We start from the raw sequence: 57,671 nt of genomic DNA, 5'->3' as shown, positions 1-57,671 counted from the left end.
GCAAGAACACGTTCGGCGACGAGACGAAGGCGAACCCCTACCACTACGGCCACCTGCCCGAGATCACCGTGAATCCGGACGGCACGGGCACCGTGAAGAAGCACTACTGCCTCGGCCGCATCTCGCACGAGCTGATCCAGGTGATGCCGGACCAGCGCACCGTGATGATGGGTGACGACGCCACCAACGGCGGCCTGTTCATGTTCGTCGCCGACAAGGCGGCCGACCTGTCCGCCGGCACGCTGTACGTCGCGAAGTGGACGCAGACGTCGTCGGCCGGCGCGGGCACCGCGACGCTCACGTGGATCAGGATCGGCCACGCAACCAGCAGCGAGATCGAAGCGCTCGCGAACACGCTGAAGGCGTCGGACATCATGGACCTGACGACCACCGACCCGAACGATGCGAGCTACACGAAGATCCACTTCGGCGGCAAGTTCAACTGGATGCGCGTGAAGCCGGGGATGGAAAAGGCGGCCGCATTCCTCGAGACACACCGCTACGCGGCGCTGCTCGGCGGCAGCATGGGCTTCACGAAGCTCGAAGGCACGACCGTGAACGCGAAGGACAAGATCGTCTACACGGCGATGTCGCGGATCGAGACGTCGATGGTCAAGGGCAATGCGGTGTCGCGCGACGTCGCGCTCGACAAGAAGATCGCCGCGGGCGCCGTCTATGCGCTGAACCTGAAGGGCAGCCAGCGCGACACGACGGGCAGCGCGATCGACAGCGAATGGGTGCCGGTCGACATGGGCGCGCCGGCCGCGCTCGTCGGCGAGGATCTCGCCACGGCCGACGGGCTCGGCAACCTCGCGAACCCGGACAAGATCGCGAACCCGGACAACCTGAAGTTCTCCGAAAAGCTGCGCACGCTCTTCATCGGCGAAGACTCGGGCATGCACGTGAACAACTTCCTGTGGGCCTACAACGTCGACACGAAGTCGCTGGCACGCGTGCTGTCGTGTCCGGCCGGCGCCGAATCGACGGGCCTGCATGCAGTCGACGAGATCAACGGCTGGACCTACATCATGAGCAACTTCCAGCACGCGGGCGACTGGGAATCGCCGCTGCACGACAAGGTCAAGCCGACGCTCGATCCGCTCGTGCGCACGAACTTCAAGGACCGCTTCGGCGCCAGCGTCGGCTACCTGACGGCCGAGCAGACCAGCATCCAGCTCGCGAAGGCCTGACCGGGTCACGCGAGGAGGTCCGCCCCCTGGTGGGCCCCTTTCTTCATCACCGTTCATTCGTCGGCGCTCCACGCCGTTTGATGCGCGATGCCCAGTGCGGGCATCGCGCTTTTTTTTGCGCACGCGAAGCACGCAAGGCGCGCGCGCAAACAGACGCTGCCCGCGTTCAAACGGGAGGTTTCGACGATCGGGGGATAATACGGGCCTGACGCGTCCGGGCGGACGGGCAGAAAGACAGGCAAAAAAAAGCGCCACGGAGACCGTGGCGCTAAAAAAGTTCTAGCCATTCCGAGGGCCGTGCTAGAACCTGAGAGACTGCGCGAAACATCGTTGCCGGTTAAACTCTTGAAACGATGTTTCGAAAACGTGAGACATTCTTTCCGTTTCCGCCCGACAAGTCAAGCGGTATTTGCACCGGTTCATGCACTTTCTGGCAACGCTCATTTGAGCGTTTTCCTAATAAACCAAGGGTGAACCCGTAAAATCTCATCCAATGACCGGTTCGCCCGCGGAACATGCATCCTTTGACAATAGTCCTACAATACCAACAAAATTGAAATCGAGTTTCGGAATTAGAGAGAATCCCTCGTGTCGACAACTGTAACCCCTCCCGCGTCGCGGGACCGTGAATCGTCGCCCGACGAGATCACCGCCCTTGCCCGCGGCCTCGCCGTGCTGCGCCGCATCGCGGCGGCCGACGCGCCGGTCAGCAACCGCGAGCTGACCGAACTGACCGGCATCCCGAAGCCGACCGTCTCGCGCATCACCGCGACGCTCGTCAGCGCCGGCTTCCTGTTCCAGTTGCCCGACAGCGAGCGCTTCGTGCTCACCGCGTCGGTGCTCGAACTGAGCCACGGCTTCCTGCGCAACTTCGACATCCGCGCGCGTTCGCGGCCGTTCATGATCGAGCTGGCCGAACGCACGTCGCTGTCCGTGCACCTCGCGGTGCGCGACCGGCTCGACATGGTCGCGATCGACGTGATCCGTCCGCGTTCGGCCGTACTCGTCACGCGCCTCGAAATCGGCTCGCGGATGGACATCGCGCGCACCGCCGTCGGCCGCGCGTATCTCGCCGCACTCGAGGACGACGAACGCCGCCAGTTGCTCGAGTCGCTGCGCACCACGGCGGGCGACGACTGGCCGCATGTGTCGGCCCGCCTGACCCCCGCGCTGGACGACGCGATGCGCGACGGCCACGCGATCGCGATCGGCGAATGGCGCGAAGGCCTGAATGCGGTCGCGGCCGGTTTCGTCGGTCCGTCGGGCCAGCGCTATTCGGTGAATTGCGGTGGCGCGTCGCACCAGTGCCCGCCCGAATGGCTGCACGAACACGTGGTGCCCGCACTGCATGAATGTATCGCGAAAATCACCCGCGAGATCGGCGGCGCACCGGCCCGTCGCATCAGCGTGTAATCGTTTCGTCATCGCACTGTCGCGTTCTGTAACGACCGTAACCCGTTGAAAGATAGGCCACTGGACTGTAACGGGGACGGGACGTAGGATCATGCCCATCGTCGCGCCGCACTCGCGGTGCGCACCGCTCTTTTCCCGCGCAGACCGGCGGGGGCCCGGACCGAGCCGGGCGCCTCCCCCGGCACCGCTTGCCCACGCGCAGCCCGGCAGCCCGATTTCCGGCCCGCCGCGCCGTCTTCCTGACAGATCACGATGGATAACGAACAAAAGCCCACGCCTCCTTCGAAAGACCCCGCGTCCCCCGTCGCGCGGCGCCCGCGCCGCACGCTGATGGCCGGCGCACTCGCGGTCGTCGTCATCGGCGGCCTGCTGTGGTGGCATCCGTGGAACCGCACGCCGGCAGCCGGCAGTGGTGCGAGCGGCGCGGGCGCAAGCGCCGCCGGGGGTGCCGGCGGCCACCGCGGCCGTGGCGGCCCCGCCGCGATGGCGAACGTTCCGCAGCCCGTGCAGGTCGCGACCGCGACCCAGGGCGAAATGCCGATCGTGCTGTCCGCGCTCGGCACCGTCACGCCGCTCGCGAACGTGACGGTCAAGACGCAGTTGTCCGGCTACCTGCAGTCGGTCGCGTTCCAGGAAGGCCAGATCGTCAAGAAGGGCGACCTGCTCGCGCAGATCGACCCGCGCCCGTACCAGGTCGCGCTCGAGAACGCCGAAGGCACGCATGCGCGCGACTCGGCGCTGCTCGCGACGGCCCGCCTCGACCTGAAGCGCTACCAGACGCTGCTGTCGCAGGACTCGATCGCGTCGCAGACCGTCGATACGCAGGCCTCCCTCGTCAAGCAATACGAAGGCGCGGTGAAGACCGACCAGGCCGCGATCGATTCCGCGAAGCTGAACCTCACGTATGCGCGTATCACCGCGCCGGTGTCGGGCCGCGTCGGCCTGCGCCAGGTCGACCCCGGCAACTACGTGACGCCGGGCGATACCAACGGCCTCGTCGTGATCACGCAGCTGCAGCCGATGAGCGTGATCTTCACGACGTCGGAAGACAACCTGCCGCAGATCCTCAAGCAGGTGAACGCGGGCCAGAAGCTGTCGGTCACCGCGTACAACCGCAACAACACGGTGCCGCTCGAGACGGGCTCGCTCGCGACGCTCGACAACCAGATCGACACGAGCACGGGCACCGTCAAGCTGCGCGCGAACTTCGATAACAAGGAAGGCATGCTGTTCCCGAATCAGTTCGTGAACACGCGCCTGCTCGTCGACGTGCTGCGCAACGCGACGATCGTGCCGACCTCGGCCGTGCTGACCGGCTCGATCGGCCAGTTCGTCTACGTCGTGAAACCCGACAACACGGTGACCGTGCGCAAGGTCACGATCGGCCCGGTCGACGGCGAACGCACGAGCATCGTCAGCGGCGTGTCGCTCGGCGAGCGCGTGGTGACCGACGGCTCCGACCGCCTGCGCGAAGGCGCGAAGATCTCGATCCCGGCCGACAAGCCGAAAGGCGCATCGGGCGCGCGCGGCGCCGGTGCGGCATCGGGCGCATCGGGTGCCGGCGGCCATCACGGCGGACACAAGCACGGCGCGTCGCAGGCAGCGGCCTCCGCGGCCCAGTAACGCGCGGGCCGCTCGATGAATCCATCCCGCCTCTTCATTCTCCGGCCGGTCGGTACCGCCCTCCTGATGGCGGCAATCATGCTGGCCGGTCTCGTCGCGCTGCGCTTCCTGCCGCTCGCCGCGCTGCCGGAAGTCGACTATCCGACGATCCAGGTCCAGACCTTCTACCCGGGCGCGAGCCCGGAGGTGATGACCTCGTCGGTCACCGCGCCGCTCGAACGGCAGTTCGGGCAGATGCCGTCGCTGAACCAGATGTCGTCGCAAAGCTCGGCCGGCTCGTCCGTGATCACGCTGCAGTTCTCGCTCGACCTGCCGCTCGACATCGCCGAACAGGAAGTGCAGGCGGCGATCAACGCGGCCGGCAACCTGCTGCCGTCCGACCTCCCTGCCCCACCGATCTACGCGAAGGTCAACCCGGCCGACGCGCCGGTGCTGACGCTCGCCGTCAAGTCGAAGACGCTGCCGCTCACGCAGGTGCAGGATCTCGCCGACACGCGCCTCGCGATGAAGATCTCGCAGGTCGCGGGCGTCGGTCTCGTCAGCCTGTCGGGCGGCAACCGCCCGGCCGTGCGGATCCAGGCGAACCCGACCGCGCTCGCGAAGTACGGGATGAACCTCGACGACCTGCGCACGACGATCTCGAACCTGAACGTGAACACGCCGAAGGGCAACTTTGACGGCCCGACGCGCGCGTACACCATCAACGCGAACGACCAGCTGACGAGCGCCGACCAGTACAACAGCGCGGTCGTCGCCTACAAGAACGGTCGCCCGGTGATGCTCACCGACGTCGCGACGGTCGTCGCCGGCTCGGAGAACACCAAGCTCGGCGCGTGGGTGAATGCCGACCCCGCGATCATCCTGAACGTGCAGCGCCAGCCGGGCGCGAACGTGATCGCGACCGTCGACGCGATCAAGGCGCAATTGCCGAAGCTGCAGGAAACGCTACCCGCCGCGCTCGACGTGGAGATCGTCACCGACCGCACGACGATGATCCGCGCCGCCGTGCGCGACGTGCAGTTCGAACTGATGCTCGCGGTCGCGCTGGTCGTGCTCGTGATGTACCTGTTCCTCGCGAACGTCTACGCGACGATCATCCCGAGCCTGTCGGTGCCGCTGTCGCTGATCGGCACGCTCGCGGTGATGTACATGGCCGGCTTCTCGCTGAACAACCTGTCGCTGATGGCGCTCACCATCGCGACCGGCTTCGTCGTCGACGATGCGATCGTGATGATCGAGAACATCGCGCGCTACGTCGAGGAAGGCGAAACGGGGCTCGAGGCCGCGCTGAAGGGCTCGCGGCAGATCGGCTTCACGATCATCTCGCTGACGGTGTCGCTGATCGCGGTGCTGATCCCGCTGCTGTTCATGGGCGACGTGGTCGGGCGCCTGTTCCATGAATTCGCGATCACGCTCGCGGTGACGATCGTGATCTCGGCGATCGTGTCGCTCACGCTCGTGCCGATGATGTGCGCGAAGCTGCTGCGCCATTCGCCGCCGCCCGAGAGCCATCGCTTCGAGGCGCGCGTGCACCGGGCGATCGACTGGGTGATCGCGCGCTACGCGGTCGCGCTCGAATGGGTGCTGAACCGCCAGCGCTCGACGCTCGTCGTCGCGCTGCTGACGCTCGCGCTGACTGGCCTGCTGTACGTCTACGTGCCGAAGGGCTTCTTCCCCGCGCAGGATACCGGCGTGATCCAGGCGATCACGCAGGCGCCGCAGTCGATCTCGTACGGCGCGATGGCGGAGCGCCAGCAGGCGCTCGCGGCCGAGATCCTGAAGGATCCGAACGTCGAGAGCCTCACGTCGTTCATCGGCGTCGACGGCAGCAACATCACGCTGAACAGCGGCCGGATGCTGATCAACCTGAAGGCGCGCGACGAACGCGCCGAGTCGGCCGCGCAGATCATCCGCGACCTGCAGCGCCGCGTCGCGAACATCACCGGCATCTCGCTGTTCATGCAGTCGGTGCAGGACCTGACGATCGACTCGACCGTCAGCCCGACGCAGTACCAGTTCATGCTGACGAGCCCGAACTCGGAAGAATTCGCGACCTGGGTGCCGAAGCTCGTGGCCCGGCTGCAGCAGGAGCCGTCGCTCGCCGACGTCGCGACCGACCTGCAAAGCAACGGCCAGTCCGTCTACATCGAGATCGACCGCCCGAGCGCCGCGCGCTTCGGCATCACGCCGGCGACCGTCGACAACGCGCTGTACGACGCGTTCGGCCAGCGCATCGTGTCGACGATCTTCACGCAGTCGAACCAGTACCGCGTGATTCTCGAGTCCGAGCCGAAGGACCAGCACTACGCGCAATCGCTGAACGACATCTACCTGCCGTCGGCGGGCGGCGGCCAGGTGCCGCTGTCGTCGATCGCGTCGTTCCACGAGCGGCCGTCGCCGCTCTTGGTCGCGCACCTGTCGCAGTTCCCGTCGACCACCATCTCGTTCAACCTCGCGCCGGGCGCGTCGCTCGGCGAGGCGGTCAAGGCGATCGACGCCGCCGAGAAGGACATCGGGCTGCCCGCGTCGTTCCAGACGCGCTTCCAGGGCGCGGCGCTCGCGTTCCAGGCATCGCTGTCGAACCAGCTGTTCCTGATCCTCGCCGCCGTCGTCACGATGTACATCGTGCTCGGCGTGCTGTACGAGAGCTACATCCACCCGATCACGATCCTGTCGACGCTGCCGTCGGCCGGCGTCGGCGCGCTGCTCGCGCTGATGATCACCGGGCACGACCTCGACATCATCGGGATCATCGGCATCGTGCTGCTGATCGGCATCGTGAAGAAGAACGCGATCATGATGATCGACTTCGCGCTCGAGGCCGAGCGCGTCGAAGGCAAGCCGCCGCGCGAGGCGATCTACCAGGCGTGCCTGCTGCGCTTCCGGCCGATCCTGATGACGACGCTCGCCGCGCTGCTCGGCGCGGTGCCGCTGATCGTCGGCTCCGGCGCGGGCTCGGAGCTGCGCCAGCCGCTCGGGATCGCGATCGCCGGCGGCCTGATCGTGTCGCAGGTGCTGACGCTGTTCACGACGCCCGTGATCTACCTCGGCTTCGACTCGCTCGCGCGCCGCGTGCGCGGCTGGTTCGAACGCCACGGCCCGCAAGCCGGCCCGCGCACGGATGCGTAGCAAGCAATGAACCTGTCACGCCCCTTCATCACCCGCCCCGTCGCGACGACGCTGCTCGCGATCGGCGTCGCGCTCGCGGGCCTGTTCGCGTTCGTCAAGCTGCCGGTGTCGCCGCTGCCGCAGGTCGACTTCCCGACCATCTCGGTGCAGGCGTCGCTGCCCGGCGCGAGCCCGGAAACGGTCGCGACCAGCGTGACGAGCCCGCTCGAGCGGCACCTCGGCTCGATCGCCGACGTGTCCGAAATGACGTCGACGAGCACGGTCGGCAACGCGCGGATCATCCTGCAGTTCGGCCTGAACCGCGACATCGACGGCGCCGCGCGCGACGTGCAGGCCGCGATCAACGCGGCGCGCGCCGACCTGCCCGCCGCGCTGAAGAGCAACCCGACCTACCGCAAGGTCAACCCGGCCGATTCGCCGATCATGATCGTGTCGCTGACGTCGGAGACCTCGTCGCCCGCGAAGCTGTACGACGCCGCGTCGACGGTGCTGCAGCAGTCGCTGTCGCAGATCGACGGGATCGGCCAGGTGTCGGTCAGCGGCTCCGCGAACCCGGCCGTGCGCGTCGAGCTCGAGCCGCAGGCGCTGTTCCACTACGGGATCGGCCTCGAGGACGTGCGTGCGGCGCTGGCCTCCGCGAACGCCAACGCGCCGAAGGGCGCGATCGAATTCGGCCCGCGGCGCTACCAGCTCTATACGAACGACCAGGCATCCCAGGCGTCGCAATACCGCGACCTCGTCGTGGCCTACCGCAACGGCTCGGCCGTGCGGCTGTCCGACCTGTCGGACGTCGTCGATTCGGTCGAGGATCTCCGCAACCTCGGCCTGTCGAACGGCAAGCGCGCGGTGCTCGTGATCCTCTATCGCTCGCCCGGCGCGAACATCATCGACACGATCGACCGCGTGCGCGCGGCGCTGCCGCAGCTCACTGCGTCGCTGCCGGCCGACATCACCGTCACGCCCGTGCTCGACCGCTCGACCACGATTCGCGCGTCGCTGAAGGACACCGAGCACACGCTGCTGATCGCGGTCAGCCTCGTCGTGATGGTCGTGTTCCTGTTCCTGCGCAACTGGCGCGCGACGCTGATCCCGAGCGTCGCGGTGCCGATCTCGATCATCGGCACGTTCGGCGCGATGTACCTGCTCGGCTTCTCGATCGACAACCTGTCGCTGATGGCGCTGATCGTCGCGACCGGCTTCGTCGTCGACGATGCGATCGTCGTGCTCGAGAACATCTCGCGGCATATCGAGAACGGCAAGTCGCGCATGCAGGCCGCGTTCGACGGCGCGCGCGAGGTCGGCTTCACGGTGTTGTCGATGAGCATTTCGCTCGTCGCGGTGTTCCTGCCGATCCTGCTGATGGGCGGCATCGTCGGGCGGCTGTTCCGCGAGTTCGCACTGACGCTGTCGCTCGCGATCGCCGTCTCGCTCGCGGTGTCGCTCACGGTCACGCCGATGATGTGCGCACGCCTGCTGCCCGAGTCGCACGACCCGCAAAACGAAGGCCGCTTCGGGCGTTTCCTGGAACGTTGTTTCAGCCGCATGCAGCGCGGCTACGAGCGCTCGCTGTCGTGGGCGCTGCGCCGGCCGCTCCTGATCCTGCTGACGCTGTTCGCGACGATCGGGCTGAACGTCTACCTGTACATCGTCGTGCCGAAGGGTTTCTTCCCGCAGCAGGACACCGGGCTGATGATCGGCGGCATCCGGGCCGACCAGTCGACGTCGTTCCAGGCGATGAAGCTGAAGTTCTCCGAGATGATGCGCATCGTGCAGAGCAACCCGAACGTGAAGAGCGTCGCGGGCTTCACCGGCGGCACGCAGACCAACTCGGGCTTCATGTTCGTCACGCTGAAGGATCGCACCGAGCGCAAGCTGTCGGCCGACCAGGTGATCCAGCAACTGCGCGTCCCGCTGTCGGATGTCGCCGGCGCGAGCACGTTCCTGCAGGCCGCGCAGGACATTCGCGTCGGGGGCCGGCAGAGCAACGCGCAGTACCAGTTCACGCTGCTCGGCGATTCGAGCGCCGACCTGTACAAGTGGGGGCCGATCCTGACCGAGGCGCTGCAGAAGCGCCCCGAGCTGACCGACGTGAACTCCGACCAGCAGCAAGGCGGCATGGAAGCCATGGTGACGATCGACCGGGCGACGGCCGCGCGGTTCGGCATCAAGCCCGCGCAGATCGACAATACGCTGTACGACGCATTCGGCCAGCGCCAGGTCTCGACGATCTACAACCCGCTGAACCAGTACCACGTGGTGATGGAAGTCGCGCCGAAGTACTGGCAGAGCCCCGAGATGCTGAACCAGGTGTGGATCAGCACGTCGGGCGGCAGCGCGAACGGCTCGCAGACCACCAACGCAGCGGCCGGCACCTACGTCGCGACCTCCGCCGGCACGTCGAGCGCCGGCACGGCCACGCAGAGCGCCGCGGCGATCGCGTCCGACTCCGCGCGCAACCAGGCGCTCAACTCGATCGCCGCGAGCGGCAAGTCGAGCGCGTCGTCGGGTGCGTCGGTATCGACGTCGAAGTCGACGATGATCCCGCTGTCGGCGATCGCGACGTTCGGGCCGAGCACGACGCCGCTGTCGGTCAACCACCAGGGGCTGTTCGTCGCGACGACGATCTCGTTCAACCTGCCGCCCGGCGTGTCGCTGTCGCAGGCGACGCAGGTGATCTACCAGACGATGGCGCAGGTCGGCGTCCCGCCGACCATCGTCGGCAGCTTCCAGGGCACCGCGCAGGCGTTCCAGCAGTCGATGAACGACCAGCCGATCCTGATCCTCGCGGCGCTGCTGGCCGTCTATATCGTGCTCGGGATCCTGTACGAGAGCTACATCCACCCGATCACGATCCTGTCGACGCTGCCGTCGGCCGGCGTCGGCGCGCTGCTCGCGCTGCTGCTGTTCAAGACCGAGTTCAGCATCATCGCGCTGATCGGCGTGATCCTGCTGATCGGGATCGTGAAGAAGAACGCGATCATGATGGTCGACTTCGCGATCGACCAGACGCGCAACAACCAGAAGTCGTCGTTCGACGCGATCCACGAGGCGTGCCTGCTGCGCTTCCGCCCGATCATGATGACGACGATGGCCGCGCTGCTCGGCGCGCTGCCGCTCGCGTTCGGCCACGGCGACGGCGCCGAGCTGCGCGCGCCGCTCGGGATCGCGATCGCCGGCGGCCTGATCGTGTCGCAGGTGCTGACGCTCTATACGACGCCGGTCGTCTACCTGTACATGGACCGCTTCCGCGTGTGGGCCGAGAAACGGCGCAACCGCCGCGGGAATAACGGCGGCCCGGCTGTCGCCGGGGAGTGATGAAGCGGCCGCCTCGTGCGGCCGTTTTTTTTGCGCCTGAACCGCGGCGACGATCGGCTATCGTGTGTCCATGCCCACCGCCGTCCCCTTCCCGGGAACCCGCCATGAACGTCCAGCTCAACCACACGATCGTCTGGTGCCGCGACAAGCGCGCGTCGAGCCGCTTCCTCACCGAGCTGCTGGAATTGCCGCCGCCGACGCCGTTCGGCGCGATGCTGGTCGTCCCGCTCGGCAACGGCGTGTCGCTCGATTTTTATGAACGGTCGGGAGAGATCGCGTCGCAGCATTACGCGTTCCTGCTCGACGAAGCAGGCTTCGATCGCGTGCTCGCGCGCATTCGCGAGCGCGGGCTGCCGCACTGGGCCGATCCGGCGAAGCGGCAACCCGATGACATCTACCGCCACAACGGCGGCCGAGGCGTGTACTTCGACGATCCGGACGGCCACTTCCTCGAAGTGATGACGCAGCCTTATGCGCTGAACGGCTAGAACGGCTAGTTCGACGGGCCGGCGTTGCACCGGCCGGACCCGTGGCGCGGCTGCCGCCCCGCCCGGGACGGCATCCGGCCGACCGGGTTACTCGGCAGCGTCCGCCGCCGTCTTGCGCGGACGACGCGCGCGCGGGGCGGCCTTGCGGGCCGGCTTCTTCGGCTTGGCAGCGGCCGGCGCTTGCGCAACCGCATCGGCATGGGCTTCAGCCGGCGCCGCGTCGTGCGACGGCTGGGCGGCGGCACGCTCGCCGCCGGCATCGCCTGCCGCCGGCCCGGCGTGCGTCATCGTGACATGCCGCTCGTCGCCCTGCGCCGCGTCGCGATGCGCGTCGTCGGCATGCTTGCCGTGCGCGTGCTTGTCGTCGCCGTGCTGCGGCGCGCCATGCCCGGCAGCGTCCGGCTTCCCGGCTGCCTGACGGCCTGCGCTCTTCGCGGCGGCACCCTTCTTCGCGCCTGCCTTCTTCGCCGCGGTCTTGCGCGCGCGCTTGCGGCCATCCTTCGCGTCGCCATGCGCATCGGCCACTTCGGCCACTTCGACCGTTTCCGCCGACGACATCAGCGGTGCCGCCTCGGCGACCTCGGCCACTTCCGTCTCGTCCGCCTCGACCGGCACGCTTTCGTGCATGACCGCTTCCGCCCGCTGCCCGCGACGTTGCGCATTGCGCCCGGCCCGCGCCGGCTCGGCCGCGCGCGTGCCGTGGTGCGCGCCGCCGTGCCCGCCGCCTTCACCGTCGGCCGTGACATGCTCCACGGCCGCCGACTGGCGCGCCCGCGACACGAACGCGCCCGACTTGTCGTCACGCCCCACTTCGAGCAGGCCGCGCGCCTGCGCCTCGTCGAGCAGGTTGCCGAACGCGCGGAATCCGTAGTACGACTCGTTGAAATCCGGCTTGCGACGCTTGATCGCGCTCTTGAGCACCGACGCCCAGATCTTGCCGACGTCGTCCCGCTCCGACGCCAACGCGTCGAACGTCTCGACCGCCAGCGCGATCGCCTCGGCCTTGCGCGCGTCCATGTCGTGCTTGCGCGACGGCTCGTCCGGCCGCTTCGCGCCGCCGTTGCCCGCACGCTGCTGCTGTTCGCGCTTCGCGAGCGCGCGCTGCTGCTCGCGCACCAGGTCGTCGTAGAAGATGAATTCGTCGCAGTTCGCGACCAGCAGGTCCGACGTCGATTTCTTCACGCCGACGCCGATCACCTTCTTCGCGTTCTCGCGCAGCTTCGACACCAGCGGCGAAAAATCCGAGTCGCCGCTGATGATCACGAACGTATCGACGTGCGACTTCGTGTAGCAGAGGTCGAGCGCGTCGACGACGAGCCGGATGTCGGCCGAGTTCTTGCCCGACTGGCGCACGTGCGGAATCTCGATCAGCTCGAAGCTCGCCTCGTGCATCGACGCCTTGAAGCCCTTGTAGCGATCCCAGTCGCAATAGGCCTTCTTCACGACGATGCTGCCCTTCAGCAGCAGGCGCTCCAGCACGGGCTTGATGTCGAACTTCTCGTACTTCGCGTCGCGCACGCCGAGCGCGACGTTCTCGAAGTCGCAGAACACGGCCATGCTGACGTTGTCCAGGGGTATTGCCATGTGTACTCCAACCAGTGGGCCGATGCGTTGTATGACGTAACGGCGAAAAATGCATCGCGCACATGATAGCCGGTCGGCGCGTCATTCCCGCATCCGTGTGAATGAATGGCCGCCGGTACGGCCGATGCCGGTATGCCCGATGCCGGTACGCCCGATGCCGGTATGCCCCTTAATACACACCCGCCGCATCGGCAAATCGACATTACACTTGAGTTATCGGTCGTCCGTCCCTATCTGGAAGGATGACGCATCGAGCAAGGAGCGGTTTCATGACGACGAAGGTACTGCTGATTGGCGCGACCGGTCGAACGGGCCAGGCCTGCGCGGATCTGCTGCTCAAGCAGCCGGAGTTCGAGGTCACGGCGCTCGTGCGCCGGCACGGCTATGCGCTGGCGGGCGCACGGGTGGTCGAAGCCGACCTGAAGAACGATTTCTCGCACGCATTCCAGGGCATCTCACACGTGATCTACGCGGCCGGCTCGGCCGAATCGGAGGGCGCGGCCGAAGAGGAGCAGGTCGACCGCGACGCGGTCGCCCGCGCGGCCGAATATGCGCTGGCTTACAACGCGCAGAAGCTGGTGGTGATCAGCTCGCTGTCCGCGTACCGGCCCGAACTCGGCCCGGACGCGCTGCGCCACTATTCGCAGATGAAGCGCGAAGGCGACGATCGCGTGATCGCGTCGGGCGTCGACTACGTGATCCTGCGCCCCGGCCCGCTCACGGACGATCCGGGTGTCGGCAAGATCGCGCTCACCGACGCATGGTTCGATGGCGCCCCACCCGTGTCGCGCCAGGATGTCGCGTGGGCCGCGATCGAGGCGATCAAGCTGGGCATCTCGCGCAAGATCGTCGGCTTCGTCGGCGGCAGCGTGCCGATCGAGCAGGCATTGCGCGCCTAGCGGCCTCTCGCGCCGCCGCCCGGGCGGCGCGTTGCTCCGTACCGGCGGCCCGCACAACGGGCCGCTTTGCCGTGCGGGCCGCCCGCTTACTGCTTCGGATGCGCGTCAGCCCACGCCTTCACGGCGGCGAGCGTGTTCTCGACGTGCTTGTCGGGCGACATGCTCGTGTATTCGTAGAGCACCTTCCCTTCCGGCGAAATCACGTAGGACACGCGGTTCGCCTTGTCGATCGCCGGCAGCTTCGCATCGTATTCCCGGATGATCTTCGCATCCGGATCGGCCGCGACCGGGAACTTGCTCCGGCACTCGCTCACCGAGAACTTCGTCAGCGTGTCGATCTTGTCAGCCGAGACGCCGATCACCGTCGCGCCGTAAGCCTTGTAACGGTCGACCGCGTCCGCGAACGCATGCGCCTCGATCGTGCAGCCCTTCGTGAACGCGGCCGGGTAGAAATACAGCACGACCGGCCCCTGCTTCAGCGCGTCCGCGAGCGAGTACGTGTAAGTCTTGCCGCCCAGCGACGCCTGCGTCGTGAAATCGGGCGCCGCGGCACCCGGCTTCAATTCCGCCTGCGCCATCAGCGCATGGCCGGCCACCAGCGCCGCCACGGCGGCGCCCAGCAACAGTTTTCGCTTCATCTGCGTCCTCATTTCTTATAAAGTCAGCCTCGATGTAGGCCCCGCCGGCGTTCGCCTGTCGAACACCCGCGTGGCCGATCCGGTCCAGCGGCAACGCCATCCGCGGCCTGTCCGTTAAAGATTCCGCACAGTCTGCCGTTATTCCTTCCGGACAACCGGTTCCAGCCCTTCACGTCAGCGAGAAACATGGAAGCCAACAGGAAACAGACGTCACGCAAGGGCTCCTGGCGCAGCGCCTTGCATACGCTGCGCCGCTTCGCCTGGTCGGGCGGCGCGCTGATGCCCGCGCGCGCCGGTGCGCCGCGACGCGACGACTCCGTGCGCAACTGGCTGGAACAGACGGTCGGCACGGTGGATTTCCTCGCCCATGTCGACCGCGAACTGCGCTTTCTGTACGTGTCCGACGCGAGCCTGCGCTTCATCGGCTACCACCGCGACTACCTGCACACGCTGACGCTGCGCGACCTGATCGCCGAACAGGATACCGCGGCGCTCGAAGGCCTGCTTGCACGCGCCGCGCGTTCCGGCCAGGTCGAGAAGGCGACGATGTGCATCGTCAAGTCGCTCACCTACCCGCTGGACGTCGAGATCCGCGCGTTCAAGAGCCGCCACCACGGCGTCGACGGGTTCGCGATCGCGGCGTTCGACGTGTCGTCGTGGCGCGCGCTCGAGGCCCGCCTGACTTACGAGATGCACCACGACCCGATGACGGGGCTCGACAACCTGTCCGCGCTCGTGCCCGCGCTGATGCGCGCGCAGCAGGCCGCCGACGGGGACGGCTCGTGCGCGGCGCTGCTGCTGCTCGACCTCGACGACTACCAGCGGATCAACCGCGCGCTCGGCTACGACGCGGGCGACACGCTGCTGCGCGAGACCGCGCAGCGGCTGAAGGCGCTCGTCACGCCGAACGAGCAGCTCGCGCGCGTCGCGAGCGACAAGTTCGCGGTCGTGCTCGGCGCGCCGAACCGCACGCAGGCGAGCAATGCGGCGGACGCACTCGCACGCCGGCTGCAGGCCGCGGTGCGCGAGCCCTACGTGTACCAGGGGCAGACCGTGCACCTGTCCGCGAGCATCGGCATCGCGCTCTACCCTGACGAGCGCTCGGCGCCGCACCGCGCGCAGCACCACAGCCCGCTGCTGCGCCGCGCCGACCACGCGCTCGCGCAGGCGAAGGCGTCGGGCGGCAATGCGCTCGCGTTCCACGCCCCCGTCGACGATCCGGCCGACGCCGAACGGCTGAAGCTCGAGGCCGACCTGTACGACGGCGTGCGCAACGGCGAGTTTTCGCTCCATTTCCAGCCGATCACGCGCAGCCAGTCGGGCGCGGTGGTCGGGGTCGAGGCGCTCATCCGCTGGCGCCATCCGGTGCACGGCCTCGTGCCGCCGGCGACCTTCATTCCGCTCGCCGAATCGATCGGCCTGATCAACTATCTCGGCAACTGGGTGCTCAAGGCCGCGTGCATGCAGCTCGTCGCCTGGGACCGTCAGGGGCTCGCGCTGCAGTACGTGGCGGTCAACGTGTCGCCGCAGCAGTTCCGCGACCCGCGCTTCACGCAGAGCGTGCGCGAGGCGATCGCGCTGACGGGCATCGACCCGCGCCGCATCGTGCTCGAAATCACCGAAAGCCTGCTGATGCACGATCCCGCGCAGGCCAAGGGGCTGCTCGAGGAGCTGACCGATCTCGGCATCCGCTTCGCCATCGACGATTTCGGCACCGGCTATTCGAGCCTCGCGTACCTGCAGCGCTTCCCGCTCGCGAAGCTGAAGATCGACCGCAGTTTCGTCGAGAACCTGCTGACCTCGCGCAATGACCGCGCGATCGTGTCGGCGGTGGTCGGCCTCGCGCAGACGCTCGATCTCGAACTCGTCGCCGAAGGCGTCGAGACCGAGGCGCAGCGCGAATTGCTGACGGAGATGGGCTGCAACCATATCCAGGGCTGGCTCGTCTGCCAGGCGCTGCCGTCCGAGGAGCTCGCGCGGCGCTTCGAGGCGCAGCAGCTGCACCTGCACGCCGCCGCCTGACGCGCGCGGCGAACCGGACAGATCCGTATGTCAATCACCGAACACCTGCCCCGCACCGCATTGCTCGACAAGCTGTGGGCCCGGATGAACGAACGGGGCGATTTCCCGCTGCTGTCGGAATCGCTGCGCGCGACGATGGCCGCGATGAAGAACGACGACCTCGACTTCACCGCGCTCGTGCGCGTCGTGCTGTCGGACTTCGCGCTCACGCAGAAAGTGCTGCGACTCGCGAACTCCGCGATGTACATGGCGTTCGGCGGCAACATCACGACCGTGACCCGCGCCCTGATGGTGCTCGGCATGGACGCCGTCGGCCACCTGGTCGTCGGGCTCAAGCTCGTCGACCATTTCCACCACAGTACGCCGCGGCGCATCGACGCGAAGCTCGAGCTGAACCGGGCGCTGCTGTCCGGCTGCGTCGCGCGCAAGCTCACCGAGCGCGCCGAGCTGCGCGCGGGCGAGGAAGCCGTCGTCTGCACGCTGATGCGCCAGGTCGGCAAGCTGCTCGTGGTCTGCTATCTCGACAGCGAATGGGACCGGATCCGCCGTCGCGCGGCCGAGCTGAACGGCGACGAAGCGGCCGCCTGCATCGATGTGCTCGGCGTCGGCTTCGACGAGATCGGGCTCGAGGCGGCCGCGCGCTGGCGCTTGCCCGACGTGATCCGCGCGGGGATGGCCGATCGTGACCACGTGGTCCATGCCGACGCGTTCGGCAACGAGGATGACGATCACGACGCGGGCCGTGCGACCGATGACGGCCCGGCCGACCGCGTCCGCTGGCTGCGCGCGATCAGCCGCTGCTCGACCGACGTCGCGGGCGCGCTGGTGATGCCCGCGAGCCCGCAGCGCGACGCGCGCATCGCGGCGCTCGCGCAGCACTACGGTGCGGAGCTCGACATGGAATCCGACGCGCTCGTCGAGATCGCCGAGCGGCTCGCGCGCGAGGAAGCGAGCGACACCGTGATGCGCGAGATCGTCGAGCTGCGCGCGAACGCCGATGCGATCGCGCGCGCACAGGCCGCGCCCGAGGCATGCCTCGAAGCCGGCCTCGCGGACCTGCGTGCGCTGCCGTCCGAGCACGTGCTGACGCCGGTGCTCGCGCTCGCGTCGGAAAGCCTGCTGGCCGGCCTCGCGTTCACGCGCACCGTGATGTTCGTGCGCCACGACGACGGCATGTTCGCCGCGCGCCTCGGCTTCGGCCCCGGCGTCGACACGACGCTCGACCGGCTGCGCTTCGACGAGCGCTTCGAGCCGGACGTGTTTCATCTCGCGATCTCGAACTCGGTCGGCATCTTCATCGAGCAGGCGCAGGAGCCGAAGATGCTCAAGCGCCTGCCCGCGTGGTATCTCGACGCATTCGACGACACGCGCGCGTTCGTGCTGCTGCCGGTGCGCGTCGGCACGACGACCGTCGCGCTGCTGTACGGCGACTGGGCCGGCGCGCAGCCCGCGCGCAAGATCACGCAGCAGGAGATGGCCGTGCTCAACGAGCTGGCGCGCGAACTGGGCCGGTTCTTTCCGGCCTGACGCGGCCGCCGGCCGCTGCTGCACGGTGTCCCCCGTCCGCGGTTTCCTGTCGTCCGCGGTCTTTCGTCATTTCCCGCCCCCAAAAACAAACCGGCCGCATCAGCGGCCGGTTTGCTTGCATCGTGCGATCGAGCGCAGCGCTTACTTGAGCGTCACGGGCACGCTGAAGTACTTCTTCGCGAGGTTGTCGATCGTGCCGTCGGCCTTCAGTTCCTTCAGCGCCTGATCGAGCGCGGTCTTCAGCGCCGCGTCGTTCTTGCGCAGGCCGAAGCCGACGCCCGAACCGAGGATCTCGGCGTCGCTCACGGTACCGCCCGCGAACGCGAAGCCCTGGCCTTGCGGCTTCGTCAGGAAGCCCTTCGAGCCGGCTTCCGCGTCCTGGAACGTCGCGTCGAGACGGCCCGACTTCAGGTCGGCGTAGGCCAGGTCCTGTGTCTGGTACGGCACGACTTCGACGCCGGCCGGCGCCCACTTCTTCTTCGCGTACGCTTCCTGGATCGTGCCCTGCAGCACGCCCACGCGCTTGCCCTTCAGCGATTGCGGGGTCGGCAGCAGGCCGCTCCCCTGCTTCGCGATCAGCTGGTTCGGGATCGTGTAGATCGCATCGGTGAACGCGATCGCGTGCTTGCGCTGGTCGGTGATCGTCATGTCCGAGTTGATCGCGTCGAACTTGCGCGCCTGCAGCGCCGGGATCAGGCCGTCGAAGTCGTTCTCGACCCACACGCACTTCGTCTTCAGCTTCGCGCACACCGCGTTGCCGATGTCGATGTCGAAGCCGGTCAGCTTGCCGTCGGGCGTCTTGTATTCGAACGGCGCGTACGAGGCTTCGACGCCGAAACGGATCTCTTTCAGATCCGCTGCCATCGCGCTGCCTGCCGCCACGGCCGATGCCGCCACCACCGCGTGCGCGGCCACTTTACGCCAATCCAACTTCATCAGGTGTTCTCCTCGATACTCGAATGTTCCGGAACTACGGGCGCATGCATCATTGCAGGGTCGGATGACCACGGCAATGCCGCCGCCGCGCCGTGATGCGGCGCAACAGCCGCAAGGCCGCGATTGTACCAATCCGCGCGGCCCGATATGGCAAAGCAGCCGCCGGCACGTGATGCTGCGCTGCGGGCGCCGACGTCAGCCGGGCGGCCCGTCGAACTTGCAAGACGATGTCGCAAACACGCAAGCGCGACCCGCGGGCCTTCTGCACGACGGGTGGGCATTATCTCGAAACAGGAATGGTGGCCGGGCGAGGCGCAGGCCGCGGGTTGCCGCGGCCACGCGCAACCGGCCAACGTCAGACGAGCGCCGCAACCGTCTCGCGGGTCGTATCGACGACGAGCAGGCCCGCGCGCAAACCCGGCTTCACCGACGGATTCGGGAACACGATGCGCTCCTCGTCGTGCGTCACCGTGTAACGGTAATCGCCGTCCTGCGCGAGCACCGTGCCGCGTGCGAACGCGGTGAAGTTCGCGACGTCGGCCGCGACGAACAGCTCGAGCGCGTCGCTCTGCTTCGTGATCTGGTCGATCACCGTGAAGACGCGCGGCAACGGCGCGTCGGCCTCGCAAGCGGCGCCCGACACGAGCTTGCGCACCGCGCGGTCGGCCGGCGCGAAGCGCGCCAGGTCGTTCTGGCCGAACGGGCGCACCTTGCCGAGTTCCAGCGTGCACGCGAGCGCACCGCAATGCTCGGCCGTGAAATGCGAATACGTGTTGCCCTTCGCGGTATGCAGCAGCACGGCCGCGATGCGCGCGTCGCCGAGCCATTCGAACATCGTGCGCGTCGGCGGCATGCCCGTGTGCGGCAGCAGCGCGAACTGCTCGAACACCGACGCGCGGATCGCCGTATGCATGTCGATGTGCCAGCGCGCGGCGCCGGCCGGCGCGGCCGCGAAGAATGCGGCGGCGGCCGCTTCGAGCTGCGCGGCGCGCGGTGCTTCGCGGCTGTCGGGCACCTGCGCGTGACGGCCGCTGAACAGGCGGTTCAGGTCGTCGTCGAGATAGCGTTCGCCGGCGCGCATCGCCGGCACGTTGCCGAGCACGACGAGCAGCCGGCACGCGAGCGGCAGCGCGCCCGAGGCGAGATCGCGCACGAGCATCGACAGCAGCTCGATCGGCGCCGTCTCGTCGCCGTGCACGCCAGCCGACACGAGCACGCTCGCGCGCGCCGTGCCGGCGGCCTCGGCCGCCACCGGTTCGAGCGCGAGCAGCCCGTCGCCGCGCCATTGCCAGCGCACGGCGCCGGCGGCGCAGGTGCCGTCCGTCGCGGACGGTGCGCGGCCGCCCAGCGTGAACGCGAGGAAGTCGTCGAGCAACGCGTCGGCCATGCGGGAATCAGCGCTGGAAGTCATACAGCGAGCCGACGCGCAGAATCTGCGTGAGCTCGTCGAGCGCGGTGCGCGATTCGTCGAGCAGCGCCGGATCGGCGAGGTCTTCCGGTGCGAGGCGGTCGCGATAGTGCCGGTCGATCCACGTGTCGAGCGACGCGAACAGCGTGTCGTTGATCCACACGTTCGACGTGACGGCCGCGCGCTCCGCTTCGTTCAGCACGACGCGCAGGCGCAGGCACGCAGGGCCGCCGCCGTTCTTCATGCTTTCGCGCAGGTCGAACACGAGCACGTCGTGGATCGGGCCGTTGCCGGCCGCGAGTTCGTCGAGATAGGCCGCGACGTTGCCGTTCTCGCGGCACTCCTGCGGCACGACGAGCACCTGCGAGCCGTCCGCGCGCGACAGCAGCTGGCTGTTGAACAGGTACGACGTCACCGCGTCGTTCACGCTCACGGCGGCCTCGGGCACCTCGATCACGTTCAGGCGCGCACCGCGTGCGTCGAGCGCGGCGGTCAGCGTGTCGTAGATCGCCTGCTTGTTGACGAACGCGCGCTCGTGCGTGAACAGCGTGTCGCGGTTGCCGACCGAGATCACGTCGTTGTGGAACACGCCCGCGTCGATCACGTCCGGATCCTGCTGCGCATAGACCGTCGCTTCTTCCGCGAGCCCGTGGCGATGCGCGACCGCGCGGCTCGCCTCGAAGGTCTGGCGCGCCGGGAAGCGCTTCGGCTCCGGCCCGCGGCGGTATTCCGCGCGGCCGTACACGAAGAACTCGATGCCCGGCTTGCCGTATTCGGCGCAAAAGCGCGTGTGGTTCGCCGCGCCTTCGTCGCCGAGTGCCGGCGTGCCGGTCAGCGCTTCGTGCACCGCGAAATGCGCGGGATCGGCGAACAGCGTCGACAGCGTGCGGCGTGTCGCTTCGTGCTCGATCGCGCGATGCAGCTTGCTGCACAGGTTCGCCGGCGTGAAGTGCACGCGGCCGTCGCTCGTGTCGGCCGACGGGCTGACGGTGGCCGCGTTCGCGGTCCACATCGCCGATGCCGAGCTCGCCGCGGCGAGCAGTTCGGGCGCCTGCTTCGCGGCCTTCGCGATCACGTCCGCGTCCTTGCCGGAGAAGCCGAGCTCGCGCAGCAGGCGCAGCGACGGCCGCTCCTGCGGCGGCAGCACGCCTTGCGCGAAGCCGAGATCCGCGAGCTGCTTCATCTTGCGCAGCCCCTGCTTCGCGGCAGCCTTCGGGTTCGCGGCCGACTTTTCGTTGTTGAGCGACGCCACGTTGCCGAACGACAGCCCGGCGTAGTTGTGGGTCGGGCCGACGAGCCCGTCGAAATTGGCTTCTTGTGCGTTCATCGTCGTTCCCTCGATCAGAAATGCAGGCCCGGCGACAGGCTCGCGGGCAAGGTCAGTTGCGTGCTTTCCACCGACGCCATCGGATACGCGCAATAGTCGGCCGCGTAGTACGCGCTCGGGCGATGGTTGCCCGAGCGGCCGGTGCCGCCGAACGGCGCGGCGGACGACGCGCCGTTGGTCGGCCGGTTCCAGTTGACGATCCCGGCGCGAATCGTGCGGCGGAAGTGTTCCCATGCGTTCGCGTCGTCGGCCAGCAGGCCGGCGGACAGGCCGAACGCCGTGTCGTTCGCGCGCTCGATCGCTTCGTCGAACGTCGCATAGCGGACGATCTGCGCGAGCGGGCCGAAGTGCTCTTCGTCCGGCAGGTTCGTGACGCCCGTCACGTCGACGATCGCCGCGTTCACGAAGCCGAGGCGCGGATCGCGCTGCGTCATCGCGATGATCGGCTTCGCGCCCTGCTCGATCAGGCGCGACTGCGCGTCGACGAGTTTCGCCGCGGCACGCGCCGAGATCACCCCGCCCATGAACGGCTGCGGATCGGCGTCGAACACGTCGGCCGTGATCTTCGACGTGACGTCGGCGAAGCGCGCGAGGAAGCGGTCGCCGAACGTGCCCTGCGGCACGAAGATGCGGCGCGCGCACGTGCAGCGCTGGCCGGCCGACAGGAACGCCGACTGGATCGTGTGATGGACCGCCGCGTCGATATCCTCGACTTCGCCGATCACGAGCGGGTTGTTGCCGCCCATCTCGAGCGCGAGCACGATTTCCGGACGGCCGCCGAACTGCTTGTGCAGCAGCGTGCCGGTATCCGAGCTGCCGGTGAAGAACAGCCCGTCGATCTGCCGATGGTTCGCGAGCGCGATGCCCGTGTCCTTCTCGCCCTGCACGAGGTTCAGCACGCCGTCCGGCAGCCCCGCTTCCTTCCACACTTCGACCGTCGCACGCGCGACGCCCGGTGCGAGCTCCGACGGCTTGAACACGACTGCATTGCCGGCGATCAGCGCGGGCACGATATGGCCGTTCGGCAAGTGGCCGGGGAAGTTGTACGGGCCGAACACCGCGACCACGCCATGCGGGCGGTGACGCAGCACCGCGACGCCGTCGGCCATGTCCTGGCGCTTCTCGCCGGTGCGTTCCTGGTAAGCCTGGATCGAGATGCCGACCTTCGCGGCCATCGACGCGACTTCCGTGCGCGCTTCCCACAGCGGCTTGCCCGTCTCGCGGCCGATCGCGGTCGCGATCGCTTCCTTGCGTTCGGTGAGCAACGCGGCGAAACGCTTGACGATCGCGCAGCGCGATTCGAAGTCGAGCGCCGACCAGCCGGCGAAGGCGCGGCGCGCGCTGGCGACCGCACGATCGACGTCGGCCGCCGACGCGCTTTCACCCTGCCATGCGATCTCGTCGGTGCCGGGGTTGCGCGAAGCGAACACGGGGCCCGAGCCTGCGACCCAGGCGCCGTCGATGAAGAGTTCCGTCATGATTCGTTTATCCCTGTTTGACTTTGAGCGGCAGCACGCGCACCGGATCGCCGGCCTTCACGTCGAGCGCGACGGCGTCGTCGGCCGACAGCACGAACGCGCCGTTCGCGACCACGCCCGGCGCGACGCCGACGCGGAAGTCGGTGAGCGACGTGTTCGACACGAGCGACTTCGGCGGATGGCCGCCCCGCGCGTCTTCCCGTGCATCGGGCACACCGATCGCGACCGGCACGACGACGCTCTCGCGCACCGTGCGCAGGTCGTTGACGTGGCATTCGAGCACGGGGCCCGCGTCGAAGATGTCGACGTGATTCTGGTAACGCAACCCTTCCGCCTCGAGCATCTTGCGGGCCGGCAGCGTGTCGCGGTGCGTGAGGCCGACCGCGTCCTGCGCGTCCTGCGGCAGCAGGTCGACGTACACCGGATAGCGCGGCATCAATTCCGCGAGGAACGACTTGCGGCCGTGCGAGCTCAGATAGTCGGCCGCGTTGAAATCGATCTGGTAGAAGTGCGAACCGACTGCGCGCCAGAACGGCGACGTGCCGTCCTCGTCGAAGTGGCCGCGCAGTTCCGCGCAGATGCGTTCCGGAAAGCGCTCGCGGAACTGCGCGATGAACATGAAGCGCGAGCGCGACAGCAGGCCGCCCACGCCGCCCGTGCGATAGCGCGGGCTCAGGAACAGCGAGCACACTTCCGCGTAACCGGTCAGGTCGTGCGAGATGTTCAGCGCGGACATCCGCGTCCACACGCCGAGCTCCTGGCTCGCGTGCACGACCGTGCTCACGCGGTAGTTGTAGAACGGCTGTTCGAGACCGACCTGCGTCTCGATCCCGCACACGCCCGCGATGTCGCCCGTCTTCGATTCTTCCATCACGAAGAAGTAGCCGGCCTCGCCGGCCGCCGCCTCGCCCGCGAGCGTGCGGCGCGTGCGCTCGATGCGCGCGGCGAGCGCGTCGCGGTCGGGCTTGAACGTGGTCAGGCCCGGCCCGGTTTCCTTCGCGAGCGACACGAGCGCGTCGACGTCGCCCGTTTGTACGACCCGAACGACGATCATGCTGCGTCTCCCTTCAAATCTTCATCGTCGCGGCGGTGCAGCGGCACGCAGCGCACGACATCGCCATCCTTCACATCGAGCGCCGCGCGCACGTCGCCGGCGAGCGGCGCGTCACCCGCCTCGCCCGGCAGGTCGGCCAGCACGCAGCGGAACGATTCGCCGCTGCCCGTCGACACCATGTAGGCGACATCGCCCTGCTGGTGCGCGGCCTCGCGCACGGTGCGCTCGGCGCCGTGCTTCACGCACGCGGTGCGGTCGACCTGCGCGGTCAGCACCGGGCCCGCGTCGAAGATGTCGACGAAGCGGTCGGGCTCGAAGCCTTCCTCGAGATGGATGTCGTACGCGAGCAGCGCCGATTCGTTCGGCTCGCCGAGCACGCGCTGCGCGGCTTCCGGCAGCAGCGGCACGTAGAGCGGATACGCCGGCATCACTTCCGCGATGAAGGTCCGGCTGCGGCCGCCCGACGCGATGTCGACGTCGGTGAAGTCGCGGCCGAAGAACTTGCGGCCCACCGCTTCCCAGAACGGCGATGCGCCATTGCCGTCGCTCACGCCGAGCAGCAGCGTGAACACTTCCGGCGTGAAGCGGCGGCGGTTCGCGGCGATGTACATCATCCGCGCACGCGAGATCAGGTGCGCGGCCGCGTCGCCGCGCAGCGACGGATCGACGTAGAAGCCCGCCAGCCGGCTCTTGCCGGTCAGCTCGTGCGACATCGTGAGCGCGTGGATCTTGCGGTTCACGTGCAGCTCGCGCGACGCGTGGATCAATGCGTCGTTGCGGAACGCATAGAACGGCTCCGAGTAACCGGCTGCGGCCACGATGCTCGCCGTGCCGAGCAGCTTGCCGGTCGACGAATCCTCGAGCACGAAGAGGTAGAACTCCTCGCCGGCGAAGTCGACGTCCGCGCGAAACGAATCTTCGGAGAGCGCCACGCGTGCTTCGAGCGCCGCGCGGTCGTGCGGCAGCGAGTGCAGGACCGGCTGCGCGGTGCGCGCCATGTGCGCGAGCGCATCGAGATCCGTGAGTTTGCCGGGGCGAACAAATAGCATCGTCGTTCCTGTCTGCGATGGGTGCGCCGATCAGCGCGCGGTGGCTTCCTGGGCGGCGAGCACTTGCTCGACTGCCTTCTCGAAGCGCTTCATGCCTTCGTCGAGCAGGTCGAACGGGATCACCAGCGACGGCACGAAGCGCAGCACGTTCGGGCCGGCGATCAGCATGATCAGGCCGTTTTCCGCGGCGGCGGTGACGAAGTCCTTCGCGCGGCCGTCGAATGCCGCGGTGAGTTCCGCGCCGACGAGCAGGCCCTTGCCGCGCACGTCCTTGAAAATGCCGAAGCGCGCGTTGATGCGCTCGAGCGCGCCTTTCAGGCGCACGCTGCGTTCGCGCACGCCTTCGAGCAGCGCCGGGTCGCCGATCAGTTCGACGACCTTGTCGGCGATTGCCGATGCGAGCGGGTTGCCGCCGTACGTCGTGCCGTGCACGCCGACCTTGAAGTGCGCAGCGAGTTCGTTCGTCGTCAGCATCGCGCCGATCGGGAAGCCGTTGCCGAGCGCCTTGGCGGTCGTCAGGATGTCCGGCGTGACGCCGGTATCCATGTAAGCGTAGAACTGGCCCGTGCGGCCGACGCCCGTTTGCACTTCGTCGAAAATCAGCAGCGCGCCGTGCGCGTCGCATGCTTCGCGCAGCGCCTTCAGGAACGCCGGATCGGCCGGGATCACGCCGCCTTCGCCTTGCACGGGCTCGACGATCACGGCGCAGGTTTGCGGGCCGATCGCGGCCTTCGCGGCTTCGATGTCGTTGTACGGCAGGTGCTTGATGCCGGCCGGCACGGGGCCGAAGCCTTCCGAGTACTTCGGCTGGCCGCCGACGCTGACCGTGAAGAACGTGCGGCCGTGGAACGACTGCACGAACGAGATGATTTCTGCCTTGTCGGCGCCGTGGCGATCGAACGCGACGCGGCGTGCGAGCTTCAGCGCGGCTTCGTTCGCTTCCGCGCCGGAGTTCGCGAAGAACGCGCGGTCGGCGAAAGTCAGCGATTCGAGACGCTTCGCGAGGCGCAGCACCGGCTCGTTCGTGTAGCCGTTGCCGATGTGCCAGAGCTTGCGGCCTTGTTCGTCCAGGACCTTCAGCAGTTCCGGGTGGCCGTGGCCCAGCGACGTTACCGCGATACCGCACGCGAAGTCGATGTACTCGCGGCCGGCCGTGTCCCACACGCGGGAGCCCTCTGCACGGTCCGGCACGAACGGCGCGGGGGAAAATACCGGCACCATCACTTCATCGAATGTCTGGCGGGTCACGGTCGAGGTCGTCATGGTCGTTCCTTTCGGTTTCGTAAGAGGGTTCAACAGGATCAAGTTTAGGTAAGGGTGACGCAAGCGTCTTGCGGAATTGCGACGGGTTCTATCGGAAGCGGATAGTGCGGTTTGGTTTTGCCCTTCCGGGCGGGGGCTTCGGTTTTGGTGGGCGTATTTTGAGGCTTTTTGGGTGGTTCGCTTGTGGTTGGCGTGAAGTACCTGCTGTCTTGTCGGTCTATTAGCGTCGCCCCTGCGCGGGGCGGCGGTTACTTTTCTTTGTCTTGCCAAAGAAAAGTAACCAAAAGAAAGGCGCCGTGAGAACGCATGACTTCCCGGTGCCATGGCACTCTGAGTGGACCGCGCCTAAGTGTCCGCGCCAGTCTAGAGCGCGGAGTGGTTCGAGCAATGGTTCTGACACCTCCCACTACCCGACAGAGCGGTATACCGCCCGCTAGCTCCGCCCTCGCTACGCTCGGCCGACAGGGACACCCCCTCTAGTAACATCTGAGGTCAATCAGTTCCAGCAATCGCTCGCGAGCACCCCGAATTCAGCGAATCAAGGCATGCCCTCATTCGCCAGGAAAAAGGGACGCAGCACGCACCTACGTGCTCACGACGTTATCAAACACTCACCAATGGCAAGCAGTCCGATAGGTACGAATGATGTGAGAAAAGAGGGTTGGGTGGTTTGCTGATGCATCGCCAGCAGAAGCACGCAAGTGAAGCAATGCGACGTGAAGTACCTTGCAGCCGAGCGTAGCGAGGATGGAGCTAGCGGGCGGTATACCGCTCTGTTGGGTAGTGGAGGATGTCAGAACCATTGCTCGAACCACTCCGTGTTCGTGACTGGCGCGGACACTTAGGTGCGAACCACTCCGCGCACTACGGCACCGGGAGGTCTTGCGTTCTCACAGCGCCTTTCTTTTGGTTACTTTTCTTTGGCAAGACAAAGAAAAGTAACCGCCGCCCCGCGCAGGGGCGACGCTAATAGACCGACAAGACAACAGGTGCTTCACGAAACCCGCAAGCGAACCACCCAAAAAAAACCAAATCACCCCTTATCCCCGCGCTCGACAAGCGCCCCACCCCGAGGCTCGCCGCCGCCCCCGGTTTGCTTCTCGAGCCAGGCTCTCCGATCCTCCCGAGGCGTGACCCCGAACCTTTCGCGATACGCGTTAGAAAAGTGCGCAGCAGAAGAGAACCCACAGGCGAGAGAAACCTGCACAACCGACTTGCTAGTCCGCTGCAACTGAGTCCGAGCCTTGAGCAACCGAAGATTGAGGTAATACTTGGAGGGCATCGCCCCGAGATACTGTCGAAAGAGCCGCTCCAGTTGCCGGCGTGACACGCCAACGAGCTCGGCGATTTCATCGGTGGTCAACGGATCCTCGACATTGGCTTCCATCAAAAGCAAAGCATCATTCAACCGAGGATGCCGCTCGCCCGGCGCAGTCACGAAAGGAATCCGCTGCCGCTCCTCGCCGCTGCGCAAAGTCCCGGCGCCGAGCGCATCGGCGATCCTTTCCGCGAGATCCGGCCCATGTTCCCGGCCGATCATGGCCAGCATGAAGTCAACGGTGGCTTGCCCACCCGCACAGGTAGCCCGATCGCGATCGATCTCGAAGATCTGCTGCGTGACGATCGACCGCTCGAACTGTTCGGCGAACTGCTGATACGTCTCCCAGTTCACGCTCACGCGATACCCGGAAAGCTGCCCGGCCATGGCCAGCCACCACACGCCATGATGAATACCGGTCACGACAGGCGTCCGCTGCCCCACCCTCGCGAGACTCGCGAGAAACAACCGATAGTCGGCAAACTGCTGAAACCGCTCCGACACGACGATCACCCAGTCACACGCGATCGCATCGTTGAACGCCGCATCGGCATGCCACTGCGCGCCGCCGGCGAGCGGCACCGGCCGCCCGTCCCACGAACACACCTGCCACCGATACAGCAGCCGCCCGTCGATCTCGTTCGCGAGATTCAGCGCATCGACGATCGGACCCACGCCCGACATCGACACGGGCGGCAATGCAACGATCGCCACCTGCGTCGTGCGGGTGGCGCCTGCGGGACGAGACACCGGTACCACGGTCGAAACCTGCCCTGTCGCGTTACTTGAGACTGCCCGACAGGAACTGCTTCAGCCGCTCGCTCTGCGGGCGGACCAGCACTTCCTTCGGATCGCCCTCTTCCTCGGTCCGCCCCTGATGCAGGAACATCACGTGGTTCGACACGTTGCGCGCGAAACCCATCTCGTGCGTGACGACGATCATCGTGCGGCCTTCCTCGGCGAGCTTCTGCATCACCTTCAGCACTTCGCCCACCAATTCAGGGTCGAGCGCCGACGTCGGCTCGTCGAACAGCATCACGTCCGGATGCATCGCGAGCGCCCGTGCAATCGCCACGCGCTGCTGCTGGCCGCCCGAAAGATGCGACGGATACTGCTTCTCGACGCGCGGCGGCAAGCCGACCTTCTCCAGGTACTCGCGCGCCCGCTCCTCGGCTTCCTTCTTCGAAATGCCGAGCACGTGCACCGGCGCTTCCATCACGTTCTCGAGCACGTTCATGTGCGCCCAGAGGTTGAAGTGCTGGAACACCATCGCGAGCTTCGTGCGGATGCGCTGCAGCTGCTTGTGATCGGCGACTTCGAGCGCGCCGGCGCGGTCGGTCTTCGTGCGCACGGCCTCGCCGTCGACGACGATCTGCCCCGCATTCGGCCGCTCGAGAAAATTGATGCAGCGCAGGAACGTGCTCTTGCCCGAGCCGCTCGCGCCGATGATGCTGATGACGTCGCCGGCCTTCGCGTTCAGCGACACGCCCTTGAGCACTTCGTTGTCACCGTAGCGCTTGTGAATGTCGACCGCGGCAAGCTTGGTGGAAGCGGCAGCGCTCGTTTGAGTGATCTCGGCCAACTGGCTCTCCTCGAAGTGATTCAATGACGGGCGGCCGCGAGATACGCAAGCCAGTGGCGCTCCGCGCGGCGAAACGCCGCGACGAGTGCGAACGATACCGCAAGATAGATCAGCGCGGCGATCCCGAACGACTGGAACGCCATGTAGGTCGCGGAATTCGCATCACGCGCGACCTTCAGGATGTCCGGCACGGTCGCGGTGAACGCGACAGTCGTCGCGTGCAGCATCAGGATCACCTCGTTGCTGTACAGCGGCAGCGCGCGGCGCAGCGCCGACGGCAGGATCACGCGGCGGTACATCGTGAACGGCGACATCCCGTACGCCCGTGCAGCCTCCACTTCACCGTGCGGAATCGCGCGGATCGCACCCGCGAAGATCTCCGTGGTGTATGCGCAAGTGTTCAGCGCGAACGCGAGAATCGCGCAGTTGAAGCCGCTGCGGAAGAACGCGTCCAGCAGCGAGTGCGAACGCACGAACTCGAGGCTGTACATGCCCGTGTACAGCAGCAGCAACTGCACGTAGAGCGGCGTGCCGCGGAACACGTACGTGTAGAACCGCACCGGCGTCGACACCCACTTGTTCTTCGACACGCGTGCAACCGCGAGCGGCACCGCGCATACGAAGCCGAGCGAAATCGACGCGACGAGCAGCCACAGCGTCACCGCGAGGCCGGAGAGGCGCTGGCCGTCCCAGTAAAGGAACGCCTGGCCGAATTCCTGGAGAATTTCGATCATAGATCTGCGTGCCGCACGCCCATGGAATAACGCTTCTCGAGCTGGATCAGCACGAGGTTGGAAACGGTCGTGATCGCGAGATAGATCAGCGCCGCGACGAGGATGAAGAAGAACATGTTGAACGTGCTCTTGCCGGCGTCCTGCGCGGCCTTCACGACGTCCGCGAGGCCGATGATCGACACCAGCGCGGTGGCCTTCACGAGCACCTGCCAGTTGTTCCCGATCCCCGGCAGCGCGAAGCGCATCATCTGCGGAAACATGATCCGCGCGAACACGCGCGCGCCGCTCATCCCGTACGCCGCACCGGCTTCGAGCTGGCCGCGCGGCACCGACAGGAACGCGCCGCGGAACGTCTCGGTGAAGTACGCGCCATAGATGAAGCCGAGCGTCAGCACGCCGGCCACGAACGGGTCGATGTCGATCTGGTCCCAGCCGACGAAGTCGGTGAACTGGTTCAGCCAGATCTGGATGCTGTAGAACAACAGCAGCATCAGGACGAGATCGGGCACCGAGCGGATCAGCGTCGTATAGCCGGTCGCGATCGCTCGCAGCACCCGGTTGTGCGACAGCTTCGCCACCGCGCCGATCAGCCCCAGCGCCACCGCAGTGGCGAGCGACAGCACCGACAGCTCGATGGTCTGCACGGTGCCGGCCCAGAGGACAGGACCAAAGCCGTAAAGGAACACGCGCGTCTCCAGAGTTGGAATGGATGCCGACGCGTCTGCCTGTCCCGCGCCGGGCTGACGCGGATAGTCGCAAGCGAAATTGATTGCCTCAAATCACCTTGCGCGTGATTGCTGCGTCGCAACAATCCGCCCCATCATTTGCAACCACGGCGTACGCCGCTGTTTCAAAAGGAAAAAAGCCGCTTCCTGACAACCGGATAACCGGCGGGGAAGCGGACTTTTTGCAATTTTCCGGTCGCTTTTTCGATATAGCGCCGAAGGAGGCTGCGGTTGCGCCTACCGCCCCTTCAGGATGTCGGAGCGCGAAGTCGTATAGACAAGCCCGTCCGGGCCGAAATGGACGTTGAAGAATGCGTCGGTGTTGACGCCGTCCTCGAGCCAGCGCCAGCTCCAGACGATCTCGGGCTTGAGCGGATACTGCGCGATGTCGCCGGGCTTGCCGAGCAGGCGCCGCACCTCGTCCTCGTTCATCCCGGGGCGCACCTTCGCGAAATTCTCGGCGGTCAGCACCTGCGTCGCGCCCGTGTAGCGGCCGTTCGCATCGAGATCGACGAACCACGTCTGGTTGCCCATCGGGCCGCGCGGGTATTCGAGCCGCTTCGAGCCGTCGGTGAAGTCGCGCTCGGTCTCGGGCTTGCCCATCGTGCCGCGCACGTCGGCCTCGGTCGATTCGCCGACCTTCAGCCCCTTCAGCAGCAGCGGCGCGGGCTTGATCGCGTTGAAGAAATCCCTGATACGTTGCACGTCGAGATTGCCTTGCTTGTCGTCGCAGCCGGTCAGCGCCAGCGCAGCGGCCAGCATCGTCACGGGAAGCAGCCGGAAACGGAAATTCATCGGAAGAAATGCGCGTCGAGAAAACACGCGGCAAGGATACCCGCGCAACGCCAAAAGCGCGAGACGGGCGCGCGGCCCGTCTCGTGTTCAGTGCATCGTTTCGGTTTCGGTCTCGGCCCGGGTCGTGCGGCTCGTCGCGTGCGGCGCCCGTGGCACGGCCGGCGGCACGTCGATACGGCGCCGCGTGCGCACGAGTTCGGCCAGTTGCCACGAACCGAGCGCCAGGCAGCCGAACAGCACCTCGCGGCCGCGCTTGACCAGCGCGAGCGACAGCGCCGTCTCGCGGTCGACGCCGAACATCTGCGCGAGCAGCACGACGGTCGCCTCCTGCACGCCGAGGCCGCCCGGCACCATGAACGCCGCATGGCGCACGGCCTGCGCCATCGCCTCGATCGCGATCGCGCCGCCGATCGACACTGGATGGCCGAGCAGCGCGAGCGCCCAGTAGATCTCGAGCGCGCCGAGCACGTAGCCGGCCAACTGCCAGAAGAATGCGCTGAACAGCAGGCCCGTGCGCGACATCAGCCCATCGATGTCGGCGTCGAGCCGCTTGCCGTCGACGCCCTGCAGCAGCCGGTGCGAATCGCCGAGCAGGCGGCCCGCGAAACGCTCGATCGCATGGAAGATGCCGCCGCGGCGCATCAGCACGACGCCGAGCACCGGCAGCGGCAGCGTGAGCAGCAACGCGAGACCGATCGTGCCGCCGCCCATGCTGTCCGTCGTCGCGAGCAGCAGCACGAGGCCGAGCGCGGCGAACGCATACTGGACGACGATCGTCACGAGCAACTCGACGATCACCGATGCCGTCACGCGGCTCGCGTCGGGCACCTGCCAGCGCGCGAGGCGGATGCCGACGATCTCGCCGCCGATCCCGACCACCGGCAGCAGCCGGTTCACGGCCTCGCGCACGGTCGCGATCCACCACAGGAACGGCAGCGACGAGCGCTTGTCGAGCAGCAGGTGCCACGCGTAGGCGTCGAGCAGCAGCGGCAGCGCATGGAACGGCACGAGCCACAGCAACGCGTAACCGGCGCGCGCGAGCATCTGCGATACGTCGCCGATGCCTTCGTGCAGCCCCAGCGCGAGCAGGATGCCGATGCCGAGCGGCCAGCCGAGCCATTTGATCCACTTGGTCATGACGGCTGCGCTCCCGGTGCGCGCGACGCCGGCGCGCCGCGCCGTGCGGCGGGCTGGCCGAACACGTCGGCAAAGCCGCCGGTCGCGACGCCCGCCGCCTTCAGCGCGGCCGCGACGCGCGGCGACAGCAGCGCGTCGAGTTCGTCCGCTGGACGGTAGCCGGCCATCGTCGGCGTGATCGGGCCGTCGCCGGCCTCGGCCGGATGGCAGTAGATCTCGCCGACGCCCGGCGGCAGCTTGGCGAGCGCATCGAGCAGCACGGCCTCGTCCATCGCGCCCGTATGCTCGATCCCGACCACGTAGTCGTTGTGCGCGAGCCCCGCGCGGTCGAGCCGCGCGCGCACGAGCGCGATCCACGGCTTGAGCAGCGCGGGCGCGCTCGTCTCGTACGGCAGCCGCACCGCGCGCAACCCGTAGTCGCGGCCGATCTCGATGATCAGCGACAGCACGGTCGGATGCAGGTGGAAATGCTTGTGCGCGTTCACGTGGTCGAGCGGCAGGCCGCTCGCCGCGAACGCGTCGAACTGCGCGCGAATCTCGCGGCGCAACTGCGCCCGCACGTGCGGCAGGAAGAAGAAGCGGCAGCCGTCCTTCGCCATCGCATCGCCGAACCGCCCGTCGGGGCCGACAAGCGCGGGAATCTCACGCGCGGGCAGCGTGGCCGGCCCGTCCGCGAGGACGAGATGCAGGCCGACCGCGAGCGACGGCAGCCGCCGCGCGCGCTCGATCGCATCGTGCGCGGCGGGCGCGCCGACCATCAGGCTGGCGGCATTCAGCACGCCGTCGCGGTGCGCGCGCTCGACCGCCGCGTTGACGCGCGGGTGCAGCCCGAAGTCGTCTGCGGTGAAGATCAGCGCCCGCGCCGCCGGCTGCGTCGCCATGAATCAGGCCTCGTGCGCGCGCAGGAAGCGGAAGAACTCGACACCTTCGCGCAGGCGGCGCTTCATCATGTCCCAGCTCGTCAGCATCTCGCGGACGATCTCCCAGATCTTCGACGGGCGGAAGTAGAACTGGCGATAGAACTGCTCGAGATGGTGATAGATCTCGTCGCGCGACAGGTGCGCATAGCCGATCGCCGCGAGCTGCACGCCTTCCTTGCTCACCAGGTTGATGGTCTTGTTCTCTTCCATCCAGCCGTTTTCCACGGCCTGCTTGTAGAGCGTCGTGCCCGGATACGGTGCGGCGAGCGAGACCTGGATCGTGTGCGGATTGATTTCCTTCGCGTACTCGATCGTCTTCTTGATGGTCTCCTGCGTCTCGCCCGGCAGGCCGAGGATGAAGGTGCCGTGGATCTTGATGCCGAGCTTCTTGCAGTCCGCGCTGAAGCGGCGCGCGAAATCGGTGCGCACGCCCTTCTTGATGTTCACGAGGATCTGGTCGTCGCCGGATTCGAAGCCGACCAGCAGCAGGCGCAGGCCGTTTTCCTTCATGACCTTCAGCGTCTTGTACGGCACGTTCGCCTTCGCGTTGCACGACCACGTGATGCCGAGCTTGCCCAGGCCGATGGCGATGGCTTCCGCGCGCGGCAGGTCGTCGGTGAAGGTGTCGTCGTCGAACATCAGTTCCTTCACTTCCGGCATGTTGTCGCGGATCCACTTCGCTTCCGCGAGCACGTTCTCGACCGAGCGCGTGCGGTAGCGATGGCCGCTGACCGTCTGCGGCCACAGGCAGAAGGTGCAGCGCGACTTGCAGCCGCGGCCCGTGTAGATCGACACGTACGGATAGTTGAGGTAGCCGATGAAGTAGTTGTCGATCTTCAGGTCGCGCTTGTAGACGGGCGCGACGAACGGCAGTTCGTCCATGTTCTCGAGGATCGGACGCGCTTCGTTGTGCTCGATCGAGCCGTCCTTCGCGCGCCAGCTCAAGCCCTTGATCTCCGGGAACGGCTTGCCTTCGGCGATTTCCTTGCAGGTGTAGTCGAATTCCTCGCGGCACACGAAGTCGATTGCGTCGCTCGCCGTGAGCGAGTTGTGCGGATCGACCATCACCTTCGCGCCGACCATGCCGACCAGCATCGACGGCTTCATCTTCTTCAGGTCCTGCGCGAACATCGCGTCGGTCGGGAACGACGGCGTGCTCGTGTGGATGATCACGAGGTCGTAGTCGTTCGCGATCTTCAGCGTTTCCTCGACCGACAGGCCGTCGGCCGGTGCGTCGACGACGCGGCTGCCCGGCACGAGCGCGGCCGGCTGCGCGAGCCACGTCGGATACCAGAAGGAACGGATTTCGCGCTTCGCCTGGTAGCGCGAGCCGGCTCCGCCGTCGAAGCCGTCATACGAAGGGGCCTGCAAGAACAGCGTTTTCATGAATGCTCCGGTAGCCTGCATAGTTCGATTCGTCACAACGATTCAGTCAAAAAACCGCGGGCCGCCCTGCCGGCGCCCGCCTCTCTGTCATGTCGCGCCGCGCGGCCTCGCCGCGCAGCGCGTCTCGGCCCTCGGGCCGGGTTCGGTCGGAACGGCCCTAGCGGCCGTCCACTGCTTCCACCGCCGCAGTCGCGCGTTCGCCGCCGACGACCGTCATCCTCGCGCCGCGCCACACCACGTGCGTGCCGAACACGGCCGCGAGCCACTCGAGCGCGAGCAGCGTGTCGCGCACCGCGACGAGCGGCAGGTCGCGCCAGAACGCGCGCCAGCCGTCCTCGCCGCGGGCGTGCAGCACGAGCCGCCCGAACGCGCCCACCCCGGCCGCCCAGCCCGCCAGCGCGCCGGCGAAGGTGCCGTCGAGGCGCAGCGCGAGCGCCGCGCCGATCGCGAGCCACGGCACGGTAAACGTAATGAACAGGAACGCGAAGCCGGCCGGGTTCAGCGAACGGATCGTGCGCAGCCAGCGGGTCTCGCGGTGCCACAGCGGCCCGAACGACGGTTCGATCACGTCGGTCGCGACCTCGACCTCCGACAGCACGGTGCGTCGCCCGAGCCGGCGCGGCAGCTCGGCCAGCCAGAAATCGTCGGCCAGTTCGTCCTTCAGCGCGGGAAAGCCGCCGATCCGGTCTAGCGTGTCGCGCGTCAGCGCGAGCGTCGCGCCGAAGCCGAAGCGGCTCGAGCGGCCGAGGTGCGTGATCCGGACCGACGGGGCGAACCATGCGTCGACGAACTGCGCGCCGATCCGCGTCCAGAACCCGCCGACGCTGCGCGCATGATACAGGCACGTGACGACACCGACCGACACGTCGGCGAGCGGCGCCGTCACGCGCTCCAGATAGTCGGGCTTCACCGCGATGTCGCTGTCCGCGATCACGATGCGGCCGTACTTCGCGCGCTCGGCGAGGTTGATCAGGTTGCTGACCTTCAGGTTCTTGCCATGCACGCGCGCGTCGATCACGAGCGTGATGTCGCACTCGGGATAATCGGCGCGCAGCCGTTCGACCACGGCAATCGCCGGATCGGCCGCCGACGCGACGCCGAACAGCACTTCATACCGCGGATGGCGCTGCTCGCAGAACGTCGCGAGGTTTTCGTACAGGTGCGGCTCCGCGCCGCACAGCGGCTTGAGCACGCTGACCGGCTCAAAGCCGTCGCGCACGGCCGTGCGCGGCGTACGCGGCCGCGGCGCGAACGCGGCGACGAGCGCATAGCCGGCCGCGGCCAGCGTGAAGACGATCAGGAGCCAGTCGAGCATCGTTGCGGTTGCCGTCATGCGCGACGCCTCCCGGCGACCTGAACGCCATGGAGAACGCGTGAGCATGATTGAGCGTGATTCGGTATTCCGACAACGACGAACGCGGGCACGACCCGACTCCTTGTTCCAGCAGCGCCTGTATATGGGGGAGGCTCGACCCATCCTTCGGATACGGCCATGCCCGGCTTCGCGTGGTGCATCTCCGCGCGACGCCCGGACGGGATGCGGGAAGATTCGTATGGCTACCTTCGGCACAACATGGGTAGGCGCCGGATTTTAGCAGCCTGCGGCACCCCGCGCTCGGCGCTACGAGAAACGGACTGGTGCAATTCCGGCAAAGCTGCGCAGTCGGCGAACCATTTGGGTGCACCCGCGTTCACGTTAGCGTAAGCGGTTTGCAGGCGTATTGCAGTCTTGAAAATCCTACGTTTCGTGCAAATTTGTACGTCGATGCGGATTCACATCCAATCGCCGTAAAGATCGGTAATTAATCGGCGATTAGATCGATTTTTGCAACGACCGCCGAATTCGACCCTGCACCCCTGAACCGCGCATGGGTATCGGGCCGCCTCCAGCACGTTCCGGAACCCTTTGGCAAAATCCTTGGCATTTGTTGCGTCAGCGCATCACCGCGCGCGCCCCTTTCGAAGGCCATCCGATGACTCCGTTTTCCGTACTCGATCTCGCCCCCATTCCGGCCGGCGCCGACGCCTCCCAGGCATTCCGCAACACCGTCGATCTCGCGCAGCACGCGGAACGCTGGGGTTACCAGCGCTACTGGCTCGCCGAGCATCACAACATGCCCGGCATCGCGAGCGCGGCAACGGCCGTCGTGATCGGCCATGTCGCGGGCGCCACGCGGACGATCCGGGTCGGGTCGGGCGGCATCATGCTGCCGAACCATGCGCCGCTGGTGATCGCCGAGCAGTTCGGCACGCTCGCGTCCCTGTATCCGGGGCGCATCGACCTCGGCCTCGGCCGCGCGCCCGGCACCGACCAGACCACGTCGCGCGCGCTGCGCCGCGACCTGATCGGCAGCGCCGACTCGTTTCCGGATGATGTCGCCGAGCTGCAGCGCTACTTCGCGGAGCCGGTGCCCGGCCAGCGCGTGCGCGCGGTGCCCGGCGCAGGGCTCGACGTGCCCGTGTGGCTGCTCGGCTCGAGCCTGTTCAGCGCCCAACTCGCCGCGATGCTCGGGCTGCCGTTCGCGTTCGCGTCGCACTTCGCGCCGGATTACCTGATGCGCGCGCTCGAGATCTATCGTGCGCAGTACCGGCCGTCGGCCGCATGGCCGAAGCCGCATGCGATGGTCGGCGTCAACGTGTTCGTCGCCGATACCGACGACGAGGCGCGGCGCCTGTTCACGTCGCTGCAGCAGCAGTTCATCAACCTGCGGCGCGGCACGCCGGGCAAGCTGCCGCCGCCGGTCGACGTGCTCGAGGCGAACGAGCTCGAACTCGCGACCGTCGCGCATTCGCTGTCGTTCGCGGCCGTCGGCTCGCGCGACACGGTGCGCGACAAGCTGCGCGACCGCATCGCGCAGACGGGGGCCGACGAGCTGATCGTCACCGCACAGGTCTACGATCACGCGGCACGGCTGCGCTCGTTCGAATTGACCGCGCAGATCCGCGACGAGCTCGCGAGCGAAACGCGCTGACGGCGCGCCCGGGCCGCCAGCGGCCGGCCCCGCATCACTGCGGGTGCACGGCCTCCAGCCCGTCGAGCAGCGCCTTGTGGAACGCGTCCGGATCCTGGATCTGCGGCGCGTGGCCGAGCGCCGGGAACTCGACGAGCTGCGCGCCGGGGATCGCCGCCTGCGTGCGCTTCGCGAGTTCCGGGTAGCGGCCGAGCTTCGCATGCACGTCGGGCGGCGAGACGTCCTTGCCGATCGCGGTCGTGTCCTTGTCGCCGATCATCAACAGCGTCGGCACGCGGATCGCGCCGAGTTCATAGACCACCGGTTGCGTGAGGATCATGTCGTAGATCAGCGCGGAGTTCCATGCGACCGCGTCGCGACCGGCGCCACGGTACATCCCGGCCAGCATCTGCACCCAGCGCTCGTACGACGGCGACCACTTGCCCGCGTAGTACGTGCCCTGCTCGTAGCGGCGAATGCCGTCGGCCGTGGTCTTCAGCTCGCGCGCATACCAGTAGTCGACCGGCAGCGGCGGCACGCCGAGCGCCTTCCAGTCCTCGAGGCCGATCGGGTTCACGAGCACGAGCTGGTCGATCGCCTTCGGATACATCAGCGCGTAGCGCATCGCGAGCATCCCGCCCGTCGAGTGGCCGACGATCGTCGCCGACTTCACCCCCACCGATTCGAGCAGCGCATGCGTATTGCGTGCGAGCTGCTGGAAGCTGTACTGGTAGCGATCGGGCTTCGACGACTTGCAGAAACCGATCTGATCCGGCGCGATCACGCGATAGCCGGCGCGGCTCAGCACGCCGATCGTGTCCTCCCAGGTCGCCGCGCAGAAGTTCTTCCCGTGCAGCAGCACGACGGTGCGGCCGTTCGGGTGGGCCGGCTGCACGTCGAGGTAGGCCATCTCGAGGGTTTCGCGCTGCGACACGAACGTGTAGAGATGCACGGGCGCCGGATAGGCGAACCCTTCCAGGCGCGGGCCATACACGGGCCCGTCGTTGCCGGCGGGCGATGCGGCGGCGGCCATGGCAGGCACGGCGCACGCGACGGCGACACCCGCGCCGAGCACGGCGGCGCGCACGGCAAACAACATCTTGCGAATCGAAAGCATGGCGATCACGGTGATTGGAGACGCACGCGGGCGGCCGGGCCGTCTCGCGCCCCGCGATTCTACGCGGTCGCGCTGACGACGGCGCGCAACACTCCGGCGCCGCGCGACTTCCGCGTGCGCGACGAACTCGGGTATCGTGTGACGTGACCCTGAAACGCGTGCAGGCGCTTCCCATGAAAAACGTCCTCAGCATTCAGTCGCACGTCATCTACGGCCATGCCGGCAACAGCGCGGCCGTGTTCCCGATGCAGCGCCTCGGCGTCAACGTCTGGCCGCTCAATACCGTCCAGTTGTCGAATCACATGCAGTACGGTCACTGGGCCGGCAGCGCGATCGATGCCGCGAAGATGGAGCAGCTCGTCGACGGCATCGCCGCGATCGGCGCACTCAAGCGCTGCGACGCCGTGCTGTCCGGCTTCCTCGGTTCGCCGCCGCAGGCGCGTGCGGCTATCGAGATCGTCCGCTCGGTGAAGGCGATGAATCCGAACGCGTGGTACTTCTGCGATCCGGCGATGGGCCAGACGGGCGGCATCCGGCCCGAGCCCGGCGTCGAGGAATTCATGGTCCAGGAGGTGCCGGCGCTCGCGGACGGCATGTCGCCGAACCACACCGAACTGCAGAAGCTCGCCGGGCGGCGTATCGAAACCGTCGCCGAAGCCGTCGAAGCCTGCCGCTCGCTGATCCGTCGCGGCCCGCAGATCATCCTCGTCAAGCACCTGCACGACCGCAACAGCCCCGCCGATCGTTTCAACATGCTCGCGGTCACCGAAACCGAAGCGTGGATCGGCCAGCGCCCGCTGTACGCGTTTCCGCGCCATCCGGTCGGCGTCGGCGACCTGACCAGCGCGATCTTCGTCGCCTGCCGGCTGCGCGGCGACTCCGTGCGTGCGGCATTCGAGCACACGCTCGCGGCCGTGCACGCGGTCGTGAAGGCCACCTACGATGCGCGCCGCTACGAGCTCGAACTCGTCGCCGCGCAGGACGAAATCGCGCGGCCGAGCGAATGGTTCGGCGCGTGGGTCACGGACGCCTGACTCGCCGGCATCGCCCTGCGCTTCACCGGCGCGCATCTCGCGCCGCATCGCTTTCCCGCCTCATCCCTGCCGCACCGCGACCGCTGGCGACATTCGCCCGACGCCGCTTCGATATCGCTTCGATGCGGATGCAAACGTTTCCGGACTTCACATGAATGACACCGATTTCTCGCTATGCTCGCGGCGGCACCACCCGGCGCAGCCGCATCCTGCGACCCGGGCGCGCCCTTCCAGCAGGTCCTGCCAATCGGCCCCCCCCTTTACCGCACGATAACGACCATGACCCGATCGAACCGTCGTGACTTCCTGCGCGTCGCTGCCGGCACCGCCGGCGCCGCCGCGCTGAACCTGTTCCCCCCCGTGATTCGCGATGCGCTTGCGATTCCCGCGAACCGCCGCACCGGCACCATCCGCGATATCGAACACATCGTGATCCTGATGCAGGAGAACCGCTCGTTCGACCACTACTTCGGCACGATGCGCGGTGTCCGCGGCTTTGGTGACCCGCGTCCGCTGCGCCTCGCGAACGGCAAGTCGGTGTTCCACCAGCCGGTCGGCCCGGCCGAGCTGCTGCCGTTCCACCCGGGCGCGGACAAGCTCGGCCTGCAGTTCCTGCAGGACCTGCCGCACGGCTGGCAGGACATGCACGCCGCCTGGAACAAGGGCCGCTACGACCAGTGGGTGCCGAACAAGGGCACCACGACGATGGCGTACCTGAAGCGCGACGACATCCCGTTCCACTACCAGCTCGCCGACGCGTTCACGATCTGCGACGCGTACCACTGCGCGATCCCGAGCTCGACCGACCCGAACCGCTACTACATGTGGACGGGCTACGTCGGCAACGACGGCACGGGCGGCGGCCCCGTGCTCGGCAACGAGGAAGCGGGCTACGGCTGGACGACCTATCCGGAAGTGCTCGAGAACGCCGGCGTGTCGTGGAAGATCTACCAGGACGTCGGCACCGGCCTGAACGCCGCCGGGTCGTGGGGCTGGACGCAGAACCCGTACATCGGCAACTACGGCGACAACTCGCTGCTCTACTTCAACCAGTACCGCAACGCGCTGCCCGGCACGCCGCTGTACGACAAGGCGCGCACCGGCACCAACATCAGCGCGGGCGGCACGCTGTTCGACATCCTGCAGCAGGACGTGAAGAACGGCACGCTGCCGCAGGTGTCGTGGATCTGCGCGCCGGAGGCGTATTCCGAGCACCCGAACTGGCCGGCGAACTACGGCGCGTGGTACATCGAGCAGGTACTGAAGGCGCTCGTGTCGAATCCGGAGGTATGGAGCAAGACCGCGCTCTTCATCACGTACGACGAAAACGACGGTTTCTTCGACCACGTGCAGCCGCCGTTCGCGCCGCAGTCGCGCGACAACGGGCTATCGACGGTCGCGACGACCAACGAGGTGTTCCCCGGCGACGCATCGCACATGGCCGGCCCGTACGGGCTCGGGCCGCGCGTGCCGATGCTCGTCGTGTCGCCGTGGACGAAGGGCGGCTGGGTCTGCTCGCAGACCTACGATCACACGTCGCTGCTGCAATTCATCGAGGCGCGTTTCGGCGCGCAATACCCGGTCAAGGCCGGCAACATCTCGCCGTGGCGCCGCACGGTGTGCGGCGACCTGACCGCCGCGTTCGATTTCGCAACGGCCGATGCCGGCTGGCCGACGCTGCCGGACACGAGCAGCTATGCGCCGCCCGACCGCCTGCGCCATCCCGACTACATCCCCGTGCCGCCGGTGCTGCAGAAGCTGCCGAAGCAGGAGGCCGGGCTGCGGCCGGCGCGCGCGCTGCCGTACGAGCTGTTCGTGCACGGCCGCGTCGAATCGGTGAACGGCCTGTTCCGGCTGACCTTCGCGAACACCGGCCGGGCAGGCGCCGCGTTCCAGGTGCAGTCGCGCAATCGCCTCGACGGCCCGTGGGCGTACACGGTCGAAGCCGGCAAGCGGATCGCCGACACGTGGAGCGCCGCGGCGTCGCTCGGCCTGTACGACCTCGACGTGTACGGCCCGAACGGCTTCTACTGCCATTTCCGCGGCCCGTTTGCGACCGGCGTCGGCAGCGCGAACGTGAACCCCGAGGTGATCTACGGCTACGACGTCGCGAACGGCAACATCACGCTGCGCCTGATGAACCGCGGCCACAAGGCCGTGCGGCTCAAGGTCACGAACGCGTACGGCCACGGCCGCGCGCGCACGTTCGACCTCGCGCCGGGCCAGCAGATCGATGACTACTGGGATCTGCGCGGCAGCCACGGCTGGTACGACCTGACCGTCAGCGACGGCCGCCTGCTCGGCTTCCTGCGCCGCTACGCGGGGCACGTCGAGACCGGCCGCCCGAGCACCAGTGATCCGCTGATCCGCACGCACGCATCGCACGACGATGCCGAAGCCGCATCGGACGCCCTGTCCGACTGACGGCGTCGCATGCGCGGCGCGGCCCCGGCGGGCCGCGCCGCTTCCCTGCTCCCCTCCTCTCCGCCCGCTCCGTTCGCGACGGGAAACTCCCGATACCGGCTGCCGCCGCACGCGCGGAAGCTATGCGCAAATCCGCACCGAATGCGCGGCGAATTGCCAAGACCCTGGCATATCGGCGACCTATATATCGAGGCGATCGGGGCGCTTCTTCGCAGCGCCTGACGGGAGATTCTTCCGAGGATAACGATGCCGACCTCCCCGCCCGATTCCGAGAAGCGGTCGAACCGCCCGCCCGTCGCACGCGTCCGGCCCGCCCGGGCGCATGCGGTACTCACTCGCAGGTGTCGAACAAGAGGAACAACATGAAATTCCGTCATTCCCTGCTGTCGGTGTCGATTGCATCCGCGCTTGCCCTCCTCTCGCAACAGGGCGCCCAGGCCGCCGATACGACCGACGTGAAGGTCGGCTTCGCCGCGCCGCTCACGGGCGTGAACGCCGGTTACGGCAAGGACCTGCAGAACGGCGTGCAGCTCGCGCTCGACGATGCCGCCGCGCAGAAAGTGCAGATCGCCGGCAAGCCTGTCCACTTCAACCTCGTCGTGCAGGACGACCAGGCCGACCCGCGCATCGGCGTGCAGGCCGCGCAGGCGCTCGTCGACCAGAACGTGTCGGTCGTGGTCGGCCACTTCAACTCGGGGACGACGATTCCGGCATCGGTCGTCTACGACAAGGCCGGCATCCCGGTGATCGATCCGGCCGCGACCAACCCGACGCTCACCGCGCGCGGGCTCGCGAACATGTTCATGGTGATCGCGACCGACGGCCAGAACGCCGGCAACGCGGGCAAGTACGCGGTCGACGTGACGAAGGCGAAGCGCATCGCGATCATCGACGACCGCACCGCGTTCGGCCAGGGCGAGGCCGACGAGTTCGAGAAGGCCGTGAAGGCCGCGGGCGGCAACCTCATCGGCCGCGAATTCACCAGCAACCAGGCGGTCGACTTCCGCGCGCAGATCACGAGCCTGAAGGCGAAGAACCCCGACCTGATCTTCTTCGGCGGCCTCGATTCGCTCGCCGCGAACTTCATCAAGCAGATGCGCCAACTTGGGCTGAATGCGCAGTTCGTCGGTGGCGGCGGCGTGAAGGACAACGAGTTCATCAAGATCGCAGGCCCGGCCGCCGAAGGCGCGATGGCGTGGGAATACGGCCGGCCGCTCGACGAGCTGCCGCAAGGGAAGGATTTCGAGGCGCGTTTCAAGAAGCGCTTCGGCGTCGACGTGCTGTCGTACGCGCAGTTCGGCTACGACGCGGCGTGGGCGGCGATCAAGGCGATGCAGGCGGCCGGCTCGACCGACCCGAAGGTCTATCGCCCGGCGCTGAAGAAGATCGACTTCGAAGGCGTGACCGGCCGTATCTCGTTCGCGAACGACGGCTCGCTGAAGAGCGGGATGTCGACGCTGTACCAGGTGAAGAGCGGCGCGTGGAAGACGATCACGACGAAGGGAGGCTGATCGGCGGTGCCGGCGGCCGGCGGCGGCAACGCCGCCCGGCCCCGGTGATCGATGAAGGGAGATCGATCTTGTATGACGACTGATGTTGGGGCGATTCGACCGGGCCGGCGGCACCGTGGGCCGCGCCGCCCGGTGCGTCAGCCGGCCTCGGCCTCGGCCGCCTCGTGCGCGCGGCGCAGACGCTCGCGGCTGTTGGTGAGATGCGTGCGCATCGCCGCGCGTGCCGCTTCCGGGTCGTGGCGCGCGATCGCCTCGTAGATATCCTCGTGCTCGTGGTTCAGCCGGCCGACGTAGCGCTCCAGATCGTCGCCGGCAAAGCGGGCCGAATTCACGCGCGTGCGCGGAATGATCGACGTGCCGAGCTGCGTCATGATGTCGACGAAATAGCGGTTGCCGGTGGACTGCGCGATCTGCAGGTGGAACTGGAAGTCGAGCTGCGCCGTGTCGCGGCCGCCGCCCGCCCCCGATGCGATCGCGTCGAGCGCGCGCCGCAGCGCGGCCAGGTCGGTATCGTTCGCGCGTTGCGCGGCAAGGCTCGCGCATTCGCTTTCGAGGCTGATGCGCAGCTCCAGCACCGCGAGCACGTCGCGCAGCGTCGTGATCGTCGCCGGGTCGATGCCGAGCGTCTGGCGGCGCGACGGCTCCAGCACGAAGCTGCCGATGCCGTGGCGCGTCTCGATGAGGCCGCTCGCCTGCATCCGCGAGATCGCCTCGCGCACGACCGTCCGGCTCACCCCCTGCGCCGCCATGACTTCGGTTTCGGTCGGCAGCTTGTCGCCGGGACGCAGCGTGCCGTTTTCGATCTGCGCGGTCAGCGCGTCGACGACATCTTGTGCGAGGCTGCGTGCGCGACGGCGCGGCGCTGCGGGAAGCGTAGGCACGGACATGAGGCCGGTTCCTTTTTGAATGATCGTAATGTGAGCCGAGGGTTTACGCGGGGTTTGAGCGAAAGCCGATGATTCATTATACTGCGTCACAAGTCATCCGACGACTGATGATCGAAACACGGATCTCCTGTCGACTCAAGCGAGCACTCCTGCGCCGCCTGGTCCCATGTCTTACGATCAGCCAGCGTTCGCGTTCTGCGCTCCGCTGGTCAGGTTGTCGCTCCCACCCCGTTTCGGGTTGCGTCGACCTGCGGGGCTTGCGCGCCGCGCATGTCGGTTGTCGAATGATCGCACCTCCCGTCGCGCGCGGCAAAGCTTTTGCCGCACGGCATTGCCCACCCTTTCGCCATCGCCGCCCATGAACGCCGTCACTGCCTCGCCCTCCCACGACACGCCGCGTATCGTCGACCTGCAAGCGATTCCGGTCGCCGGCCACGACAGCATGCTGCTCAACCTGAGCGGCGCACACGGCCCGTTCTTCACCCGCAACCTCGTGATCCTGAAGGACAGCGCGGGCCGCACCGGCGTCGGCGAAGTCCCGGGCGGCGAAAGCATCCGCCGCACGCTCGACGATGCGCGCGCGCTCGTCGTCGGCCAACCGGTCGGCAATTACCACGCGGTGCTCAACGACGTGCGGCGCACCTTCGCCGACCGTGACGCGAGCGGCCGCGGGCTGCAGACCTTCGACCTGCGCACGACGATCCACGCGGTCACCGCGCTCGAAGCCGCGCTGCTCGACCTGCTCGGCCAGCATCTCGGCGTGCCGGTCGCCGCGCTGCTCGGCGAGGGCCAGCAGCGCGAGCGCGTCGAAATGCTCGGCTACCTGTTCTACATCGGCGACCGCACGAAGACCGCGCTCGCCTACCGCGACGGCAGCGGCGCGACCGACGACTGGACGCGCGTGCGCGACGAAGCCGCGCTGACGCCCGAGGCCGTCGTGCGGCTGGCCGAGGCCGCGCATGCGCGCTACGGCTTCAACGACTTCAAGCTGAAGGGCGGCGTATTCGAAGGCGCGCGCGAGATCGAGGCCGTGACCGCGCTCGCCGAGCGCTTCCCCGACGCGCGCGTGACGCTCGACCCGAACGGCGCGTGGTCGCTCGACGAGGCCGTGCGGCTGTGCCGCGACCAGCATCACGTGCTCGCGTACGCGGAAGATCCGTGCGGCGCGGAGAACGGCTACTCCGGCCGCGAGGTGATGGCCGAATTCCGCCGCGCGACGGGGCTGCCGACCGCCACCAACATGATTGCGACCGACTGGCGGCAAATGGGTCACGCGGTGCAGTTGCAGGCCGTCGACATCCCGCTCGCCGATCCGCACTTCTGGACGATGCAGGGTTCGGTGCGCGTCGCGCAGATGTGCCGCGACTGGGGCCTCACGTGGGGCTCGCATTCGAACAATCATTTCGACGTGTCGCTCGCGATGTTCACGCACGTCGCGGCCGCCGCGCCGGGCCAGGTCACCGCGATCGACACGCACTGGATCTGGCAGGACGGCGAGCGGCTGACGCGCGAACCGCTGAAGATCGAGAACGGGCTGGTGGAAGTGCCGAAACGGCCGGGGCTCGGCATCGATATCGACATGGATGCCGTCGCGGTCGCGCACGAGCTGTACAAGCAGCACGGGCTCGGTGCCCGCGACGACGCGGCGGCGATGCAGTATTTGATTCCGGGCTGGACCTTCAACAACAAGCGTCCCTGCCTCGTGCGCTGAGTGCGGGTGCGGCCAGGCGGCAGGGTCGCCGGGTCGAGCTTGGGCCGGGCCTAGCCGGCCAGGCCTAGTTAGCCGGCCGCACCTACCCGGCCAAGCCTAGCCGGCCGCACCTACCCGGCCAGCCCAATCCCCCGCGCCATCCCCGACGCGGCGAACACGATGACGATCACCAGCACCGCCTGCCAATGGCCGATCCGCACATAGGTGCGCGCACGGCCGAGATCAGGCATCTGCTGCTGCCGCGCGGCGACGCGCCACCGGATCAGCCCGAGCATCGGCACGACCTCGAGCAGCAGGATCACCACGAGCGCGGTCATCTTCAGGTGAAAGAGCGGTTCGTGCAGGTAGTATGCGGCGCCTTTCTCGAAACCGCCGAACGCGCGCATCAGGCCCGTCACGATCAGCACGAGCGCCGATAGCCCCCAAGCGGCATCCGCCTTGAATACGCCGGGCAAGTCGGCCGCCTGCGCCGACGCGATGAGCCGGCGCAACGCGCGGTTACGCCCCGCGATCGCGGCGAACGCTACGCCGAACGCACTCAGGTGAACGGCAGCCAGCAACCAGCGGACGATCATCACGCCTCCTTGTCGCCCGCTCGCCGTGCGCGGGGCTCGTCAGACGATCTGTTTGAGCGCGGCGTCGAGCGCGAGCACCGCGACGCGGTCGCCTTCGCTCGCGAGCGGCGCACGCATGACGATCTGCCGGTTATGGCCGACGGCCGCCGGCGAATCCCACAGCAGTTCGACCTTCGGCCGATTGAAGAAGCTGCCGCGGCGCGGCGGCACGACGGCCGGCTGCGCGTCCGCTGCACCGTCGCCTGCGGCAGGCGCCGCCCGGCCGGGCCAGCGCACCGACAGTTCGCGCGCGTCGTACTGGCCGACCTTGCGGCTTTCCATCCACACGATCGCTGTGCGCGTCAGCACGTCGAGCGAAATCGCATAACGGCCGACCGCGAAGCGGCGGGCGGCCACGTTGGTCCGCCACAGCGGCCGCGGGCGGCAGATCCAGACGATCGCCGCATAAAGCGCCGGTGCGGCGACGAGCCAGCCGTTGGTCGCCGTCACCGCCTGCAGCGCGAGGCGCCAGCCGTCCACCCAGACGAACATGCCGATCGACCAGACCGCGAACAGCAAACCGATCAGCGCGAAGACGCGCAGCGCCTGGCGCAGCCATTGCGGCAGCGGATGGAATGGCCGTTCGGCGCGCGCGACGGCGCCCGGCAGCGCGAGCAGCAGGAAGATCAGGAGAAGGTAGATGAACGCCCAGGGCGACGACACCATCGCCGACAGCGACGAGCGATAGCCCATCTGGGACATCGAGAACAGCCAGCGCGCGAGCAGCACGAGACCGATCGCACGCAACGCGAAGATCACACCGGCGCCGGGGGCCGGCGCTGCGCGCGTGGATTTCGTTCTCGCCAAGACTGCTCTCCTCTGGTTATTCGTGCGGGGCCGGATTTCACGGCACGGCCATTATAGGGACATTACCGTCTGGACAGACGGACGGATGCCCTGCCGGGCCGCTTCGGGGGCCGTTCGCGGCGTCGGGCGCGGCGAGAATACAACAGATCCGCGCCGTGGATGTGACAACGCCCCGCCGGGAACCCGGACGGGGCGTCGATGGCAAGCCGCGCGCCGCTGCGCGGCGGCGGCCCGCAATCAGCTTGCGTTGACTTCGCGCAGCACCGTGCGACGCTTCTGGCGCAGCAGTTCCTCGTAGCCCTTCACGTAGTTCTGCGCCATCACCTTCGACGAGAAGCGGGCTTCGAACGCGGCGCGGACCTTCTCGCGCGGCAGCGTATCGAGGCGCTTGAGCGCGGCAACGGCCGACAGCTCGTCTTCGACGACGAAGCCCGACACGCCGTTGTCGATCACTTCCGGCACCGAGCCGCGCTTGAACGCGATCACCGGCGTGCCGCAGGCCATCGCCTCGATCATCACCAGGCCGAAGGGCTCCGGCCAGTCGATCGGGAACAGCAGCGCATGCGCGTTGCCGAGGAATTCGGTCTTTTCGGACTCGCTGATTTCGCCGATGTACTCGACGTGCGGCAGCGCGAACAGCGGCTTGATCTTCTCTTCGTAGTACGCGCGGTCAGCCTTGTCGAGCTTCGCGGCGATCTTGATCGGCAGGCCGGCCTGCTCGGCGATGCGGATCGCCGTGTCGACGCGCTTCTCGGGCGAGATGCGGCCCAGGAACGCGAGGTAGCTCGGCTTGACGTTCGGGATCGGCGTCAGCAGGTTTTCCGGCAGGCCGTGGTAGACGGTCGACAGCCAGTTCGCCTGCGGCAGCGGGATGCGCTGGTTGTCGGAGATCGACACGACCGGCACGTCGCTGAATGCGTTGAAGATCGGCTGCAGTTCCGGCAGGTCGAGACGGCCGTGCATCGTCGTCAGATGCGGGACCGGCTGGCGCGAGAACAGCGAGAACGGGTAGTAGTCGATGTGGCAGTGCAGGACATCGAACTCTTCCGCGCGGCGGCGCACCTGCTCGAGCAGCAGCATGTGCGGGGCCATCACGTCGCGGATCGTCGGGTCGAGGCGCAGCGCCTGCGGCCAGCAGGCTTCGAGCTTCGCGGAGGTTTGCGAATCGCCGCTCGCGAAGAGCGTGACGTCATGCCCCATCTCGACAAGTGCTTCGGTGAGGTAGGACACCACTCGCTCGGTGCCGCCGTACAGTTTCGGGGGCACCGCTTCGTGCAACGGAGCGATTTGGGCGATTCGCATGCGTAACTCCTAAAAAATCGGCTAAAAACCAGGTATGGGTCGGCAACCTGCCGGCGGTCCGGGCTGGATGCAGGTCGTCCGAAGATCGGACGAATCAGCCTGCCGGGGGCGTCAAACCCGCGCTGCTCAAGGAGCGTCGGCGACGCGACAGGCATAGAACGTTTGAAACGAAGACCCGTTGACAGGGGTTCGTAAAAAACCTGGAATCGAACCCGGAGCCGATTATCTAGGGTTAATCCCGATACGGCGCACAACATTTCAAACACTTTACTTTGTTACAAAGGTGCAACACTTTGCAACCCGCGGACTTGGGTGTCCGTTCTAGAGTGGAAGGCCCTTTTGGCATTCCTTGACCCCGTGACCGCCGGCAGCGTGATTCCGGCACATGAGGCAGGACGGGATGCCGGATTTTATCTCAAAATCGACCGCGAGCCCCTGGCCAAGGCAAGATTCGCGCAGCGCGACACGCGGGCTTGTTTACAATGCCGGATTATTCAGTCCGGGCGAACGCCGGCCTGCGATCCAGCCGCCACGCTCACTCACCGAATCACCGCACGCATATTTTGGAATCTCTCACCCCTGCCCAGCGCAACGCCCACAACGCGAAGCTGTCGAGCTACGCGCATCGACCGATCGCGTTCCTGTTCCGCTACATCCGCCTGCATCCCGTCGCCCACCTGATCGTGCTCTTCAGCGTGCTGGCCGCCGTCGGCTGCGCGCTCGGCTCGCAATACGCGATCAAGCACCTGATCGACGTGCTGGCGACCGGGCGGCATCACCCCGGCCCGCTGTGGAGCGCGTTCGCGCTGCTCGTCGGGCTGATTGCGGCCGACAACCTGCTGTGGCGCGTCGGCGGCTGGTTCGCCGCGCACACGTTCGTCGCGGTCACCGGCGACCTGCGGCGTGACCTGTTCCAGTACCTGATCGGCCATTCGCCCACCTACTACGCCGAAAAGCAGCCCGGCACGCTGGCGAGTCGCATCACGGCCACGTCGAACGCCGTCTACACGTCGGAGAACACGATGGCGTGGAACGTGCTGCCGCCGTGCATCGCGGTGATGGGCGCGATCCTGATGATCATCGTCGTCAATCCGATGATGGCCGCCGGCCTGCTCGGCTGTTCGGCCGTGCTGTCCGTCATCCTGTTCAAGCTCGCCGGGCGCGGCTCGGCCCGCCACCACGCGTTCGCGGCGAAGGCCGCGGCGGTCGATGGCGAGCTCGTCGACGTGATCGGCAACATGGGCCTCGTGCGCGCGTTCGGGATGACGCTGCGCGAACAGAAGCGCTTCGGCGCAACGGTCAAGGCCGAGATGGATGCGCGCCAGCAGAGCCTGCTCTATCTCGAGAAGCTGCGCCTGCTGCACGCGGTGATCACCGCGATGCTGTCCGCCGGCCTGCTCGGCTGGGCGCTGTGGCTGTGGGACCAGGGCCGCGCGACGTCGGGCGACATCGTGCTCGTCAGCTCGCTCGGCTTCACGATCCTGCACGGCACGCGCGATCTCGCGGTCGCGCTCGTCGACGTCACGCAGCACATCGCGCGCCTGTCCGAAGCCGTCAAGACACTGCTCGAGCCGCACGGGATGCCTGACCGCTCCGACGCGCAGCCGCTGTCGGCCAAGGGCGGCCGCGTCGATTTCGAGCGCGTGACGTTCGCGTATCCGCACCGCCGCGCGATCCTCGATCACTTCGATCTTCATATCGAGCCGGGCCAGCGCGTCGGCCTGATCGGCAAGTCGGGCGCCGGCAAGTCGACCGTGCTCGCGCTGCTTCAGCGCTTCTACGACACGCAGGACGGCGCCGTGCAGGTCGACGGCCAGGACGTGAAGACGATCACGCAGGACAGCCTGCGCCAGGCGATCGCGCTCGTGCCGCAGGACATCTCGCTGCTGCACCGGACGATCTACGACAACATCGCGTACGGCCGCCCCGACGCGACCCGCGACGAAGTGCTCGCGGCCGCGCGCGACGCGCGCTGCGCGGAATTCATCGAAGCGATGCCGGAAGGCTATGACACGATCGTCGGCGACCGCGGCGTCAAGCTGTCGGGCGGCCAGCGCCAGCGCATCGCGATCGCGCGCGCGATCCTGAAGGATGCGCCGATCCTGCTGCTCGACGAAGCGACGTCCGCGCTCGACAGCGCATCCGAGGAAGCGATCCAGAGCGCGCTCGACCGCCTGATGGTCGGCCGCACGGTGATCGCGATCGCTCACCGCCTGTCGACGCTGCGCAACTTCGACCGGATCATCGTGATGAACAACGGCAAGGTGATCGACGACGGTCCGCCCGACGTGCTGCGCAACCGCCCGGGCCTGTACCGCGACCTGCTCGCGAAACAGCACGGCCGCCATCACCCCGCACCGGACGGCAGCACGCCGACCGGCGAACGCGTGGCCTGACACCTCGGCTGCAGCCGACAAAAAAGCCGCAGTGCTTCACGCACTGCGGCTTTTTTATTGCTCGATGAACCGCCGTTTACGCGTGCTGCAGATCGCGCAGGAAGTTGTCGCGCCACACCGACACGTTGTTCTCGCGAAGCTGCGCGATCATGTCCGTATAACGCGCGCGCCGCTCGGCGAGCGGCATCGTCAGCGCCTGCGACAGCGCATCGGCCATCCCGTCGATATCGATCGGATTGACGATCAGCGCCCCCGTCAGCTCGCGTGCGGCGCCGGCGAAGCGCGACAGCACGAGCACGCCCGGGTCCTCCGGGTTCTGCGCGGATACGTATTCCTTCGCGACGAGGTTCATCCCGTCGCGCAGCGGCGTCACGTAGCCGACCCGCGCGAGCCGGTACAGCGCGGCGAGCAGCTGGCGGTCGTACTGGCGATGGATATAGAGGATCGGCGCCCAGTCGAGCTCGGCGAAGCGTCCGTTGATGCGCCCCGACTCCCCTTCGAGCTGCAGGCGGATGTCCTGGTACGCGCGCAGTTCCGCGCGCGTCGACGGCGCAATCTGCAGGAACGACACGCGATTGCGATGCGACGGCTCGTGCTCGAGCAGCTTCTCGAACGCGCGGAAGCGCTCGACGAGCCCCTTCGAGTAATCGAGCCGGTCGACGCTCATGATCAGCTTGCGGCCGCGCAGCGACGTCGCGAGCGTGCGCACCGCCTTGCCGTGCTCGCCGGCCTGCGCGAGCGATGCGATCTCGTCCGGATGCACGCCGATCGGATAGGCGGCCGCGCGCAGCGTCCGGCCGAATGCGCGCACCGTCGCCAGGTGGCCGTTGCGCTCGATCGCGCCGTCCGCTTCCGATTCGACGTAATCGCAGAACGCGCGCAGGTCGGGCTCGGTCTGGAAGCCGAGCAGGTCGAACGCGCACAGCGACTCGACGAGGTCGCGATGCGGCGGCACGCTGACGAGCACCTGCGCAGCCGGAAACGGGATGTGCAGGAAGAAGCCGATGCGGTTCTTCACGCCGGCCGCGCGCAGCGCGCGCGCGAACGGGATCAGGTGATAGTCGTGCACCCAGATCACGTCGTCGTCCTGCAGCAGCGGCACGAGCTGCTGGGCGAGCCACACGTTCACGCGGCCATAGCCTTCGAACTCGTGACGGTCGTACTGGATCAGGTCGGTGCGGTAGTGAAACGCGGGCCACAGCGTCGCGTTCGAGAAGCCGCGGTAATACTGGTCGTAGTCGCGCCGCGACAGGCCGATGGTCGCGAACGTGACCGGCCCGTGCTCCTCGACGCGGATCTGCGGTGCGCCGGACGCGACGACCTCGCCGCTCCAGCCGAACCACATGCCGCCCGTCTCCTTCAGCGCATCATAGACACCGATCGCAAGACCGCCCGCCGCCGGTTCGCCTTCCGAAATCGGCGCGACGCGGTTTGAAACAATGATGAGGCGACTCATGCGTCCGGCTGCTCCGCACCGAGCCAGCGCGCGATCTGCTCATGCAGCGCGTCGACCGAATCGAGCCGCGTGCGGGCGGACGTCTCGCCCGCGCCGATCTTGATCGACAGCCCCCCGCGCGCGTTGACCACCGCGAAGCCCTTCTCGTCGGTCAGGTCGTCGCCCGCGAACACCGGCACACGGCCGGCAAACGGCGGCTCGTCGAGGAACGCAGCGAGCGCGCGCCCCTTGTCGACGCCTTTCGGCTTGATCTCGAACACCATCTTGCCCGGCTGGAGCACATACGCATCGGCATAGTCGGCGACGAGGCGCTCGGTGGCCGCGCGCGCCGTCGCCTCGCGCTCGGGCGCGTTGCGGTAGTGCAGCGCGACGGCCGCGCCCTTGATTTCGAGCAGCATGCCCGGATGACGGTCGACGACGGCCGCCAGCTCGCGCTCGATGCGCAGCAGGCGTTCGTCGTTGAAGCCGATGCGCTGCGTGTCGCCGTTCGCATCGCGGCGCTCCGCGCCGTGCAGGCCGGCGATCGGCATGCCGGGCATCTTCAGGAACGTGTCGATGTTGTCGATGCCGCGCCCGGACACGATCGCGACCGCGCCGTGCGAGCGGCGCTGCAGTTCGTCGAGCAGCGTCAGCAGCGACGGCGGAACATGAATGCTGTCGGGCGTCGGCGCCAGTTCGACGAGCGTGCCGTCGAAGTCGAAGAAGAACGCGGTGTCGGTCAGGGACAGGGAAGCCGGAACGGATTGCATCGATTCGATAGTGTGAGGGCCGGCCGGCAAACGCCGGGCGGCCGCTGCGCGAATGGAATTGTGCGCATCTTACCGCGCCTGCGCATCGAGATGGGCGAAACCGGTGCGGCGCCGGCGTCACGCCGCCGCGCGCGTCAACTGCGACATATTGCCCCGCTCGCTCGCGGCGTACGGGTTTCGAAAGGACGCGGGCGCGCGAATTGCGCTACAGTCGCAACCGCCTGCCGCGCGACGCATGGCGCCGCGCCGGCCGGCCACCATTCCGTCCGATCGAGCCCCAGGATGTCGTCTGCCTGCACCACGCCGCACCGGCGCTTCTCCCGCCTCATCCGCACGGCCGCGGCCCTCGCCGCCGCCGTGGCGCTCGCCGCGTGTACGCACGACGAGCCGCGCTGGAACCTGACCAACGTTACCGGCCACCTGCCCGACCTGTCGTTCACGCTGACGGGCGGCGACGGCCATCCCGTCGACGCCGATGCGTTCCACGGCCAGGTCGCGCTCGTCTACTTCGGCTACACGCACTGCCCCGATGTCTGCCCCGAAACGATGGCGCGGCTGATGGAAGTGCTGGCGAAGCTCGGCGCGCAGGCCAACAACGTGCGCATCCTGTTCGTCTCGGTCGACCCTGCACGCGACACGCCGCAGGCAATGCAATCGTATGTCGCCGCGTTCGACGCCGCGCATGCGCGCGGCCTGACCGGCACCGACCGCCAGATCGAATCGCTCGCGAAGCGCTATCGCGTCGCCTACCAGATGGAAAAGCGCGATCCGTCCGGCGGCTACGAAGTCACGCACAGCTCGGCCGTCTACATCTTCGACGCAAGCGGCCGCGCCCGCCTGCTTGCGACCGACCGCGACTCGCCCGACGCCATCGCCGCCGATCTGCGCCGGATCATCGACACCGCCCCCACTACCTGAATGCATCCCGACATGAAAACGACAACGACCCTCAAGACGCTCGCCCTCCTCGCCGCGCTGTGCGCAGGCGCTCACGCGTATGCCGCCGGCGCGATCACCGCGCAGAACGCCTGGGTGCGCTGGCTGCCGAACAAGCTGCCGGCCGGCGGCTACGTGACGCTCGTGAATACGAGCGACAAGCCGGTCGATCTCGTCGACGTCGACAGCCCCGACTACGGGATGGCGATGCTGCACCAGACCGTCTCGAACGGCTCGACGCAGAAAATGGAAATGGTCGACAAGCTGACGATCCCCGCGCGCGGCAAGGTCGACATCGCGCCGGGCGGCTACCACTTCATGCTCGAAGAGCCGAAGCACGCGATCAAGCCGGGCGACACCGTACACCTGCGCCTGAAGTTCTCCGACGGCGAAACGGTCGATGCGCCGTTCGCCGTGAAATCGCCGGCCCAGGCGAAGTGATGCGCGCGCGATGAACCTCCTGTACTGGCTCGATCCGTGGGAACCGTCGCCCACCGTGGTGATCGCGGTGCTGACCGCCGCCGTGCTGTTCGCACGCGGCGTGAAGAAGGCGAAGGTGTCGCCGCTGCGGCAGTTCTCGTTCTGGTTCGGGCTGACGGCGCTCTACATCGCGCTGCATACGCGGCTCGACTATTTCTTCGAGCACGAATTCTTCCTGCACCGCGCGCAGCATCTGGTGCTGCACCACCTCGGGCCGTTCTTCATCGCGCTGTCGTATCCGGGCGCCGCGATGCGCGCGGGCATTCCGTTCCGCTGGCGGCAGCGTGTCGTGCGCCCCGCGCTCGCGTGGGCGCCCGTGCGCGCGACGCTCGACGTGGTGTTCCATCCCGTCGTCGCGGTCGTGCTGTTCGTCGGGCTGATCTATTTCTGGCTGCTGTCGCCGATTCACTTCATCGCGATGCTCGACTGGCGTCTCTATCGCGTGATGAACTGGAGCATGGTGATCGACGGGCTGCTGTTCTGGTGGCTCGTCGTCGATCCGCGCCCCGCGCCGCCCGCGCGGTTGTCGCCGGGCCGCCGGATCCTGATCGTCGTCGCGGCGATTCCGCCGCAGATCGCGCTCGGCGCGCTGATCTTCTTCACGCCGCACGAGCTGTATCCGATCTATTCGATCTGCGGCCGCGCGTTCACATGGCTGAGCCCGCTGCGTGACCAGCAGATCGGCGGCCTGCTGCTGTGGATTCCCGGCTCGATGATGAGCGTGATCGGCGCGCTGATCGCGCTGCGCCACTGGCTGCGGCTGTCCGCGCGCGGCCGCCTGATCGATGAACGGGCCGCGGCACAGCGCGCAGCCCGGCCGCCGGTCGCGCACGCCGCGCACTGACTGCCGCGCGGCGCGGCGCATCGCATTACGCGCGTGCGCTGCTCATCCACACGTGCGGGATGCCGTCCTCGTCGTGCACGTCCGAACTCGGCGCGAAGCCGAATGCCCCGTAAAAACGCTGCAAGTGGGCCTGCGCATGCAGGCTTACCGGCGTATCCGGCCACTGCGCACGGATATGCTCGAGCGCGCGCGACAGCAGCCCGTTGCCGAGGCCTGCGCCGCGAAACGCGGCGGTCGTCAGCACGCGGCCGATGCGGACGTCGGTGTGCTGCGCATCGGGCAGCAGCACGCGCAGATAGCCGGCCAGGCGGCCGGCCGGATCGAAGGCGGCCAGGTGCCATGCGGCCTGATCGGCATCGTCGATGTCGCGATACACGCAGTTCTGCTCGACGACGAATACCGCGCTGCGCGCTTCGAGGATCGAATAGACTTCGCGCGCCGTCAGCGCGTCGAAGGATTTCCAGCGCCAGTCGAGATCGGCGGCGCTCGGGGATGCAGCGGATGCGTTCATGGTCGGTCCTGATTCGGGCGCGCCGGCCGGCGCGCGGCAATCGACGATTATGCCTCGAAGCGCACGCGCCGCGCGACCGACTGCCCGCGCATAAAAACAGGCCCCGCATTGCGCGGGGCCTGTCCGTCATGCCGGCATCTGGCCAAATCGGCCGCTGTTGAAGTCCTCGATCGCGGTACGAATCTCCGCTTGCGAGTTCATCACGAACGGCCCGTAACCGACGACGGGTTCGTCGATCGGTTCGCCGCTCAGGATCAGCAGCTTCGCGTCGCCGTTCGCTTCGATCTCGACATCGCTGCCGTCGCGGCCGAGTTGCACGAACTGCGCTTCGCGGGCGACCGTCTCGCCGTTCACCTGCACGGTACCGCTCAGCACGACCACCGCGAGCGTACGCCCGTCGGCGACCGGGAACCGCGCATGGCCGCCGGCCACGAGCCGCACGTCCCATACGTCGATCGGCGTATGCGTGCGGGCCGGCCCACGCCGCCCGTCGAACTCACCCGCGATGATCCGCGCACGCCCCGCGCCGTCCGGCAGCTCGACCACGGGGATGTCGGCGTTCAGCAGCGTCTGGTAGCCGGGCGCGCCCATCTTGTCCGCGGCGGGCAGGTTCACCCACAGCTGCACCATCTCGAGCGGGCCGCCCCGCTGCGTGAACCCTTCCGAGTGGAATTCCTCGTGCAGGATCCCGCTCGCGGCCGTCATCCACTGCACGTCGCCCGGGCCGATCACGCCGCCCGCGCCGGTCGAGTCGCGGTGCGCGACCTCGCCGTCATAGACGATCGTCACCGTCTCGAACCCACGGTGCGGATGCTGGCCGACACCGCGCGGTGCCGAGGCCGAGCCCGGCTCGAACGTGGTCGGGCCGGCGTAATCGAGCAGCAGGAACGGGCTCAGGTGCGCACCGTGGGACTGGTAGCTGAACATCGAACGCACCGGGAAACCGTCGCCGACCCAATGGCCGCGCGGCGCACTGTACACACCCTGGATCTTCTTCATTG

The 57,671-nt window shown here is 67.5% G+C and carries 45 protein-coding genes (1 of these 45 cut by a window edge); 18 read left to right on the top strand and 27 right to left on the bottom strand.

What is annotated here, in order from left to right; genetic code table 11:
- The 6 genes from CFB39_RS06125 to CFB39_RS06095 all read left to right on the top strand — a co-directional run.
- Window positions 1–1,190: the 3' portion of a PhoX family phosphatase gene (locus CFB39_RS06125; protein ID WP_089472445.1), read on the top strand. It extends 775 nt beyond the left edge of the window; the window shows 1,190 of its 1,965 coding nt (coding positions 776–1,965); its start codon lies beyond the left edge, outside the window; the stop codon is at window positions 1,188–1,190.
- A gap of 588 nt (window positions 1,191–1,778) precedes the next feature.
- The gene (locus CFB39_RS06120; RefSeq protein WP_089424904.1) at window positions 1,779–2,603 is read left to right on the top strand and encodes an IclR family transcriptional regulator; all 825 of its coding nucleotides are present in this window, start codon (window positions 1,779–1,781) and stop codon (window positions 2,601–2,603) included.
- Between the two features lie 252 nt (window positions 2,604–2,855).
- On the top strand, window positions 2,856–4,226 hold the full coding sequence (locus tag CFB39_RS06115; protein ID WP_089472444.1) for an MdtA/MuxA family multidrug efflux RND transporter periplasmic adaptor subunit: 1,371 nt from the start codon (window positions 2,856–2,858) through the stop codon (window positions 4,224–4,226).
- Between the two features lie 15 nt (window positions 4,227–4,241).
- Window positions 4,242–7,355, top strand: coding sequence for an MdtB/MuxB family multidrug efflux RND transporter permease subunit (locus CFB39_RS06110; protein ID WP_089472443.1), 3,114 nt, complete (start codon window positions 4,242–4,244; stop codon window positions 7,353–7,355).
- A 6-nt stretch (window positions 7,356–7,361) separates the two neighbouring features.
- Window positions 7,362–10,670, top strand: coding sequence for an efflux RND transporter permease subunit (locus CFB39_RS06105; RefSeq protein WP_089472442.1), 3,309 nt, complete (start codon window positions 7,362–7,364; stop codon window positions 10,668–10,670).
- 104 nt (window positions 10,671–10,774) lie between these two features.
- The gene (locus CFB39_RS06095; RefSeq protein WP_089472440.1) at window positions 10,775–11,158 is read left to right on the top strand and encodes a VOC family protein; all 384 of its coding nucleotides are present in this window, start codon (window positions 10,775–10,777) and stop codon (window positions 11,156–11,158) included.
- Between the two features lie 87 nt (window positions 11,159–11,245).
- On the opposite strand, the gene CFB39_RS06090 is transcribed toward CFB39_RS06095, so the two are convergent.
- A complete protein-coding gene (locus CFB39_RS06090; RefSeq protein WP_089472439.1) occupies window positions 11,246–12,742 on the bottom strand; it encodes an NYN domain-containing protein in 1,497 nt (498 codons plus the stop codon).
- A 269-nt stretch (window positions 12,743–13,011) separates the two neighbouring features.
- Here CFB39_RS06090 and CFB39_RS06085 point away from each other — a divergent pair, with 269 nt between their 5' ends.
- Window positions 13,012–13,641 carry an NAD(P)H-binding protein gene (locus CFB39_RS06085; protein WP_089472438.1) on the top strand — a complete coding sequence of 210 codons (630 nt, stop codon included), beginning with the start codon at window positions 13,012–13,014 and terminating at the stop codon, window positions 13,639–13,641.
- Between the two features lie 86 nt (window positions 13,642–13,727).
- Here the strand turns inward: CFB39_RS06085 and CFB39_RS06080 are convergent, their stop codons facing one another.
- Window positions 13,728–14,279, bottom strand: a complete 552-nt coding sequence (locus CFB39_RS06080) for a peroxiredoxin (protein ID WP_089430805.1) — start codon at window positions 14,277–14,279, stop codon at window positions 13,728–13,730.
- Between the two features lie 279 nt (window positions 14,280–14,558).
- Between CFB39_RS06080 and cdpA the strand changes: the two genes are divergently transcribed.
- Both cdpA and CFB39_RS06070 read left to right on the top strand, forming a co-directional pair.
- Entirely contained in the window at window positions 14,559–16,301 is a 1,743-nt protein-coding gene (cdpA, locus tag CFB39_RS06075; RefSeq protein WP_206150870.1) for a bifunctional diguanylate cyclase/phosphodiesterase, read from the top strand.
- Between the two features lie 27 nt (window positions 16,302–16,328).
- Window positions 16,329–17,828 (top strand): HDOD domain-containing protein, encoded by a 1,500-nt coding sequence (locus CFB39_RS06070; RefSeq protein WP_089472436.1) that lies wholly within the window; start codon window positions 16,329–16,331, stop codon window positions 17,826–17,828.
- 141 nt (window positions 17,829–17,969) lie between these two features.
- On the opposite strand, the gene CFB39_RS06065 is transcribed toward CFB39_RS06070, so the two are convergent.
- From CFB39_RS06065 to hpnI, 16 genes are all read right to left on the bottom strand, one after another.
- Complete coding sequence (locus CFB39_RS06065) at window positions 17,970–18,764, bottom strand: ABC transporter substrate-binding protein (RefSeq protein WP_043182082.1); 795 nt, start codon at window positions 18,762–18,764, stop codon at window positions 17,970–17,972.
- 355 nt (window positions 18,765–19,119) lie between these two features.
- Entirely contained in the window at window positions 19,120–20,175 is a 1,056-nt protein-coding gene (gene astE, locus CFB39_RS06055; protein WP_089472435.1) for a succinylglutamate desuccinylase, read from the bottom strand.
- Window positions 20,159–21,499: an N-succinylarginine dihydrolase gene (gene astB / locus CFB39_RS06050; protein WP_047850485.1), complete on the bottom strand. Its 1,341-nt coding sequence runs from the start codon at window positions 21,497–21,499 to the stop codon at window positions 20,159–20,161. The genes astE and astB overlap by 17 nt, the downstream gene beginning before the upstream one ends.
- Window positions 21,500–21,513: 14 nt before the next feature.
- A complete protein-coding gene (gene astD / locus CFB39_RS06045; RefSeq protein WP_089472434.1) occupies window positions 21,514–22,977 on the bottom strand; it encodes a succinylglutamate-semialdehyde dehydrogenase in 1,464 nt (487 codons plus the stop codon).
- Window positions 22,978–22,984: 7 nt separating this feature from the next.
- The gene (gene astA / locus CFB39_RS06040; RefSeq protein ID WP_089472433.1) at window positions 22,985–24,031 is read right to left on the bottom strand and encodes an arginine N-succinyltransferase; all 1,047 of its coding nucleotides are present in this window, start codon (window positions 24,029–24,031) and stop codon (window positions 22,985–22,987) included.
- Entirely contained in the window at window positions 24,028–25,080 is a 1,053-nt protein-coding gene (gene aruF, locus CFB39_RS06035; RefSeq protein ID WP_089439583.1) for an arginine/ornithine succinyltransferase subunit alpha, read from the bottom strand. Before aruF ends, astA begins: the two co-directional genes overlap by 4 nt.
- 30 nt (window positions 25,081–25,110) lie before the next feature.
- Window positions 25,111–26,343, bottom strand: coding sequence for an aspartate aminotransferase family protein (locus CFB39_RS06030; protein WP_089472432.1), 1,233 nt, complete (start codon window positions 26,341–26,343; stop codon window positions 25,111–25,113).
- 1,033 nt (window positions 26,344–27,376) lie between these two features.
- Entirely contained in the window at window positions 27,377–28,420 is a 1,044-nt protein-coding gene (locus tag CFB39_RS06015) for a GlxA family transcriptional regulator (RefSeq protein ID WP_089424883.1), read from the bottom strand.
- Between the two features lie 22 nt (window positions 28,421–28,442).
- Window positions 28,443–29,243 (bottom strand): ABC transporter ATP-binding protein, encoded by an 801-nt coding sequence (locus CFB39_RS06010; protein ID WP_039348269.1) that lies wholly within the window; start codon window positions 29,241–29,243, stop codon window positions 28,443–28,445.
- 20 nt (window positions 29,244–29,263) lie between these two features.
- Complete coding sequence (locus tag CFB39_RS06005) at window positions 29,264–29,977, bottom strand: ABC transporter permease (RefSeq protein WP_011351456.1); 714 nt, start codon at window positions 29,975–29,977, stop codon at window positions 29,264–29,266.
- Window positions 29,974–30,663, bottom strand: a complete 690-nt coding sequence (locus tag CFB39_RS06000; protein ID WP_011351455.1) for an ABC transporter permease — start codon at window positions 30,661–30,663, stop codon at window positions 29,974–29,976. The genes CFB39_RS06005 and CFB39_RS06000 overlap by 4 nt, the downstream gene beginning before the upstream one ends.
- 276 nt (window positions 30,664–30,939) lie before the next feature.
- Entirely contained in the window at window positions 30,940–31,497 is a 558-nt protein-coding gene (locus CFB39_RS05995) for a hypothetical protein (protein WP_011351454.1), read from the bottom strand.
- Window positions 31,498–31,584: 87 nt separating this feature from the next.
- Window positions 31,585–32,634, bottom strand: a complete 1,050-nt coding sequence (locus tag CFB39_RS05990) for a lysylphosphatidylglycerol synthase domain-containing protein (RefSeq protein ID WP_089472431.1) — start codon at window positions 32,632–32,634, stop codon at window positions 31,585–31,587.
- The gene (gene hpnK, locus CFB39_RS05985) at window positions 32,631–33,515 is read right to left on the bottom strand and encodes a hopanoid biosynthesis-associated protein HpnK (RefSeq protein ID WP_089472430.1); all 885 of its coding nucleotides are present in this window, start codon (window positions 33,513–33,515) and stop codon (window positions 32,631–32,633) included. Before hpnK ends, CFB39_RS05990 begins: the two co-directional genes overlap by 4 nt.
- A 3-nt stretch (window positions 33,516–33,518) precedes the next feature.
- Window positions 33,519–34,961, bottom strand: a complete 1,443-nt coding sequence (gene hpnJ / locus CFB39_RS05980) for a hopanoid biosynthesis associated radical SAM protein HpnJ (RefSeq protein ID WP_306426918.1) — start codon at window positions 34,959–34,961, stop codon at window positions 33,519–33,521.
- A 136-nt stretch (window positions 34,962–35,097) separates the two neighbouring features.
- On the bottom strand, window positions 35,098–36,273 hold the full coding sequence (gene hpnI / locus CFB39_RS05975) for a bacteriohopanetetrol glucosamine biosynthesis glycosyltransferase HpnI (protein WP_089472429.1): 1,176 nt from the start codon (window positions 36,271–36,273) through the stop codon (window positions 35,098–35,100).
- 640 nt (window positions 36,274–36,913) lie between these two features.
- On the opposite strand from hpnI, the gene CFB39_RS05970 reads away from it, so the two are divergent.
- Window positions 36,914–37,912 (top strand): LLM class flavin-dependent oxidoreductase, encoded by a 999-nt coding sequence (locus CFB39_RS05970; protein WP_089473230.1) that lies wholly within the window; start codon window positions 36,914–36,916, stop codon window positions 37,910–37,912.
- Between the two features lie 34 nt (window positions 37,913–37,946).
- Here CFB39_RS05970 and CFB39_RS05965 read toward each other — a convergent pair whose 3' ends face one another.
- Window positions 37,947–39,008 carry an alpha/beta fold hydrolase gene (locus CFB39_RS05965; protein WP_089472428.1) on the bottom strand — a complete coding sequence of 354 codons (1,062 nt, stop codon included), beginning with the start codon at window positions 39,006–39,008 and terminating at the stop codon, window positions 37,947–37,949.
- Window positions 39,009–39,181: 173 nt separating this feature from the next.
- Here CFB39_RS05965 and pdxY point away from each other — a divergent pair, with 173 nt between their 5' ends.
- The 3 genes from pdxY to CFB39_RS05950 all read left to right on the top strand — a co-directional run bounded on the left by pdxY (window position 39,182) and on the right by CFB39_RS05950 (window position 43,977).
- Entirely contained in the window at window positions 39,182–40,042 is an 861-nt protein-coding gene (gene pdxY / locus CFB39_RS05960; protein ID WP_069249245.1) for a pyridoxal kinase PdxY, read from the top strand.
- A 279-nt stretch (window positions 40,043–40,321) separates the two neighbouring features.
- Window positions 40,322–42,466: a phosphocholine-specific phospholipase C gene (locus tag CFB39_RS05955; protein WP_089472427.1), complete on the top strand. Its 2,145-nt coding sequence runs from the start codon at window positions 40,322–40,324 to the stop codon at window positions 42,464–42,466.
- A gap of 362 nt (window positions 42,467–42,828) precedes the next feature.
- Window positions 42,829–43,977 carry a branched-chain amino acid ABC transporter substrate-binding protein gene (locus CFB39_RS05950; protein ID WP_089472426.1) on the top strand — a complete coding sequence of 383 codons (1,149 nt, stop codon included), beginning with the start codon at window positions 42,829–42,831 and terminating at the stop codon, window positions 43,975–43,977.
- A gap of 137 nt (window positions 43,978–44,114) precedes the next feature.
- On the opposite strand, the gene CFB39_RS05945 is transcribed toward CFB39_RS05950, so the two are convergent.
- Entirely contained in the window at window positions 44,115–44,864 is a 750-nt protein-coding gene (locus CFB39_RS05945) for a FadR/GntR family transcriptional regulator (protein WP_069247513.1), read from the bottom strand.
- A gap of 358 nt (window positions 44,865–45,222) precedes the next feature.
- On the opposite strand from CFB39_RS05945, the gene gudD reads away from it, so the two are divergent.
- Entirely contained in the window at window positions 45,223–46,575 is a 1,353-nt protein-coding gene (gene gudD, locus CFB39_RS05935; RefSeq protein ID WP_089473229.1) for a glucarate dehydratase, read from the top strand.
- 110 nt (window positions 46,576–46,685) lie between these two features.
- On the opposite strand, the gene CFB39_RS05930 is transcribed toward gudD, so the two are convergent.
- From CFB39_RS05930 to CFB39_RS05920, 3 genes are all read right to left on the bottom strand, one after another.
- Window positions 46,686–47,150, bottom strand: a complete 465-nt coding sequence (locus tag CFB39_RS05930) for a DUF2214 family protein (protein WP_089472425.1) — start codon at window positions 47,148–47,150, stop codon at window positions 46,686–46,688.
- 39 nt (window positions 47,151–47,189) lie between these two features.
- Complete coding sequence (locus CFB39_RS05925) at window positions 47,190–47,996, bottom strand: hypothetical protein (RefSeq protein ID WP_089472424.1); 807 nt, start codon at window positions 47,994–47,996, stop codon at window positions 47,190–47,192.
- Between the two features lie 237 nt (window positions 47,997–48,233).
- Complete coding sequence (locus CFB39_RS05920) at window positions 48,234–49,298, bottom strand: glycosyltransferase family 4 protein (RefSeq protein ID WP_006476459.1); 1,065 nt, start codon at window positions 49,296–49,298, stop codon at window positions 48,234–48,236.
- A 563-nt stretch (window positions 49,299–49,861) separates the two neighbouring features.
- On the opposite strand from CFB39_RS05920, the gene CFB39_RS05915 reads away from it, so the two are divergent.
- Window positions 49,862–51,694, top strand: coding sequence for an ABC transporter ATP-binding protein (locus CFB39_RS05915; protein WP_089439569.1), 1,833 nt, complete (start codon window positions 49,862–49,864; stop codon window positions 51,692–51,694).
- 76 nt (window positions 51,695–51,770) lie between these two features.
- Here CFB39_RS05915 and otsA read toward each other — a convergent pair whose 3' ends face one another.
- Both otsA and otsB read right to left on the bottom strand, forming a co-directional pair.
- Window positions 51,771–53,150, bottom strand: coding sequence for an alpha,alpha-trehalose-phosphate synthase (UDP-forming) (gene otsA / locus CFB39_RS05910; RefSeq protein WP_089439568.1), 1,380 nt, complete (start codon window positions 53,148–53,150; stop codon window positions 51,771–51,773).
- A complete protein-coding gene (otsB, locus tag CFB39_RS05905; RefSeq protein ID WP_089455856.1) occupies window positions 53,147–53,899 on the bottom strand; it encodes a trehalose-phosphatase in 753 nt (250 codons plus the stop codon). The genes otsA and otsB overlap by 4 nt, the downstream gene beginning before the upstream one ends.
- A gap of 282 nt (window positions 53,900–54,181) precedes the next feature.
- On the opposite strand from otsB, the gene CFB39_RS05900 reads away from it, so the two are divergent.
- From CFB39_RS05900 to CFB39_RS05890, 3 genes are read left to right on the top strand one after another with little or no spacing between them, the layout of a single operon-like run.
- On the top strand, window positions 54,182–54,817 hold the full coding sequence (locus CFB39_RS05900) for an SCO family protein (protein WP_089472423.1): 636 nt from the start codon (window positions 54,182–54,184) through the stop codon (window positions 54,815–54,817).
- A 12-nt stretch (window positions 54,818–54,829) separates the two neighbouring features.
- Window positions 54,830–55,276, top strand: coding sequence for a copper chaperone PCu(A)C (locus tag CFB39_RS05895; RefSeq protein WP_089456563.1), 447 nt, complete (start codon window positions 54,830–54,832; stop codon window positions 55,274–55,276).
- A gap of 10 nt (window positions 55,277–55,286) precedes the next feature.
- Window positions 55,287–56,159, top strand: coding sequence for a cytochrome c oxidase assembly protein (locus CFB39_RS05890; protein ID WP_089455855.1), 873 nt, complete (start codon window positions 55,287–55,289; stop codon window positions 56,157–56,159).
- A gap of 25 nt (window positions 56,160–56,184) precedes the next feature.
- On the opposite strand, the gene CFB39_RS05885 is transcribed toward CFB39_RS05890, so the two are convergent.
- Window positions 56,185–56,670, bottom strand: coding sequence for a GNAT family N-acetyltransferase (locus CFB39_RS05885; protein ID WP_089455854.1), 486 nt, complete (start codon window positions 56,668–56,670; stop codon window positions 56,185–56,187).
- A 126-nt stretch (window positions 56,671–56,796) separates the two neighbouring features.
- On the bottom strand, window positions 56,797–57,669 hold the full coding sequence (locus CFB39_RS05880) for a pirin family protein (RefSeq protein ID WP_089455853.1): 873 nt from the start codon (window positions 57,667–57,669) through the stop codon (window positions 56,797–56,799).
- Between the last annotated feature and the right edge of the window lie 2 nt (window positions 57,670–57,671).

Origin of the sequence: Burkholderia sp. AU6039 (genome assembly GCF_002223365.1) — a bacterium.
Taxonomy (GTDB): domain Bacteria; phylum Pseudomonadota; class Gammaproteobacteria; order Burkholderiales; family Burkholderiaceae; genus Burkholderia.
The sequence above is the reverse complement of the archived record's forward strand: the minus strand, read 5'-3'. Positions and strand labels throughout refer to the sequence as shown.

Excerpts from the sequence above, each read along its gene's own strand:
- CFB39_RS06115 (WP_089472444.1), top strand. The coding sequence starts at position 2,856 with ATGGATAACGAACAAAAGCCCACGCCTCCTTCGAAAGACCCCGCGTCC.
- CFB39_RS06110 (WP_089472443.1), top strand. The coding sequence starts at position 4,242 with ATGAATCCATCCCGCCTCTTCATTCTCCGGCCGGTCGGTACCGCCCTC.
- CFB39_RS06105 (WP_089472442.1), top strand. The coding sequence starts at position 7,362 with ATGAACCTGTCACGCCCCTTCATCACCCGCCCCGTCGCGACGACGCTG.
- CFB39_RS06095 (WP_089472440.1), top strand. The coding sequence starts at position 10,775 with ATGAACGTCCAGCTCAACCACACGATCGTCTGGTGCCGCGACAAGCGC.
- CFB39_RS06090 (WP_089472439.1), bottom strand. The coding sequence starts at position 12,742 with ATGGCAATACCCCTGGACAACGTCAGCATGGCCGTGTTCTGCGACTTC.
- CFB39_RS06085 (WP_089472438.1), top strand. The coding sequence starts at position 13,012 with ATGACGACGAAGGTACTGCTGATTGGCGCGACCGGTCGAACGGGCCAG.
- CFB39_RS06080 (WP_089430805.1), bottom strand. The coding sequence starts at position 14,279 with ATGAAGCGAAAACTGTTGCTGGGCGCCGCCGTGGCGGCGCTGGTGGCC.
- cdpA (WP_206150870.1), top strand. The coding sequence starts at position 14,559 with ATGCCCGCGCGCGCCGGTGCGCCGCGACGCGACGACTCCGTGCGCAAC.
- CFB39_RS06070 (WP_089472436.1), top strand. The coding sequence starts at position 16,329 with ATGTCAATCACCGAACACCTGCCCCGCACCGCATTGCTCGACAAGCTG.
- CFB39_RS06065 (WP_043182082.1), bottom strand. The coding sequence starts at position 18,764 with ATGAAGTTGGATTGGCGTAAAGTGGCCGCGCACGCGGTGGTGGCGGCA.
- astE (WP_089472435.1), bottom strand. The coding sequence starts at position 20,175 with ATGACTTCCAGCGCTGATTCCCGCATGGCCGACGCGTTGCTCGACGAC.
- astB (WP_047850485.1), bottom strand. The coding sequence starts at position 21,499 with ATGAACGCACAAGAAGCCAATTTCGACGGGCTCGTCGGCCCGACCCAC.
- astD (WP_089472434.1), bottom strand. The coding sequence starts at position 22,977 with ATGACGGAACTCTTCATCGACGGCGCCTGGGTCGCAGGCTCGGGCCCC.
- astA (WP_089472433.1), bottom strand. The coding sequence starts at position 24,031 with ATGATCGTCGTTCGGGTCGTACAAACGGGCGACGTCGACGCGCTCGTG.
- aruF (WP_089439583.1), bottom strand. The coding sequence starts at position 25,080 with ATGCTATTTGTTCGCCCCGGCAAACTCACGGATCTCGATGCGCTCGCG.
- CFB39_RS06030 (WP_089472432.1), bottom strand. The coding sequence starts at position 26,343 with ATGACGACCTCGACCGTGACCCGCCAGACATTCGATGAAGTGATGGTG.
- CFB39_RS06005 (WP_011351456.1), bottom strand. The coding sequence starts at position 29,977 with ATGATCGAAATTCTCCAGGAATTCGGCCAGGCGTTCCTTTACTGGGAC.
- CFB39_RS05995 (WP_011351454.1), bottom strand. The coding sequence starts at position 31,497 with ATGAATTTCCGTTTCCGGCTGCTTCCCGTGACGATGCTGGCCGCTGCG.
- CFB39_RS05990 (WP_089472431.1), bottom strand. The coding sequence starts at position 32,634 with ATGACCAAGTGGATCAAATGGCTCGGCTGGCCGCTCGGCATCGGCATC.
- hpnK (WP_089472430.1), bottom strand. The coding sequence starts at position 33,515 with ATGGCGACGCAGCCGGCGGCGCGGGCGCTGATCTTCACCGCAGACGAC.
- hpnJ (WP_306426918.1), bottom strand. The coding sequence starts at position 34,961 with ATGCAGGCTACCGGAGCATTCATGAAAACGCTGTTCTTGCAGGCCCCT.
- hpnI (WP_089472429.1), bottom strand. The coding sequence starts at position 36,273 with ATGACGGCAACCGCAACGATGCTCGACTGGCTCCTGATCGTCTTCACG.
- CFB39_RS05970 (WP_089473230.1), top strand. The coding sequence starts at position 36,914 with ATGACTCCGTTTTCCGTACTCGATCTCGCCCCCATTCCGGCCGGCGCC.
- CFB39_RS05965 (WP_089472428.1), bottom strand. The coding sequence starts at position 39,008 with ATGCTTTCGATTCGCAAGATGTTGTTTGCCGTGCGCGCCGCCGTGCTC.
- pdxY (WP_069249245.1), top strand. The coding sequence starts at position 39,182 with ATGAAAAACGTCCTCAGCATTCAGTCGCACGTCATCTACGGCCATGCC.
- CFB39_RS05955 (WP_089472427.1), top strand. The coding sequence starts at position 40,322 with ATGACCCGATCGAACCGTCGTGACTTCCTGCGCGTCGCTGCCGGCACC.
- CFB39_RS05950 (WP_089472426.1), top strand. The coding sequence starts at position 42,829 with ATGAAATTCCGTCATTCCCTGCTGTCGGTGTCGATTGCATCCGCGCTT.
- CFB39_RS05945 (WP_069247513.1), bottom strand. The coding sequence starts at position 44,864 with ATGTCCGTGCCTACGCTTCCCGCAGCGCCGCGCCGTCGCGCACGCAGC.
- gudD (WP_089473229.1), top strand. The coding sequence starts at position 45,223 with ATGAACGCCGTCACTGCCTCGCCCTCCCACGACACGCCGCGTATCGTC.
- CFB39_RS05930 (WP_089472425.1), bottom strand. The coding sequence starts at position 47,150 with ATGATCGTCCGCTGGTTGCTGGCTGCCGTTCACCTGAGTGCGTTCGGC.
- CFB39_RS05920 (WP_006476459.1), bottom strand. The coding sequence starts at position 49,298 with ATGCGAATCGCCCAAATCGCTCCGTTGCACGAAGCGGTGCCCCCGAAA.
- otsA (WP_089439568.1), bottom strand. The coding sequence starts at position 53,150 with ATGAGTCGCCTCATCATTGTTTCAAACCGCGTCGCGCCGATTTCGGAA.
- otsB (WP_089455856.1), bottom strand. The coding sequence starts at position 53,899 with ATGCAATCCGTTCCGGCTTCCCTGTCCCTGACCGACACCGCGTTCTTC.
- CFB39_RS05900 (WP_089472423.1), top strand. The coding sequence starts at position 54,182 with ATGTCGTCTGCCTGCACCACGCCGCACCGGCGCTTCTCCCGCCTCATC.
- CFB39_RS05895 (WP_089456563.1), top strand. The coding sequence starts at position 54,830 with ATGAAAACGACAACGACCCTCAAGACGCTCGCCCTCCTCGCCGCGCTG.
- CFB39_RS05890 (WP_089455855.1), top strand. The coding sequence starts at position 55,287 with ATGAACCTCCTGTACTGGCTCGATCCGTGGGAACCGTCGCCCACCGTG.
- CFB39_RS05885 (WP_089455854.1), bottom strand. The coding sequence starts at position 56,670 with ATGAACGCATCCGCTGCATCCCCGAGCGCCGCCGATCTCGACTGGCGC.
- CFB39_RS05880 (WP_089455853.1), bottom strand. The coding sequence starts at position 57,669 with ATGAAGAAGATCCAGGGTGTGTACAGTGCGCCGCGCGGCCATTGGGTC.